General features: G+C 67.3%; 53 protein-coding genes (2 of these 53 only partly in view). 31 read left to right on the top strand and 22 right to left on the bottom strand.

Going from position 1 to position 55815, the window contains the following annotated elements; genetic code table 11:
• From AC07PV_RS16205 to AC07PV_RS16195, 3 genes are all read left to right on the top strand, one after another.
• Positions 1 to 227, top strand: partial view of a TRAP transporter substrate-binding protein gene (locus AC07PV_RS16205; RefSeq protein ID WP_370627786.1) — the end only. 880 nt of this gene lie to the left of the window's left edge; 227 of the gene's 1107 nt are visible here — the last part of the coding sequence; its start codon lies beyond the left edge, outside the window; it ends in the stop codon at positions 225 to 227.
• On the top strand, positions 224 to 2935 hold the full coding sequence (locus AC07PV_RS16200) for a bifunctional diguanylate cyclase/phosphodiesterase (protein WP_255591084.1): 2712 nt from the start codon (positions 224 to 226) through the stop codon (positions 2933 to 2935). Before AC07PV_RS16205 ends, AC07PV_RS16200 begins: the two co-directional genes overlap by 4 nt.
• Before the next feature lie 70 nt (positions 2936 to 3005).
• Positions 3006 to 3599, top strand: coding sequence for a hypothetical protein (locus AC07PV_RS16195; protein WP_492245902.1), 594 nt, complete (start codon positions 3006 to 3008; stop codon positions 3597 to 3599).
• Between the two features lie 16 nt (positions 3600 to 3615).
• On the opposite strand, the gene AC07PV_RS16190 is transcribed toward AC07PV_RS16195, so the two are convergent.
• Entirely contained in the window at positions 3616 to 4515 is a 900-nt protein-coding gene (locus AC07PV_RS16190; protein WP_492808871.1) for a DMT family transporter, read from the bottom strand.
• Between the two features lie 214 nt (positions 4516 to 4729).
• Here AC07PV_RS16190 and AC07PV_RS16185 point away from each other — a divergent pair, with 214 nt between their 5' ends.
• Both AC07PV_RS16185 and AC07PV_RS16180 read left to right on the top strand, forming a co-directional pair.
• Complete coding sequence (locus tag AC07PV_RS16185; protein ID WP_218295752.1) at positions 4730 to 5713, top strand: quinone oxidoreductase family protein; 984 nt, start codon at positions 4730 to 4732, stop codon at positions 5711 to 5713.
• A complete protein-coding gene (locus AC07PV_RS16180) occupies positions 5710 to 6543 on the top strand; it encodes an NUDIX hydrolase (RefSeq protein ID WP_494630766.1) in 834 nt (277 codons plus the stop codon). Before AC07PV_RS16185 ends, AC07PV_RS16180 begins: the two co-directional genes overlap by 4 nt.
• A 69-nt stretch (positions 6544 to 6612) precedes the next feature.
• On the opposite strand, the gene AC07PV_RS16175 is transcribed toward AC07PV_RS16180, so the two are convergent.
• The 4 genes from AC07PV_RS16175 to AC07PV_RS16160 form a co-directional block, all read right to left on the bottom strand.
• Positions 6613 to 8268 carry a Na/Pi cotransporter family protein gene (locus AC07PV_RS16175; RefSeq protein WP_492808868.1) on the bottom strand — a complete coding sequence of 552 codons (1656 nt, stop codon included), beginning with the start codon at positions 8266 to 8268 and terminating at the stop codon, positions 6613 to 6615.
• A 411-nt stretch (positions 8269 to 8679) separates the two neighbouring features.
• Positions 8680 to 9207, bottom strand: a complete 528-nt coding sequence (lspA, locus tag AC07PV_RS16170; RefSeq protein WP_218340276.1) for a signal peptidase II — start codon at positions 9205 to 9207, stop codon at positions 8680 to 8682.
• Positions 9207 to 12080 carry an isoleucine--tRNA ligase gene (ileS, locus tag AC07PV_RS16165; protein WP_369643100.1) on the bottom strand — a complete coding sequence of 958 codons (2874 nt, stop codon included), beginning with the start codon at positions 12078 to 12080 and terminating at the stop codon, positions 9207 to 9209. The genes lspA and ileS overlap by 1 nt, the downstream gene beginning before the upstream one ends.
• Before the next feature lie 109 nt (positions 12081 to 12189).
• Positions 12190 to 13248, bottom strand: coding sequence for a bifunctional riboflavin kinase/FAD synthetase (locus AC07PV_RS16160; protein ID WP_369643099.1), 1059 nt, complete (start codon positions 13246 to 13248; stop codon positions 12190 to 12192).
• A gap of 168 nt (positions 13249 to 13416) precedes the next feature.
• Between AC07PV_RS16160 and AC07PV_RS16155 the strand changes: the two genes are divergently transcribed.
• Positions 13417 to 13974, top strand: a complete 558-nt coding sequence (locus tag AC07PV_RS16155) for an HNH endonuclease (RefSeq protein WP_218295747.1) — start codon at positions 13417 to 13419, stop codon at positions 13972 to 13974.
• Positions 13975 to 14028: 54 nt separating this feature from the next.
• Here AC07PV_RS16155 and AC07PV_RS16150 read toward each other — a convergent pair whose 3' ends face one another.
• A complete protein-coding gene (locus AC07PV_RS16150) occupies positions 14029 to 16032 on the bottom strand; it encodes a sensor histidine kinase (RefSeq protein WP_494630765.1) in 2004 nt (667 codons plus the stop codon).
• Between the two features lie 171 nt (positions 16033 to 16203).
• Here AC07PV_RS16150 and AC07PV_RS16145 point away from each other — a divergent pair, with 171 nt between their 5' ends.
• From AC07PV_RS16145 to AC07PV_RS16135, 3 genes are all read left to right on the top strand, one after another.
• Positions 16204 to 16887, top strand: coding sequence for a response regulator transcription factor (locus AC07PV_RS16145; RefSeq protein ID WP_218340007.1), 684 nt, complete (start codon positions 16204 to 16206; stop codon positions 16885 to 16887).
• A 166-nt stretch (positions 16888 to 17053) separates the two neighbouring features.
• Positions 17054 to 20152, top strand: coding sequence for an IPTL-CTERM sorting domain-containing protein (locus tag AC07PV_RS16140; protein ID WP_494630763.1), 3099 nt, complete (start codon positions 17054 to 17056; stop codon positions 20150 to 20152).
• Between the two features lie 86 nt (positions 20153 to 20238).
• Positions 20239 to 20772 carry a DUF3617 domain-containing protein gene (locus tag AC07PV_RS16135; RefSeq protein WP_218295743.1) on the top strand — a complete coding sequence of 178 codons (534 nt, stop codon included), beginning with the start codon at positions 20239 to 20241 and terminating at the stop codon, positions 20770 to 20772.
• Positions 20773 to 20868: 96 nt separating this feature from the next.
• On the opposite strand, the gene AC07PV_RS16130 is transcribed toward AC07PV_RS16135, so the two are convergent.
• From AC07PV_RS16130 to AC07PV_RS16115, 4 genes are all read right to left on the bottom strand, one after another.
• The gene (locus tag AC07PV_RS16130) at positions 20869 to 22263 is read right to left on the bottom strand and encodes an alpha/beta fold hydrolase (protein ID WP_494630762.1); all 1395 of its coding nucleotides are present in this window, start codon (positions 22261 to 22263) and stop codon (positions 20869 to 20871) included.
• Positions 22264 to 22339: 76 nt separating this feature from the next.
• On the bottom strand, positions 22340 to 23455 hold the full coding sequence (locus tag AC07PV_RS16125; protein WP_494630760.1) for an acyl-CoA dehydrogenase family protein: 1116 nt from the start codon (positions 23453 to 23455) through the stop codon (positions 22340 to 22342).
• A gap of 24 nt (positions 23456 to 23479) precedes the next feature.
• Positions 23480 to 24661, bottom strand: a complete 1182-nt coding sequence (locus AC07PV_RS16120; protein WP_218295740.1) for an acyl-CoA dehydrogenase family protein — start codon at positions 24659 to 24661, stop codon at positions 23480 to 23482.
• 46 nt (positions 24662 to 24707) lie between these two features.
• On the bottom strand, positions 24708 to 25412 hold the full coding sequence (locus AC07PV_RS16115; protein ID WP_494630759.1) for a YceH family protein: 705 nt from the start codon (positions 25410 to 25412) through the stop codon (positions 24708 to 24710).
• Positions 25413 to 25451: 39 nt separating this feature from the next.
• On the opposite strand from AC07PV_RS16115, the gene purN reads away from it, so the two are divergent.
• Positions 25452 to 26033 (top strand): phosphoribosylglycinamide formyltransferase, encoded by a 582-nt coding sequence (gene purN, locus AC07PV_RS16110; RefSeq protein ID WP_492245896.1) that lies wholly within the window; start codon positions 25452 to 25454, stop codon positions 26031 to 26033.
• 40 nt (positions 26034 to 26073) lie between these two features.
• Here purN and AC07PV_RS16105 read toward each other — a convergent pair whose 3' ends face one another.
• Together AC07PV_RS16105 and AC07PV_RS16100 are read right to left on the bottom strand one after the other, a co-directional pair.
• Positions 26074 to 26628 (bottom strand): hypothetical protein, encoded by a 555-nt coding sequence (locus tag AC07PV_RS16105; RefSeq protein ID WP_494630757.1) that lies wholly within the window; start codon positions 26626 to 26628, stop codon positions 26074 to 26076.
• Between the two features lie 291 nt (positions 26629 to 26919).
• The gene (locus AC07PV_RS16100; RefSeq protein ID WP_492253705.1) at positions 26920 to 27174 is read right to left on the bottom strand and encodes a DUF1653 domain-containing protein; all 255 of its coding nucleotides are present in this window, start codon (positions 27172 to 27174) and stop codon (positions 26920 to 26922) included.
• Positions 27175 to 27218: 44 nt separating this feature from the next.
• Between AC07PV_RS16100 and AC07PV_RS16095 the strand changes: the two genes are divergently transcribed.
• From AC07PV_RS16095 to AC07PV_RS16085, 3 genes are all read left to right on the top strand, one after another.
• Positions 27219 to 29072 (top strand): M48 family metallopeptidase, encoded by a 1854-nt coding sequence (locus AC07PV_RS16095; protein WP_494630756.1) that lies wholly within the window; start codon positions 27219 to 27221, stop codon positions 29070 to 29072.
• A gap of 105 nt (positions 29073 to 29177) precedes the next feature.
• Positions 29178 to 30452, top strand: coding sequence for an RsmB/NOP family class I SAM-dependent RNA methyltransferase (locus tag AC07PV_RS16090; RefSeq protein ID WP_218295734.1), 1275 nt, complete (start codon positions 29178 to 29180; stop codon positions 30450 to 30452).
• A 131-nt stretch (positions 30453 to 30583) separates the two neighbouring features.
• On the top strand, positions 30584 to 31798 hold the full coding sequence (locus AC07PV_RS16085) for a DesA family fatty acid desaturase (RefSeq protein ID WP_218295733.1): 1215 nt from the start codon (positions 30584 to 30586) through the stop codon (positions 31796 to 31798).
• Positions 31799 to 31890: 92 nt separating this feature from the next.
• Here AC07PV_RS16085 and AC07PV_RS16080 read toward each other — a convergent pair whose 3' ends face one another.
• A complete protein-coding gene (locus tag AC07PV_RS16080; RefSeq protein ID WP_218295732.1) occupies positions 31891 to 32301 on the bottom strand; it encodes a hypothetical protein in 411 nt (136 codons plus the stop codon).
• Positions 32302 to 32540: 239 nt separating this feature from the next.
• On the opposite strand from AC07PV_RS16080, the gene AC07PV_RS16075 reads away from it, so the two are divergent.
• The gene (locus tag AC07PV_RS16075) at positions 32541 to 34049 is read left to right on the top strand and encodes an aminotransferase-like domain-containing protein (protein WP_494630755.1); all 1509 of its coding nucleotides are present in this window, start codon (positions 32541 to 32543) and stop codon (positions 34047 to 34049) included.
• A 113-nt stretch (positions 34050 to 34162) separates the two neighbouring features.
• Here AC07PV_RS16075 and rpmG read toward each other — a convergent pair whose 3' ends face one another.
• From rpmG to trxB, 3 genes are all read right to left on the bottom strand, one after another.
• Positions 34163 to 34333, bottom strand: a complete 171-nt coding sequence (rpmG, locus tag AC07PV_RS16070; RefSeq protein WP_008904999.1) for a 50S ribosomal protein L33 — start codon at positions 34331 to 34333, stop codon at positions 34163 to 34165.
• Positions 34334 to 34344: 11 nt separating this feature from the next.
• A complete protein-coding gene (rpmB, locus tag AC07PV_RS16065) occupies positions 34345 to 34578 on the bottom strand; it encodes a 50S ribosomal protein L28 (RefSeq protein ID WP_007859763.1) in 234 nt (77 codons plus the stop codon).
• Positions 34579 to 34763: 185 nt separating this feature from the next.
• Positions 34764 to 35717 carry a thioredoxin-disulfide reductase gene (gene trxB, locus AC07PV_RS16060; protein ID WP_494630754.1) on the bottom strand — a complete coding sequence of 318 codons (954 nt, stop codon included), beginning with the start codon at positions 35715 to 35717 and terminating at the stop codon, positions 34764 to 34766.
• Positions 35718 to 35902: 185 nt separating this feature from the next.
• Between trxB and AC07PV_RS16055 the strand changes: the two genes are divergently transcribed.
• The 3 genes from AC07PV_RS16055 to lolA all read left to right on the top strand — a co-directional run bounded on the left by AC07PV_RS16055 (position 35903) and on the right by lolA (position 39667).
• Positions 35903 to 36580, top strand: a complete 678-nt coding sequence (locus tag AC07PV_RS16055) for a Crp/Fnr family transcriptional regulator (protein WP_369643086.1) — start codon at positions 35903 to 35905, stop codon at positions 36578 to 36580.
• Between the two features lie 72 nt (positions 36581 to 36652).
• A complete protein-coding gene (locus tag AC07PV_RS16050; protein ID WP_218340019.1) occupies positions 36653 to 38986 on the top strand; it encodes a DNA translocase FtsK in 2334 nt (777 codons plus the stop codon).
• Between the two features lie 48 nt (positions 38987 to 39034).
• Positions 39035 to 39667: an outer membrane lipoprotein periplasmic chaperone LolA gene (lolA, locus tag AC07PV_RS16045; protein WP_369643084.1), complete on the top strand. Its 633-nt coding sequence runs from the start codon at positions 39035 to 39037 to the stop codon at positions 39665 to 39667.
• A 132-nt stretch (positions 39668 to 39799) separates the two neighbouring features.
• On the opposite strand, the gene AC07PV_RS16040 is transcribed toward lolA, so the two are convergent.
• On the bottom strand, positions 39800 to 40156 hold the full coding sequence (locus AC07PV_RS16040) for a DUF1304 domain-containing protein (RefSeq protein ID WP_218340020.1): 357 nt from the start codon (positions 40154 to 40156) through the stop codon (positions 39800 to 39802).
• A gap of 386 nt (positions 40157 to 40542) precedes the next feature.
• On the opposite strand from AC07PV_RS16040, the gene AC07PV_RS16035 reads away from it, so the two are divergent.
• The 8 genes from AC07PV_RS16035 (at position 40543) to AC07PV_RS16000 (ending at position 48138) form a co-directional block, all read left to right on the top strand.
• Positions 40543 to 41883, top strand: coding sequence for a replication-associated recombination protein A (locus tag AC07PV_RS16035; RefSeq protein WP_218340021.1), 1341 nt, complete (start codon positions 40543 to 40545; stop codon positions 41881 to 41883).
• A 314-nt stretch (positions 41884 to 42197) separates the two neighbouring features.
• Positions 42198 to 43127 carry a branched-chain amino acid ABC transporter permease gene (locus AC07PV_RS16030; RefSeq protein WP_218295724.1) on the top strand — a complete coding sequence of 310 codons (930 nt, stop codon included), beginning with the start codon at positions 42198 to 42200 and terminating at the stop codon, positions 43125 to 43127.
• A 13-nt stretch (positions 43128 to 43140) separates the two neighbouring features.
• Positions 43141 to 44217 carry an ABC transporter permease subunit gene (locus AC07PV_RS16025; protein ID WP_218295723.1) on the top strand — a complete coding sequence of 359 codons (1077 nt, stop codon included), beginning with the start codon at positions 43141 to 43143 and terminating at the stop codon, positions 44215 to 44217.
• Positions 44218 to 44242: 25 nt separating this feature from the next.
• Positions 44243 to 45025: an ABC transporter ATP-binding protein gene (locus tag AC07PV_RS16020; RefSeq protein ID WP_218295722.1), complete on the top strand. Its 783-nt coding sequence runs from the start codon at positions 44243 to 44245 to the stop codon at positions 45023 to 45025.
• 2 nt (positions 45026 to 45027) lie between these two features.
• Positions 45028 to 45756 carry an ABC transporter ATP-binding protein gene (locus tag AC07PV_RS16015; RefSeq protein ID WP_218295721.1) on the top strand — a complete coding sequence of 243 codons (729 nt, stop codon included), beginning with the start codon at positions 45028 to 45030 and terminating at the stop codon, positions 45754 to 45756.
• 225 nt (positions 45757 to 45981) lie between these two features.
• On the top strand, positions 45982 to 46344 hold the full coding sequence (locus AC07PV_RS16010; protein ID WP_218340022.1) for a DMT family protein: 363 nt from the start codon (positions 45982 to 45984) through the stop codon (positions 46342 to 46344).
• 116 nt (positions 46345 to 46460) lie between these two features.
• Positions 46461 to 47108 carry a DUF47 domain-containing protein gene (locus AC07PV_RS16005; protein WP_010463500.1) on the top strand — a complete coding sequence of 216 codons (648 nt, stop codon included), beginning with the start codon at positions 46461 to 46463 and terminating at the stop codon, positions 47106 to 47108.
• A gap of 19 nt (positions 47109 to 47127) precedes the next feature.
• The gene (locus tag AC07PV_RS16000; protein ID WP_218295719.1) at positions 47128 to 48138 is read left to right on the top strand and encodes an inorganic phosphate transporter; all 1011 of its coding nucleotides are present in this window, start codon (positions 47128 to 47130) and stop codon (positions 48136 to 48138) included.
• A 114-nt stretch (positions 48139 to 48252) separates the two neighbouring features.
• On the opposite strand, the gene AC07PV_RS15995 is transcribed toward AC07PV_RS16000, so the two are convergent.
• On the bottom strand, positions 48253 to 48699 hold the full coding sequence (locus AC07PV_RS15995) for a TM2 domain-containing protein (RefSeq protein WP_218295718.1): 447 nt from the start codon (positions 48697 to 48699) through the stop codon (positions 48253 to 48255).
• A 90-nt stretch (positions 48700 to 48789) separates the two neighbouring features.
• Positions 48790 to 49311 carry a GNAT family N-acetyltransferase gene (locus tag AC07PV_RS15990; RefSeq protein ID WP_369643082.1) on the bottom strand — a complete coding sequence of 174 codons (522 nt, stop codon included), beginning with the start codon at positions 49309 to 49311 and terminating at the stop codon, positions 48790 to 48792.
• A gap of 146 nt (positions 49312 to 49457) precedes the next feature.
• Between AC07PV_RS15990 and rpsP the strand changes: the two genes are divergently transcribed.
• The 6 genes from rpsP (at position 49458) to AC07PV_RS15960 (ending at position 53622) form a co-directional block, all read left to right on the top strand.
• A complete protein-coding gene (rpsP, locus tag AC07PV_RS15985) occupies positions 49458 to 49709 on the top strand; it encodes a 30S ribosomal protein S16 (RefSeq protein WP_008904984.1) in 252 nt (83 codons plus the stop codon).
• Positions 49710 to 49783: 74 nt separating this feature from the next.
• Positions 49784 to 50353, top strand: coding sequence for a ribosome maturation factor RimM (gene rimM / locus AC07PV_RS15980; protein ID WP_218295716.1), 570 nt, complete (start codon positions 49784 to 49786; stop codon positions 50351 to 50353).
• 28 nt (positions 50354 to 50381) lie between these two features.
• Complete coding sequence (trmD, locus tag AC07PV_RS15975) at positions 50382 to 51140, top strand: tRNA (guanosine(37)-N1)-methyltransferase TrmD (protein WP_218340024.1); 759 nt, start codon at positions 50382 to 50384, stop codon at positions 51138 to 51140.
• A gap of 128 nt (positions 51141 to 51268) precedes the next feature.
• Complete coding sequence (gene rplS / locus AC07PV_RS15970) at positions 51269 to 51652, top strand: 50S ribosomal protein L19 (protein WP_218295714.1); 384 nt, start codon at positions 51269 to 51271, stop codon at positions 51650 to 51652.
• 81 nt (positions 51653 to 51733) lie between these two features.
• Complete coding sequence (locus AC07PV_RS15965) at positions 51734 to 52456, top strand: CoA pyrophosphatase (RefSeq protein ID WP_218295713.1); 723 nt, start codon at positions 51734 to 51736, stop codon at positions 52454 to 52456.
• Between the two features lie 179 nt (positions 52457 to 52635).
• Positions 52636 to 53622, top strand: coding sequence for a CobD/CbiB family protein (locus AC07PV_RS15960; RefSeq protein ID WP_218295712.1), 987 nt, complete (start codon positions 52636 to 52638; stop codon positions 53620 to 53622).
• A 232-nt stretch (positions 53623 to 53854) separates the two neighbouring features.
• Here the strand turns inward: AC07PV_RS15960 and rsgA are convergent, their stop codons facing one another.
• The 3 genes in view from rsgA to AC07PV_RS15945 are tightly spaced (at most 38 nt apart) and all read right to left on the bottom strand, a layout consistent with a single transcriptional unit that may run on beyond the window.
• Positions 53855 to 54799: a ribosome small subunit-dependent GTPase A gene (rsgA, locus tag AC07PV_RS15955; RefSeq protein ID WP_218295711.1), complete on the bottom strand. Its 945-nt coding sequence runs from the start codon at positions 54797 to 54799 to the stop codon at positions 53855 to 53857.
• Positions 54800 to 54837: 38 nt separating this feature from the next.
• Positions 54838 to 55173, bottom strand: coding sequence for a 4a-hydroxytetrahydrobiopterin dehydratase (locus AC07PV_RS15950; RefSeq protein WP_369643080.1), 336 nt, complete (start codon positions 55171 to 55173; stop codon positions 54838 to 54840).
• Positions 55170 to 55815: the 3' end of a M48 family metallopeptidase gene (locus AC07PV_RS15945; protein ID WP_494630752.1), read on the bottom strand. The gene runs 665 nt beyond the window's last position; the window shows 646 of its 1311 coding nt (coding positions 666-1311); its start codon lies off the right edge, out of view; its stop codon occupies positions 55170 to 55172. The genes AC07PV_RS15950 and AC07PV_RS15945 overlap by 4 nt, the downstream gene beginning before the upstream one ends.

The raw sequence follows: 55815 nt of genomic DNA, 5'->3' as shown, positions 1-55815 counted from the left end.
CCTCCGATGGCATGGCCTGCAACCGTGGGGCCCCTGCCTGCGTGGGGGGCCGCAAGGGCAGCATGGTGGTGGTGCCGGTGTCGTCGCAGGACGAGCGCAACCGGCACGAGATCCTCGCCTCCACCGTGCTGCCGCGCTGGGTGCAGCGCTGCGGGGTGCGCTGCGCCCAGGTGTGGAACCAGACGATCGGCCCCGTCCGCGGCCTGGCGGCGGCCCCCGCGAAATGAGTGAGTCCAACACCCCGCTGCGGATCAAGGCCTTCGTATGGGCCGGGGCGGCGGTGTTCATGGCGGCGGTGGTGCTGGTCTCCGCCGCGCTGGCATGGAACGCCCGCAAGGTGGCGCTGGACGACAACGAAGCCCAGGCCACGCGCTTCGTGGCGGGCGCCGAGGCGGCGCTCAACCGGTCCCTGCTAGCGGTGGATGTGCTGCTGGCCAGCATGGATGAACTGCTCGGGCTGTCCGGCGCCATGCGCGACTGGATCGATCCCGAGCTGGCCAGCCAGCGGCTGCGCAGCTCGGCGCGGCAGAACCTGATGGTGCGCTACGTGGCCCTGCTGGACGCCAACGGCAAGTCGATGGCGTCCTCCGACGCCGCCGGCAGCGCGCTGCCCGTGCAGTTGCCGCCCGGTTTCCTGGCGACGGTGCTGGAGCAGCCCGTCTCCACCCTCATGATCAGCCCGCCGGTGGTGAGCTTCGCCACGTCCGAGCGCGTGCTGTACTTCGCTCGCCACCTGCGCATGGCCGACAGCGCCCGCGTGGTCGCGGTGGCGGAGGTGCCCGTCGGCGCGCTCAGTTCGGTGCTGGTGCAGGGGGTGGACATCAGCGGCCTGCAGGTCACGCTGGAGCGCGCGGGAGGGCTGCTGCTGCTGAGCGTGCCCAACCGGGAGGAATCCATCACGCCCACGCTCAGTCCGCCGCTCCACGAACTCGCGGAAAAGGGCCAGGAATGGAAAGCGCCGGCCCGCCTCAGCGGGGAGCCCGCGCTGGTGGTCTACCGGCCCATCCTGTACCAGGACCTGCGCATTTCCGCGAGCATCCCGCTGCGCGATGCGCTGGCGGGCTGGCGCGAGCAGCGCAACGCCATCGCGCTCACGGGGCTGCTGTTCGTGGCCATGATCGCAGCGGCCGGCAATCTGGCGCTGCGCTACCTGGACCGCATCTCCCAGGCCCGCATCGCGATCGCGCAGTCCAAGGCCACGCTGGACCAGGCGCTGGAGTCGATGGTGAGCGGCTTCCTGCTGCTCGACGGCGAGTACCGCGTGGTGCAGTGGAACAGCCGGTTCGAGGAGATATTTCCGTGGCTGCGCAGCGTGATCGCGCCGACGGTGCCGTTCCGGCGCGTGATGGAGGAAACCTCCCGCCACCACCTGCCGCGCGCCAGCGAGGACGAGCGCATGCGCTGGGTGGAGCTGCGCCTGCTCAAGCAAAAGCAGCACCAGGAGCCCCATGAACAGGTGCTGCCCAATGGCCGCACGATCCAGATCACCGAACGGCCCACGCCCGAAGGGGGGCTGGTCATCACGTACCACGATGTGACCGCCCTGCGCCGGGCCAGCGCCGAGATCGAAAGCCTGGCCTTCTACGACCCGCTCACCAACCTGCCCAACCGCCGGCTGCTCATGGACCGCATGCAGCAGGTCATCGCGGCCAGCCTGCGCAGCGGGCAGTACGGCGCGCTGCTCTTCCTGGACCTCGACCACTTCAAGACCCTGAACGACACCCTGGGCCACGAAGTGGGCGACCTGCTGCTGCGCCAGGTCGCCGAGCGGCTCAAGACCTGTGTGCGGCGGGAGGACACCGTGGCGCGCCTGGGCGGGGACGAGTTCGTCGTCATGCTGCACGAGCTGTCGCAGCACAGCGAGGAGGCGGCTGCCCATGCCCGGCGCGTGGGCGAAAAAATCCTGCGCACGCTCAACGCGCCGTACTCGCTGGGGGGGCACACCCACCACAGCACGCCCAGCATCGGCGCCACGCTGATGGGAGGAGCGCTGCAGCCCTCGGTCGATCTGCTCAAGCAGGCCGACATCGCCATGTACCAGGTCAAGTCGCAGGGGCGCAACGCGCTGTGCTTCTTCGATCCGCAGATGCAGATCGCCATCAGCGTGCGCGCCCAGCTCGAAGGGGACCTGCAGGCGGCGCTGACGGCGCGGCAGTTCGTGCTGCACTACCAGCCCCAGTTCCACCTGGATGGCCGCATCGTGGGCGCCGAGGCGCTCATCCGCTGGATCCATCCCGACCGCGGGCTGATCGCCCCGGGCGATTTCATTGGCGTGGCGGAAGAAAGCGAACTCATCGTGCCGATGGGCCACTGGGTGCTGCGCACCGCCTGCGAGCAGCTGGCGGCGTGGCAGAACGATGCCCGCTACCGGCACGTGCAGCTGTCGGTCAACGTGAGCGCCCGCCAGTTCCGCCAGCGCGATTTCGTGGCCCGCGTCGTCGAGGTGCTGCGGGAAACCGGCGCGCGGCCCCACCTGCTCAAGCTGGAACTCACCGAGTCGCTGGTGCTGGACAACGTGGACGACACCGTCGCCAAGATGGGCCTGCTCAAGACCAAGGGCGTGCGCTTCTCCGTGGACGATTTCGGCACGGGCTACTCGTCGCTCGCCTACCTCACGCGCCTGCCTCTGGACCAGCTCAAGATCGACCAGTCCTTCGTGCACAACCTGGGCGTGCGGCACACCGACGACGTGATCGTGCAGACCATCATCGGCATGGCCCGCAACCTGGAGCTCGACGTGATCGCCGAAGGCGTGGAAACCCCGGCGCAGAAGACCTTGCTGGCGGACTATGGCTGCCAGCTCTTCCAGGGCTACCTGCTCGGGATGCCCGGGCCCGTAGCCGACCTGGAAGTCCTGCTGCAGAACGCCGCCGAGGCCACCCAGGCCGCCCAGGCCGCCACCTCGCCCCCGGCCGCCGGCGGCGCAGCGGACTGAGCCGCCAGTCGCCGGCCGCATGGTGTTCCTTCCGTTCGCTCTTTCCATTGTGCTGATGGCGAGGTCCGATATGCACCCTTCTCCGCACACCCGCCCCGCCGCCAGCGCCACGGCGCGCGGGCGCTTGGCTGCATGGGCCACCCTGGCATGTGCCGCAGCCGCTGCCTGCACCCTGGCCGCCGCCGAGCCCGTCGCCGTCCAGACCCCCAGCGGGACGCTGCGGCTGCAGGCGCCGGCGGGCTACACCGCGCTCACCGACGAGGAGCTGCAGACCAAGTTCGGCCGGCACGGGCGCAGGCCGCTGGCCGCCTGGGGCAACGCCCGGCGCAGCAGCACCGTGGCCGTGACCTGGTCGCGCATGGCGCAAAAACCGCTCACGCCCGATGCCTTGCCCGCGTTCATGTCCGCCATGGAAACAACCTTGCCCAGGCTCACCCCGGGCCTGGTGATGCGCGACGCCTCGCTGGTCACCATTGGCGGGCGTGCCTGGGTGCGCATGGACAGCACCGCGCCGGCCGCCGATACCGACGTCCGCAACCTCATGTACCTCACGGACCTGAACGGCCACATGGTGGGCGTGAACTACAACGCCACCGTGGCGGACTTCCCGGCGCAAGAACCGGGTTTTGGGTCCTCTGCCGGCACCTTGCGGGTGCAGGAGTAGAGCCGCCGCAGCGGCGCTATCGGCGAGAGGACACCACGATCCCGCCCACGATCAGCGCGAACGCGATGCCATGAAAGAGCTGGGGCGTCTCCCCCAGGAACGCGGCCGACAGGATGCCGGCGAACAGGGGTGTCAGGTTCACGAAGAAGCCCGCCACGGCGGGCCCCGCGCGCTGCACGCCCACGCCCCAGAAGCGGTAGGCCAGCACCGCGGGCCCCACGGCGATGAATGCCAGCGCGGCCGCCAGCGGCCAGCCCCATGCGACGTGCGAGCGGCCCGAGGCCCATTCCGCCCCGGCGAAACTGCCCGACCATGCGAGCCCGAACACCATCTGCGCCATCAGGAACGCTGCCCAGTCGCCGCGGATGCGGGTGGGCTCGGTGGTGCGCGACAGCAGCCAGCTGTAGAACGCCCATGAAATCGTGGCAAGGAGCATGAACAGGTCGCCCGGCACGAGCCGGAAGGCCATCAGCTGCGCCCATTCGCCACGGCTGAGCACCAGCAGCACGCCGCAGATCGACAGCAGCGCCCCCAGCAGCTGCCGCCGCGTGACGCCTGCGCCGAAGAACAGCGCGCCCACGCCCAGCATCCACACCGGCATGCTGGAGCCCACCAGGGTCACGTTGATGGGCGTGGAGGTCTGCAGGGCCATGTACTGGAACGCGTTGTACAGCCCGATGCCCAGCAGCCCCAGCAGCGCATAGTGGCGCCAGTGCGGCCACAGCGGGCTGTCCTTGCGCAGCACACCGTGCGCGAGGGGCAGCAGGATGCCGAAGGCCAGCACCCAGCGGATGAAATTGAGGGTGAGGGGCGGGATCAGGTCGTGCACCAGCCGCCCCACCACGGCATTGCCGGCCCAGAGCATGGGCGGTACCACCAGCAACGCCGCCGTGCCGGGCGTGAGTTTTTGTGTCATGGGGCTGGACTGTAACGGCGCGCGTGCCGCCCCGCTGCGCGCGGCCACAAGGCCCCAGGGCGGCGCGGCCGTCCACACGCCCACCCGCCATCGCCCAGGGCCGTCTCCTCGCGGCGTGGCGGTGCCCGCCGGCAAGTAGCCCGGCCTGCGGCAGGTTCGCGGGATTCGTGGCAGGATGGCCGCCGTTTGTCTCACCGTTACAGGAGCGTTAGCCATGAGCCTTGCCGTCCAGATCCGCCAGCACGGTGGTCCCGAAGAACTCCACATCGTTGACGTCGCCGTGGGCGAGCCCGGCCCCGGCGAGATCCGCATCCGCCACCACGCCATCGGCCTGAATTTCATCGACGTGTACCACCGCACGGGCCTGTACCCGCTCGGCATGCCCGCGGGCATCGGCATGGAGGCCGCCGGTGTGGTCGAGGCCGTGGGCGAAGGTGTCACGCACCTGAAGGTGGGCGACCGCGCGGCCTACGCGAGCCAGCCGCCCGGCAGCTACTGCGAGCAGCGCGTGATGCCCGCCAGGTGCGTGTGCCGGCTGCCCGACGCGATCAGCTTCGAAACCGGCGCGGCCATGATGCTCAAGGGCCTGACCGCGCAGTACCTGCTCAAGAAGACGCTGCCCGTGCAAGGCCTGCAGGCCGGCGACCACGTGCTGTTCCACGCCGCCGCCGGCGGGGTGGGGCTGATCGCCACGCAGTGGGCCAGGGCGCTCGGGCTCTCCCTCATCGCCACGGCGGGCTCGGACGCCAAGTGCCAGCTCGCGCTGGCCAATGGCGCGGCCCATGCGATCAACTACAACACCGAGGACTTCGCGGCCCGCGTGAAAGAGATCACCGCCGGCCAGGGCGTGAAGGTGGTGTACGACTCGGTGGGCAAGGACACCTGGGACAAGTCCCTCGACTGCCTGCGCCCCTTTGGGCTCATGGCCAGCTTTGGGAATGCATCGGGCCCCGTGCCGCCGTTCGCTCCGGGCGCGCTGGGCGCCAAGGGCTCGCTGTACGTCACGCGCCAGACACTGTTCACCCACATCGCCACGCGCGAGAGCACGCAGGCCATGGCGGACGACCTGTTCAGCGTGGTGGCCAGCGGGCAGGTCGTGATTCACATCGACCAGCGCTACCCGCTCGCGCAGGTGCAGCAGGCGCACCGCGACCTCGAGGCGCGCAAGACCACCGGCTCCACCATCCTCACGCTGTGAGCGCGGCGCACGGCAGCACGCCGTTCGGGCACTGGCTGGCGGGCGCCCGGCAGGCCGCGCGGCAGCCCGCCGCCCAGTCCCGCCAGGCCTTGCTGGCGGCCGGGCAGGTGGTGGGCTCGGTGGCCGAAGGGTTCTTGGAGCAGATTGGTGCCTCGCGCGCCATCGACAAGCGCTACGAGCTATCAAAAACAGAGCATCAGGGGGCACCCGCCTGGCACCTGCAATCGCCCCCGGGAGGGGCCACCGAGGCGCTCAACGCCCTGGCGGCGGTGCTGCGGTGCGCCGGCCGGTGCGGCCCCTGGCGCAATGAGCAACTGGCCGTGTGTAATCCGCAGGGCGACGTGGTGGCCACCGTGGAGCGCGGCGCCGTGCGCGTGCTGGGCATCGCCACGCGGGCCGTGCACCTGGTGGGGCTGGCCCCGGACGGCCGCATGTGGGTGCAAAAGCGGGCGCTGACCAAGCCCAACAACCCGGGCCTGTGGGATACGCTGATGGGCGGCATGGTGGCGGCCGCCGACACCCTGCCGCAGGCGCTGGCGCGCGAGACCTGGGAGGAGGCCGGGCTGCGCATCGAAGCCCTGGCGGGCGTGGCGCACGGCGGCCACGTGCTGTTCAGCCGGCCCAGCCGCGAGGGCGGGGGCGTGGGCTTCATGGTGGAGCGCATCGACTGGTTCCGCGCCCAGGTGCCCGACGGCCTGGAGCCCTGCAACCAGGACGGGGAGGTCGAGCGGTTTGATCTGCTTTCCCTCGACAGCCTGCGCGAACAGGTGGCGCAAGGGGCGTTCACCCTGGAAGCCGGACTGGTGATCGCGGGCTTTCTGGGCGCCTGACGCGGCGGCCCTTGCGGGCGCTGCCCCCTGTGCCCGGGCGGCGGGCCGCCGTGGGCGCAAGCCGCCGCCTCAGGCCTGGTCCACCATGGCCCTCAGGCGGCTGGGCGCCAGCGCGCCCGCCGACTCCAGGATCGGGTAGGCCACCGAGCACAGCAGCGAGTTGATGCGCTTGAGCTCGCTGATCAGGTCGATGTGCAGCGAGCTGGTCTCGATGCTCTGCACCGTGTTGTCGGACAGGCGCGCCAGGTGGGTGGCCGAATACGCGTGCTCCAGGTCGCGGAAGCGGGCCTTCTCCTCCAGCAGCTTCTGCGCATCGCGCACGCTGCCGTTGAGGAACACGCTCATCGCCAGGCGCAGGTTGTCGATCAGGCGCGCGTGCAGCTCGTTGATCTCTTCCATGCCGGCCTCGGAGAACTGGCGGCCCTTCTTGATCTTCTTGTCCTCGATGTCGATCAGCACGCGCTCGATGATGTCGCCGATCTGCTCCATGTTGATCGTGAAGCTGATGATGTCGGCCCAGCGGCGGCCCTCGCGCTCATCCAGCGCCTCGCGCGAGATCTTGGTCATGTAGTACTTGATGGCCGAGTACAGGCCGTCCACCTCGTCGTCGAGCTTGCGCAGGTCCTGTGCGAGCTTGAGGTCGTCCGTGCGGATCACCTTGTGCAGGCCCAGCAGCATGGACTCGACCACGTCGGCCTGGTGCAGGGCCTCGCGCGCGGCGCAGGAGATGGCCAGCGAGGGCGTGGCCAGGGCGGAAGGGTCCAGGTGCTGGGGGCGCGTGCCCGCCGCGGCCTGGGTCTTCTCCTGCGGCAGCAGGCGCTGCACCGCGCGGGCCACCGTGCCGGTCAGGCCGATGCAGATGATGCCCACCACCATGTTGAAGGCCAGATGGAACAGCACCACCAGCGTCGCGATTTCCGGCACGTAGGGCCGCACGTGCTGCAGCCACAGCCCCGTGAGCGGCGTCATGATGATCACGCCGATGATCTTGAAGATCAGGTTGCCCAGCGGCACCTGCCGCGTCTGCACGTCGGCCTTGAGCGTGGTCAGCACCGCCAGCACGCCGCTGCCCAGGTTGGCGCCCAGCACCAGGCCCAGCGCCACGTCGGGCGGGATGCCGCCCGAGCCCGCCAGGGCCGCGGTGAGCAGCACCGTGGCCAGGCTGGAATAGGCCACGATGGCGAGCACCGAGCCCGTGAAAATCTCGAGCAGCAGGTCGCTGGTGAGCGCGGAGAGCAGCGTGCGCACGGTGGGCGACTGGGTCAGCACGGTGGTGGACTCGGTGATCAGGCGCAGCGCCAGCAGCATCAGGCCCAGGCCGATCAGCACCCGGCCCACGCGGCCGGCCGCCGTGTCCTTGCGCGAGATGAACAGCACCACCCCCGCGAAGATGAACAGCGGCGAGAGCCAGGACAGGTCCATGGAGAACACCACGGCCATCACGCTGGTGCCCACGTCGGCGCCCAGCATCACGGCCAGCGCGGCGGGCAGGCCCACCAGGCCCTGGCCCACGAAGGACGACACGATCAGCGCCGTGGCGGTGCTCGACTGCACCACGGCGGTCACCCCGATGCCCGACAGCACGGCCGTGAACCGGTTGCTGACGCTGTGCGCGATCAGCTGGCGCAGGTTGGCGCCGAATACGCGCAGGATGCCGGTGCGCACCAGGTGGGTGCCCCAGATCAGCAGCGACACCGCTGCCAGGAGATTCAAGAGATGCTTCATGGAAAACCGTTGTTTCTTCTTCTTGTGACGTGCGCAAACGCGGCGCCTGGCCCACGGCGGACGCAGGGCACATCATGCGCCCCTGGCCAGGGTGGCGTGTTCACTTTTGTGCCCGGAGGCCAGGGCAGACGGGTCTGCGGTGCCGGGCGGCGCGGCTTCCGGGGCGGGGCGGGCGCGGGCAAGGCACCCCTTCGTCATTTGTCACAAAACTGACATATATATAAGCATACTCCCGATTCCATAGCATGGATAGCAGTCCGGGTTTTGCCGGGCGGGGCAGGGCGTGTGGCGCCTGCTGCACGGGCACTACACAGGTGGGGCAGGCCCCTGCCGGTGAATCTGCTCCCCGCCTTTCGCCTGGCAAAAGGCCCGCGCGCGGCGGGCCTGGGTGCAGGGGGCGGGGGTGTTGCTTCAACGCGCGCGCCGCGCTCTGAGCAGCTCGTCCAGGATCAGGCAGGCGGCCCCCACGCTGATGGCCGTGTCCGCCAGGTTGAAGGCCGGGAAATGGCCGCCGTGGAAGATCCCGGCGAGGAAATTCCAGTGGAAATCCAGGAAGTCCACGACGTAGCCGTGCATCAGCCGGTCCACCACGTTGCCCACCGCGCCCCCCAGGATGCTGGACAGCGCGAAGCTGAACAGCCTCTGGCCCGGGTGCGCGCGCAGTTGCCACACGATGAAGATCGTGGCCGCCACGCCGATGCCGGTGAACAGCCAGCGCTGCCATCCGCCCGCATCGCGCAGGAAGGAGAACGCCGCGCCGGTGTTGTGCGCCCGCACGATGTTGAAGAAGCTGGTGATGAACGTGGCATCGCCCAGCTGGTAGTTCTGGATGATCCAGGTCTTGGTGATCTGGTCGGCCACCAGAAGCACCACGGCCCAGGCCAGCCAGGGCCACATGCCCGCGCCGGAGCGCCCCGCCAGTGCCGCGCCGCGCGCCATCACGCGTGCGCCCGGCTTTCGCCGTCCCCGTAGAGGTTGCTGGTGCAGCGGCCGCAGATGGTGGGGTGCGCGGCATCCTGCCCCACGTCGGGGCGATAGTGCCAGCAGCGCTCGCATTTGGCATCGGAACTGGGCTTGACGCTGATCTGCAGTGCGCTACCAGCTACCAATTCAATAGCAGAGGTGATGAAGATGAACTTCAGGTCGTCGCCCAGGCTGGCCAGCAGCGCATGGTCTTCGGGCGCGGCCGTGAGGGTGACCACGGCCTGCAGCGAAGAGCCCACCTGGCCGGCGGCGCGCAGCGCCTCGATCTCCTTGTTCACCGCATCGCGGATCTCGCGCAGGCGCCCCCACTTGGCCAGCAGGCCCTCGTCGGCCCCGGCGATGGAGCCATAGGTTTCCACGAAGATGGAGTCGGACTGGCCGAACACCTTCCAGGCCTCTTCGGCCGTGAAGGACAGGAACGGCGCCATCCAGCGCAGCATGGCATGCGTGATCTGGTAGAGCGCGGTCTGCGCGCTGCGGCGCGCCAGGCTCTTGGGCGCGGTGGTGTACAGGCGGTCCTTGAGCACGTCCAGGTAGAACCCGCCCAGGTCTTCCGAGCAGTACAGCTGCAGCTTGGCGACCACGGGGTGGAACTCATACACCTTGTAGTGCGCCAGCACCTCGGCCTGGAACTCGGATGCGCGGGTGAGGGCGTAACGGTCGATCTCCAGCATCTGGTCGAACGGCACGGCGTCCTTGGCCGGGTCGAAGTCGCTCACGTTGGCCAGCAGGAAGCGCAGCGTGTTGCGGATGCGGCGGTAGGCATCCACCACACGGGCCAGGATATTTTCGTCCCCCGCGATGTCGCCGGAGTAGTCGCTGGCGGCCACCCACAGGCGGATGATCTCGGCGCCCAGCTTCTTGTTGATCTCCTGCGGATCGATGCCGTTGCCCAGCGACTTGCTCATCTTGCGGCCCTGGCTGTCCACGGTGAAGCCGTGGGTCAGCAGGCCCCGGTAGGGCGCGCGGCCTTCCAGCGCCGATGCCAAGAGCAGGGAGCTGTGGAACCAGCCGCGGTGCTGGTCGTGGCCTTCCAGGTACAGGTCGGCCTCGGGGCCCGTGTCGTGGTGCACGTCGGGGTGCGTGCCGCGCAGCACATGGCTGAACGTGGAGCCCGAGTCGAACCACACCTCCAGGATGTCGGTGCTCTTGGTGTAGCAGGCCGCGTCCTCGGCGCCCAGGATTTCCTCGGGCGTCACGCGGCTCCAGGCCTCGATGCCGCCCTTTTCCACGATGTCGGCCGCCTGGTCCATGATTTCCATGGTGCGCGGGTGCAGTTCGCCCGAATCCTTGTGCAGGAAGAACGGGATGGGCACCCCCCAGCTGCGCTGGCGCGAGATGCACCAGTCGGGCCGCCCGGCGATCATGTCGTGCAGGCGGGTCTTGCCGTTCTCGGGGTAGAAGCTGGTGTGCTCGATGGCGTCCAGCGCGATCTGGCGCAGCGTCTTGGCGGGCTTCATGCCGGGCTGGGTGAAGACGCCTTCGCCTTCGTCCATGCGGATGAACCATTGCGCGGCCGCGCGGTAGATCACCGGCGTCTTGTGGCGCCAGCAGTGGGGGTAGCTGTGCGTGATCTCCTTGGTGGCCATCAGGCGGCCGGCATCGCGCAGTGCTTCGATGATGACGGGCACGGCCTTCCAGATGTGCTGGCCGCCGAACAGCGGGAAGTCCGGCGCATAGGTACCGTTGCCCTGCACGGGGTTCAGGATGTCGTCCAGCGCCAGGCCGTGGGACACGCAGGAGTTGAAATCCTCCAGCCCGTAGGCGGGCGAGGAGTGCACGATACCGGTGCCATCGTCGGCCGTGGCGTAGTCGGCCAGGTACACGGGGGACAGGCGCTGGTAGCCTTGGCTGCCGTCCTCGCTTTTCACATCGTACAGCGGGTGCTCGAACTCCAGCCCACCCAGGTTCTTGCCCAGGGTGGTGGCCAGCACGCTGCCCGTGAGGCCATAGCGCTCCAGGCACGAGGCCACCAGCGGCTCGGCCACCAGCAGGACGCGCTCGCCGGTGTCCACCAGGGCGTAGCCGATCTCTGGGTTCAGGTTGAGCGCCTGGTTGGCGGGGATGGTCCAGGCGGTGGTGGTCCAGATGACGACGAATGCGTCTTTGGTCAACGCGGGCAGGCCGAACGCGGCCGCCAGCTTGGCAGGCTCGTGCGCCTTGAACGCCACGTCCAGCGTGGTGCTCTTCTTGTCCTGGTATTCGATCTCGAACTCGGCCAGCGAAGAGCCGCAGTCAAAACACCAGTACACAGGCTTCAAGCCGCGGTAGACAAAACCACGCTCCATCACACGCTTGAACGCGCGGATTTCGCCCGCCTCGTTGGCGGGGTTCATGGTCTTGTAGGGGTTGTCCCATTCGCCCAGCACACCCAGGCGCTTGAAGTCCACCATCTGCTGCGCGATCTGCTCGGTGGCAAACGCACGGCTCTTGGCCTGCATGTCGTCGCGGCTCAGGTTGCGGCCGTGTTTCTTCTCGATGGCGTTCTCGATCGGCAGGCCGTGGCAGTCCCAGCCGGGCACGTACAGCGCGTCGAAGCCCTCGAGCTGGCGCGCCTTGGTGATCATGTCCTTGAGAATCTTGTTGACCGCGTGGCCCATGTGGATCTGGCCGTTGGCGTAGGGCGGGCCGTCGTGCAGGATGAACTTGGGCGCGCCGCAGCGTGCGTCGCGCAGGCGCTTGTACAGGCCCTTGTCTTCCCATTCCTTCACCCAGCCCGGCTCGCGCTTGGGCAGGTCGCCGCGCATGGGGAAGGGGGTGTCGGGCAGGTTCAGGGTGCTGCGGTAGTCCGTGGCGGTGGATTCGGTGGTACTGGCGTTGTCGGACATGAGGGAGCCTTAAAACGGGGCATTCCGGGGCAGGCCCGGAGAAAACGGGAAAAGAGGAGGCGTGAAGAGGTGTCGGGCCTGCCGGGCAGGCGCTGCGCAGGCAGCCCCCTCAAATTCGGTCGCGCGTGGTCTGGCGCCGGGTCTCGGTGTGATTGGGTGCCTGGGCCGACGCGAAGTAGGCGCGCGCATCCGCACAGTCCTTGGCGATGCCCGCCGTCAGGGCAGCCAGACCGTCGTACTTGAGCTCGTCGTGCAGTTTGTGCAGCAGTTCCACGCGCACGATTTTACCGTACGCCCCTTCGGCCCCCAGCTCGGCGGGCCATTGCAGGCAATGTGTCTCCAGCAGCACCCGCCCGCCGTTGACGTCGTCGGGGTCGAGCGACGGGCGCACGCCCAGGTTGGCCACGCCCTGCAGCGGAGCATCGCCCTCGCGCCCCAGGCCGTGCACCAGCACGGCGAAGATGCCGCTGGCGGCGGGCTTCCAGTGGGCAAAGCGCAGGTTCAGCGTGCGAAAGCCGTCGCCCGCGCCCTCGGCCGTGGCGCCCAGCTCGCGCCCGAGCTTGCGGCCATGCACCACATGGCCCGAGATGGTGTAGGGCCGTCCCAGCAGGCGCGCGGCCGCGTCCATGTCACCCTGGGCCAGCGCTTGCCGCACGGCGGAGCTGGAGACGCGCAAACCGTGCACCTCGTAGCTGTTCATGCGCGCCACGTCAAAGCCCCGGGCCTGGCCGGCCGCGTCCAGCATGGCGTAGTCGCCCGCGCGCTGGCGCCCGAACCGGAAGTCATCGCCCACCAGCACGTAGCGGGCGCCCAGCCCCTGCACCAGCACCTCGTCGATGAAGGCCTCGGGCGACTGCGCGGCCAGCGCCGCGTCGAAGGGCAGCACCACCGTCTGCTGCACGCCGCAGCGCGCCAGCTCCGTGAGCTTGTCGCGCAGCGTGCCGACGCGCGCGGGCGCCAGCTCGGGCTTGTGCAGCGCCCCGGCGAAATAGTCGCGCGGATGGGGCTCGAAGGTCAGCACGCAGCTGTCCACTTGCCGGTGGGCGGCCTCGCTGTTGAGCAGGGCGAGCATGGCCTGGTGGCCCCGGTGCACGCCATCGAAATTGCCGATGGTCAGCGCGCACGAGCGGGCGATGCCAGGATGGTGGAATCCGCGAAAGATCTTCATCGGTTTGTTATCTTTTTGATAGCAGCATGCGCAGGTGCATCAAGCGCAAGACGCCAATTTGTCATGAAAACGGAGTATATTGTGACCCACGGACGGCCCGGTACGGGGCTGCCCGCGAGACATCAGCGTTCCGAATCCTTGTGTACTTACCGTTCCAGGAGGCGTGTTTTGAAGGTCTTGAAGCTGTCGGCCCAAGGGCTGCCCCAATCGTGGATTTCGCTCGAGCAGGCGGTGATTCATTACGCCGCCGGTGAGGTGCGCTGGGAATCCGGCGGCCAGATCGCCCGGTTCCGCGGCGGGCACAACGCCGTGACGGGTGAACAGTCGGTGATTGCCGTCAACAGCATCATCGGCACCAAGGGCGTGCCCACGATCAACCCGTTCGACCTCAAGCCCGGCCTGACCAACAGCAAGCTCTTCATCCGCGACCGCAATGTGTGCGCCTACTGCGGCGGGCATTTCCACGAAGACAACCTCACGCGCGAGCACATCGTGCCCTTCGCGCGCAACGGGCAGGACCACTGGATGAACGTGGTCACGGCCTGCCGTCCCTGCAACCACCGCAAGGGGCCGCGCACCCCCGAACAGGCGCATATGCCACTGCTGTACGCGCCCTACGTGCCCAGCCTGTGGGAGGACTTCATCCTGCGCAACCGGCGGATCCTGGCCGACCAGATGGAGTTCCTGATGGCGCACGTGCCCAAGTCCTCGCGCCTGCTGGCCTGAGAACCAGCTCCAGGTCTTTGCGGGGGCCGCCCGGGCGTGGCTCGCCTGCGGGGGTCAGGTTGCCCAGGATGATTCGCCCCGGGCCCGGACCTGCCGCTGGTGGTGGGCGCTGCCGGAGGCCATGGGCTGTGTGGCCAGGGTCAGCGTGAAGCAGGTCCCCTCGCCCAGCCGCGATTCCACGGTGATGTCGCCCCCGTGCAGCCGTGCGATGCGGCGGGTCACCCACAGGCCCAGGCCGAAACCCTTGCTTTGGTCGGTGCGGTCTCCGCGTTCGAAGCGCTGGAAGATGCGGTTCATGACCTCCAGCGACATGCCCGAGCCTTCGTCCGCCACGGAAATCTCCAGCAGCCCGGATTCGCCCTTGCGCGCCGCAATGAAGATTTCCCCTGCGGATGCGTACTTCACCGCGTTGTCCACGAGGTTGGATAGCGCGATGCGCACCAGTGTCCCGTCGCAGACCCACTCCGGCGGAGCGAGGTCGGTGAAGAGGCGAAGGTGGTGGCGCGGAGACCAGTGGACCAGCTGCGCCGCATGCTCCAGAAGGTCGGCCGTGTTGACCGGCGACGCCTGGAGAGAGAAACCCGCCGTGTCCATCCGTTCGCTGATCAGGCAGCTGTCCACCAGCGAGGCGAGGCGCCGGCAGGCGCGCCGTATCTGCGCTGCCCGGTCCTTCTGCGCGTTGATATCCGCGGAGGGGAAGGCCTGCTGTTCCGCGGCAGCGCTGTCCACCACCGCGAGCGGGGTCCGGAACTCGTGGCTGATCATGTGGAAGAACTGCCGCTGCTCCAGCCGCAGGGCGCGTTCGTTTTCCAGGGCCTGGCCCAGGGCGTCCTGCGCCTGCGACAGCTCCGCCGTGCGCTGTCCGATGCGCTCTTCGAGCGACTGCTCGGACTGGGCCAGCCGTTCGATGGCCAGGTCCTTGGTGCGCTGGATGTCGCGGTAGCGCAGGACCATGCCCACGAAGACGGCGCACGCGATCATCGCGGTAAAGAGGATCACCTCCCATTGCCACAGTGCCGTCGCGTCGATGTTCCAGTGCAGCGCGCCGGTCATGATGATGGCGATGGGCACTCCGGCCATCGCGTGCAGGCCATAGGCCGAGAGCAGCAGCGCGTGCAGGGCCCGCCGCTCGCGCGTGCGCAGGGCGAGCACGCACAGGACGATGGCGATCACGTCGCTGGCCAGCAGGGACAGCAGGTTGACCCATGCCACGGACCCGTAGAAGCCCAGCGGAACGCTGGCCATGCCCGCCAGGTTCAGGGCGGCGAGCGCCATCAGCCACCTGCCGGTGCGGCGGTGGCGGCCGGTGTTCGCCAGCTGCTCCCTGATCTGCCAGGCCAGCGTGGCCGCCAGGGCAAATGCACCGATCCCGACCGAATGGCTGGCCCACAGCGTCCATGGCGCAGGAACCCAGAGGCTGGAGTAGCCGCGCACGTTGAAGATGTGGATCACGCTGACGGAGCCCAGAACGGCGAGGGCAAAGAGCGCGCGGGTGCGAAAGATGGCCGCCGCGGCCCAGATGCCCAGCAGCAAGGCCGCCACGGCGCCAAAGTGCAGGCCCATGCCGCGTTCCGCATCCGCCAGGCTGGCGCCCAGCGCCTGCGCGCCGAGCACGCTGCCCTGGAACTGCATGGCGCTGCTGGTCTGGATGCGGATGAGCGCCATGGCACCGGGTGCCAGGCGAAACAGGTGCTGGCGGACGCCGGCTTTCCGGGGGGCCGGCACATGGTCGCCGCTCTCCTGTGCGGACCAGTCCCCCGTGGCGCTGCGCTGGTAGAGCGTGACCGTGTCGAGATAGGTGGGCTGCGCCAGCAGCCACAGTGCCCCGGGTTCGGCATCCGGGGGCTGGGACGGCACCTGGAAACGCAGCCACACCGGATGGCCGAGGTAGCCCGCATTCAAAGAATGGTGCAGCCGCGACGACCCTTCGCCGACGGGTGCCGCGGCCGCATCGCCCGGCCCCATCTGGCCGAGCGGATCGTCGATCCGGTCCATGGGGATGTCCCATCCCAGCTGGAAGCGGAAATCCGGCGGCAGCTCGCCCGCACGCGCCAGCACGCAGGAGAAAAACAGGAGAAGGCACGCGGCAAGCGCCCTGGCGTGCCAGGGCACCGCCGTGCGGCGCCTGGGGCTTGTGAGTATTCGTGAGTATTCGTGCATGGCTCGGTGCAAAAGGCACTGACACAATAGTACGTATCAAACTGTTTCGCCCCCCAATTGACCGTCTCAATGTCCGCTCAACCCACCATCGCAGTCGTCGAAGACGACGAGGACATCCGCAGCAATGTATGCAGCTATCTGGCGCGCTCGGGCCTGCAGTCCTGGGGGGCCGAGTCGGCGGAGGATTTCTACGTGCGCCTGCTGCGCGCGCGCGCCGATCTCGTGGTCGTGGATATCGGCCTGCCTGGCGAGGATGGGCTGAGCCTGCTCACCCGCCTGGCGGCGCAAGGGGTGCCCACCGTGCTGATGACGGCGCGCGCAGACCTGGACAGCCGGATCGAAGGGCTGGAGGCTGGCGCGCTGCAGTATTTCGTCAAGCCCGTCGACATGCAGGAGCTGGTGGCCGGCATCCGTTCGCAGCTGCGCAACAAGCGGCTGCAGGGCGGCGGGGATGCGCTGGCGGCGGTGCCGTGGCAACTGGACACCGTGGGCGGCGCGCTGCGGGCCCCCAACCAGCAGGTCGTCTCGCTGACCACGCGAGAGCTGGAGCTGCTGTCCTGCCTGCTGGAGAACCCCGGCGTGGTCGTGAGCAAGCAGGCGCTCGCGCAGGCCGTGGGCGGACGCAATCTCGACGATGACTTCCACCGCATCGAATCGGCGCTGACCCGGCTGCGCCGCAAGACGCTGGACGACACCGGCCTGGCCCTGCCGGTCAGGGCGGTCTTTGGAAAAGGGCTCGTGTTCGCACCATGAGCTGACCCCCCTGGCGCAAGCCCGCTGACCGGGTGCCCCGAGCCTCGGTCCACCACCACCCCACCCATTTCATGGTTGCGCATGCCGTCCCGGCAGGGCGCAGCCTGGGCCGAACTCGGCCCGCAGGTTTCGACGACAGAGATCTGATTCAAGAGGAGACGGCAAATTGACCACTGAGATTTTCCTGGGCGGGCTGCGCGGCAGCATGTCCCGCTTCCTGCGCCGCCTGGCGCTGCTGTGGCTGGGGGGGCTCGCCCTGCTCGCCGCCGCAGGCTCCGCGCACGCGGCGTTCGTGAATGGCGGCTTCGAGAGCGACCTGGACAGCTGGAACATCCGGCACCTGCGTGTGCCCGGTGCCGGCATTGCGCTGGCCAACTTCCCGCCCGGCTCGGAGAGTGATCTGGGGCTGACGCCCAACACCACCTCCACGCCCGCGCCGACCGATGCCGTGGGCAATGACTCCGACATCAACGTCAGTGGGCAAGTGCGTTTCCCGCTCTATGGGGCCAAGAGCGCGCGCGTCAACTACCTGGGCGCCCAGAACCGCGCCGCCGCCATCGACCAGACGGCCGTGATGACGCTGGCCGACGTGGACCCGGCGGACGGCAAGGCGCACGTGCGTTTCGCCATCGCCCCGGTGCTGCAGAACCCCGGACACTCCGGGCACGAGCAGCCCTACTTCTTTGTCGAGGTGTACAACGTCACCAAGAACAAGCAGCTGTTCTACACGTTCAACTTTTCGGGCCAGTCCGGCGTGCCCTGGCAGACCGTGGGGGGCTTCCAGTACACCAACTGGCAGACCATCGATATCGCGCCCGGGGAGGGCGTGCTGGATGTGGGCGATCAGGTCAAGGTCACCGTGATCGCGGCGGGCTGCAGCCAGAGCGGGCACTCGGGCCACATCTACGTGGATTCGGGGGCCGGCCTGACCAACCTGCCGGGCCCCGGCATCAAGGCCGATGCGCCGGAGTACGCGGCTGCCAACGGCAGCGTGGACTACACCTATTCGTACTCGAACCAGGGTGACGTACCCCTCACGAGCACCGTGGTGACCATCGTGTCCCCGCAAGACAACACGCCGGGAACACCCAGGAATCTGCGCATCGATCCGGGCTCCGTGCCCGCCGCGTGCACGACCAGCGTGTCCGGCACCGCGGGCAACGAGATCGATAGCATCTCCTGCCCCCTGGGAACCCTGAACCCGGGCAGCAGCGGCACGCTCCAGCTGTCGTTCGTGGCGCCGGCGCTCACCACCGGCCCCATCAACCACGGCAACTATTCCATCGTGGGCGATGCGATATCGCCGTTGCTCGGGCCGCTGGTCCAGAGCCAGATCACCACGGACCCCCTGGTTGACCTGAGCGTGGCACTGTCCGACGGACAGAACGCCGTGATCTGGGGGCAGGCCCTCACCTACGCCATGACGGTGACCAACCTCGGCCCGACCGCGGTGCCGGCTGGCGCCATGGTCCAGGAGCTGGCCCCGGCATCGCTGACCGGTATCGCATGGACCTGCGTGGCATCGGGCGGGGCCGTGTGCCCGCTGGCCTCGGGCACGGGGCCCGTGAGCCAGACCCTGCCGGACCCGGTGCCGGTGGGTGGAACGCTCACCTACACCATCGCGGCCCAGGCCGACCCGTCCGCCAGCGGCGCAGGCACGATCCGGCACACGGCCACGGTGACGGCACCGGCTGGTGTGCGGGACCGTGAAAGCTCCAACAACACGGCCACCGACTCCGATCCCGTGGGGGCGGGGCTGTTCAACCTGCAGGTTCACACGATCGGCACGGGCACGGTCACTTCGGTGCCCTTGGGCATCTCCTGCGGAGCCAGCTGCGCCTCCGACCAGCCTGGCGGCGCCGAGGTCATCCTCTACGCCACGGCGCCGGCCGGCTCCATCTTCACGGGCTGGAGCGGCGGCGGCTGCTCGGGCGCGGCCACCAGCTGCACCGTGTCCATGGATGCTTCCAAGACCGTGACCGCGAGCTTCACCATCCCCCTGGATGTGACGCCCGTGGTGGGCGCCAACGGCTCCGTGACCCCTGCCGTGACGCAGCCTGTCGCACCGGGCGGCACCACCTCGTTCATGGTCATGCCGAATGCGGGCTACGCACCGGTCATCACCGACAACTGCGCCGCCGGCGGCGCACAGACTGGCGGCGCGCTGGTGGGCAGCACCTACACGACCAACGCGATTGCCCAAAACTGCGTGGTCAACTTCAGCTTCGTGAACTCCGGCGTGGCCACGGTCACGCCGTCGGTGGGCACCGGCGGCGCCATCACGCCGAATGCGCCGAAGACGGTGCTGAACGGGGGCTCCGTGTCCTACGTGGTGACGCCGACCACCGGCTACACCAGCGCCCCGCCCACGGGCTCCTGCCCCGCAGGCACCTGGTCCGGCACCACCTACACCATTGCCCCGGTGCCTGCCGACTGCACGGTGAACTTCGGTTTCCTGGCGCCCGTGGCGGTGACGGCTTCCGTGGCATCCGGAAGCGGCAGCGTCACGCCTGCGTCGCAATCGGTGGCAGTGGGGGGCACGGCCGTCGTCACGCTCACGCCAGGCGCCGGCCAGCGCGCCACCCTGGCGGCAGGCAGCACCTGCACGGGCGGCAGCTTCAATGCCGACAGCACGGTGTTCACCGTCCCGGGCGTGGCGGCAGCCTGTTCCGTGTCGTTCGCCTTCGTTCCGAACCCGGTGGTGACGGCCTCCGTGCTTTCTGGCAGCGGTACCGTCAGTCCCGGTGCGCAGTCCGTGCCACCCGGCGCCAGCGCGGTGGTCACGCTGTCTCCCGCCGCGGGTTTGCATGCGACGCTGCATGGCTCCAGCACCTGCACGGGCGGCAGCTTCAATGCCGACAGCACGGTGTACACCGTCCCCGGCGTGGCGGCCAACTGCTCCGCGGTATTTGCCTTCGTGCCGAACCCGGTGGTGGCGGCCTCCGTCCTTTCCGGCGGCGGAACCGTCAGCCCTGCGACGCAGTCCGTCATGCCGGGGACGAACGCGGTGATCGTGCTGTCGCCTGCCAAGGGCATGCGCGCTGCATGGGATGCCTCCAGCACCTGCGGTGGCGGCAGCTTCAACGCGAACTTCACCGCCTACACCATCCCGTCCGTGGCGGCGGACTGCACGGCCGTGTTCCGGTTCGCACCCGCCCCGGTGGACGCCAATGCCATTCCCACGCTGTCGGAGTGGGGCATGGTCCTCCTGTCGGCCCTGCTCGCCGCCATGGTGTGGATGCACCGCCGCCGGCTGGGCCGCTGATGCGCTGACAGATAGACAGATACGGCAACCCGGATGCGCCAGGCCCCTCGCGGAGCCTGGCGCTCCACCGTTACCCCCCTGAATCCATGAAACCTCTCGTTGTAGCCGCCTCTTTGTCCCTCTCGCTGGGCCTGCCGCTGGCCCAGGCCGACACCCTGCCGGCGCGCAAGCCGGGCCTGTGGGAGGTCTCCATCGCCGCTGCCGGCCAGTCGGTGATGCGCCAGCAGAAGGTGCTGCAGTGCACGACGCCCCAGGTGGACGCGGTGACCCTGCTTGCCGTGGTTCCGGGGCAGGAGCATTGCCATGAAACACGCGTGAAGAAGGGAGAGAACGGCACCCGGTTCGACGTCCAGACGGTGTGTTTCGTGCACGACAACCGGGTCACCGCGCGCATCCAGCTGTCGGGCGACTTCCAGGAGTCCTACCAAGGGCAGTTCGAGGTGTCCTATTCCCAGCCCGTTCCCCACGGCAACGCCGGCGTGACGCAGTTCAGCGGGCGCCGCCTGGGAGACTGCAGGCCGGGCATGAAGCCCTCGGACATGGTGTTGCCCAACGGCGTGACCGTCAACATCGTCGACAGCCTCAAGCAGCGCGAAGGCCATGGGGGGCACTCGCACTGAGGCCCGTGCGTGCTTTCCCTCCCAGGACAAAAAAAAACCCCACGGGCGCTTGCCGCCCGTGGGGTTTTTTCATGCATGCCGCTGCCGGCGCCTTGCTTACTGGCTGATTTCCAGCATCACCACATTCCCTTGCGCCGCCGGCCAGGTCTGGCCCGTTACCCGTTCGCCATTGAATTCGGCCGCGATGCTGCGCACGCCGCCAGCGGGCTTGACCTTGGCGGATGCCACGCCCGCTCCGGGGGGCACGCCAGCGGGCGGGGCGCCGTCCAGCAGCATCCTGTCGCGCGCCGGGTCCAGGTAGCCGCGGGGGCGGGCCAGGGTGATGATGCTGTCCGCGCCCTTGTCCGCGTCGGCCATGCGTTCAGGGCGCAGGTGGATCAGGTCGCTGCCGCGCGGGAAGCCGCTGCGGTAGATGTGGGTGGTGGCATAGCCGGGCGCGGTGATCACGAACTCGATGGGCGAGCCGGTGGGGACGGCGAGCGGGCCCCACTGGCCATCCGCGCCCACGGCCTTGCGCAGCAAGGCGCTGCCGGTGCGGGCGCCGGTGGCGGGGTCGGTCGTGTACACCTCCAGCTGCGCCCCCGGCAGGGGCAGGTTGTTGCTGAAATTGCCGGTCCTGGGGTCGGTGGAATCCACGCCCAGGCCGGTGACCTTGCCATTCAGCACCACGGCCTTCTCGGCGGCGATCTCGGTGCGTGCCGGGGCCTTGCCGGTGATGAAGCGGTAGGTGGCCTCGAACGCGGCGGGTGAATAGGATGTCTCGCGGTGGTCGATGCGCGGGATGACCACGTTGGTGGCGCCCTTGAGCTCGGGGCCCGCGGCCGTGACGTTGGTGGCCGTGCCCTTGGCGCCGATCCACACGCCGTCGGGCTGGGCGAACTTGTCGTTGTTGTCCGAGCGGATGGTCAGCCATTTCACCGGGCCGCTCACCTCATCCCCTGCGGCGTTCTTGGGGGCATTCAGGGCCTTGAGGAACGGGCCGGTGCCCGAGAACTCGTTGCCTTCCCGAAAGCCTGGAACCGCCCACACGCCGTGGTTGGGCGTACCGCCGAGGATGGCGTGGCTCACGGTCTGGTCGCCGCCGCCGTTGTAGACGTAGTTGCGGATGGCATTGCCCCCGCGCGAGTTGCCCACCAGCACGACCTGTCGGGCGCCGGTGGCCTGGAGCACCTTGTCCACCTCGGCCTTCAGGTAGGCCATGTGCTCCGCCGCCGAGGTGCGGCCGGGCTGGGGCTTGCCGTCCTCGTCGCGCGAGAGCGGGTAGGGCACGTCGATGGCGTGCAGGCGTTCGCGCGGCCAGCCGTTCGACTCGAACCGCCACACGGTGGTCTGCCACAGCGCGGCGGTGTCGCCGTTGCCATGCACGAAGACGATGGGCGGCGCCTCCGCCAGGCTGGGGCTGCGGGTGGCGCAGCCCGCCAGGGCCAGGCTGGCGGCGGCAGCGGCGGCCACCAGAAGGGAGCGGCGTGGCAGCAAGTGCGTGTTGTTCATGGGGGGGCTCCAGAAAGAAAAAATGCCCGTGGACCGGTGGGCCCACGAGCATTGCATGGTTGCGTGACAGTCCTCTTCAGGCAAACACGCCTGCGGTGTCCTGCATGCGGCTCGACACCTCGCCCAGGTGGTGCAGCGTGTCGCCAAAGGTCATTTCCAGCTGCGTGAGTTTCTTGAAGTAGTGGCTGCCGATGTATTCGTCGGTCACGCCGATGCCGCCGTGCAGCTGCACCGATTGCTGGCCCACGAAGCGCATCGATTGGCCCAGCTGCACCTTGGCGCGCGCCATGGCGGCGCGGCGTTCGGCGGCGGGGGCGCCCAGCTTGAGGCTGGCGTAGTAGCTCATCGAGCGGGCCAGTTCCAGTTGCATCTTCATGTCGGCCACGCGGTGGCGCAGCGCCTGGAAGCTGGCGATGAACACACCGAACTGCTTGCGCTGGTTCATGTATTCGACGGTCAGCGACACCGTCTTGTCCATCACGCCCACGGCCTCGGCGCAGGTGGCGGCGATGCCGGTGTCCACGGCCAGCTCCAGCGCGGCCAGGCCGTCGGTGGTGATGAGCGTGGCGGGGGCGTTGGCCAGCTGCACTTCCGCCGCGCGGCTGCCGTCCTGCGTGACGTAGCCCCGCGTGGTCACGCCAGCGGCCGAACGTTCCACGAGGAAGAGGGCGATCTTGCCGTCCAGCTGCGCCGGCACGATGAAGGCATCGGCCTGGTCGCCAGCGGCTACTATGCTTTTTGTAGCTGTTACCGCATGTCCTGATTGCGCTTGAGTGGCTTTTGCTTCACAAACGTCCAGGCGGTAGCGCGCCTTGCGCTCCTGGTAGGCCAGTACCACCAGCGCCTCGCCGCTGGCCACGCGGGGCAGCCAGGCGGCTCGCACGGCGGCAGTGCCGTATTGCGACAGCACGCTGCTGGCGATGAAGGCCTGCGCGATGGGTTCGAGCACCATGCCGCGGCCCAGTTCCTCGGCCACCACCATGGCGTCGATGGCGCCCTGGCCCATGCCGTCGTGCGCCTCGGGCACGGTCAGCGCCGTCAGGCCCAGCTCGGCCAGTTCGCCCCAGGCGGCGCGGTCGAAGCCGCCGGCGGCCACGGCGGCGCGGCGGCGCTCGAAGGTGTAGCCCTTGTCCACCCACTTGCGCACGGCGTCGCGCAGTTGTTCCTGGTCGTCAGAAAAATCGAAATCCATGTTCTTGTCTCCTGGAACTTGGGTTCAGCCGAGGACGGTCTGAGCCACGATGTTGCGTTGGACTTCATTGCTGCCGCCGTAGATGGTGGTCTTGCGCAGGTTGAAGTAGGTGGACGCCAGGGGCGCGTTGGCGGTGACGCCGCCAGGGAAGTCGCCTTGCCAGCCCGCTTCCATCGCTTCTTCGATGAAGGGCAGGCTGAACGGGCCGGCGGCCAGCATCATCAGTTCGGCGTAGCGCTGCTGGATCTCGCTGCCCTTGATCTTGAGCAGGCCGGCGATGTCGAGCGAGTTCTTGCCCGATTTTTCCGCCGAGAGCACGCGCAGCACCAGCATTTCGAGGGCCACGACGTCCACTTCCAGCAAGGCGATCTGGTCGCGGAAGCGCTGGTCGTCCCACATGCCCTCGGTCTTGGCGATGCGCTTCAGGCGCTCCAGCTCGCGCTTGCTGCGGTTCACGTCGGCGATGTTGGTGCGCTCGTGGGAGAGCAGGTGCTTGGCGTAGGTCCAGCCCTTGTTCTCTTCGCCGATCAGGTTCTCGGCGGGCACTTCGACGTTGTCGAAGAACACCTCGTTGACCTCGCACTCGCCGTCGAGCAGCTTGATGGGGCGCACGGTCACGCCCTTGGACTTCATGTCCAGCAGCAGGAAGGAGATGCCCGTCTGGGGCTTGCCCTCGGTGCTGGTGCGCACCAGGTTGAACATCCAGTCGCCGTGCTGGCCGAGGGTGGTCCAGGTCTTCTGGCCGTTGACGATGTACTTGTCGCCCACGCGCTCGGCGCGGGTCTTGACCGAGGCCAGGTCCGAGCCCGAGCCCGGTTCGCTGTAGCCCTGGCTCCACCAGACTTCGCCGCTGGCGATGCCGGGCAAGAAGCGCTTTTGCTGCTCGGCATTGCCGAAGGCCATGATCACCGGGGCCACCATCACGGGGCCGAAGGGGATGATGCGCGGCGCGCCGGCGAGCGCGCACTCTTCTTCGAACAGGTGCTTTTGCACGGCGGTCCAGCCAGGGCCGCCGAATTCCTTGGGCCAGCCGAAGCCGAGCCAGCCCTTCTTGCCCAGAATCTTGGCCCAGCCCTGCATGTCTGCACGGGTCAGGCGCAAGGCGTTGTGGACCTTGTGGGAAATTTCCTGGGGTAGGTTGGCGTGGACCCATGCGCGAACTTCTTCGCGGAAGGCCTGTTCTTCGGGGGTGAATGCGAGATCCATGCGGCTTGTCTCCTGAGAAGTCCTGTTTGTAGCACGGTCGTTCGTTTTATTCCTGTCCGGGTGGCGACATTCCATCCGGCGCGGGGGCGGTGCCCAGCTCGGCGCACAGCCGTTCCACGGTGGCGCGCAGGCCCGCCACCTGGGCTTCCAGCGCCTCCACCCGCGCCTGCAGTGCGGCCGGCGTGCCGCCACCGCCGCTGCCCGGGGCGGGAACGGCGGCGCTGTGGGTATCGACCGGCCCGCACAGCAGGTGTGCCCACCGCTGCTCGCGCGCGCCGGGCGCGCGGGGCAGCAGCACCACCAGCGGGCCGCCTTTTTCGGCGCTGCGCTCCTGCAGCTCGTCCAGGAAGGCCTCCACCGAGGAGATGTCGGCGAACCGGTACCAGCGCTCGGCGTTGATGCGCAGCTCGCCCGCCGTCTGCGGCCCGCGCAGCATCAACAGGCCCAGCAGCACGGCCGACTGCTCGGGCACGCCCACGCCGCGCTGGAAGTTGTGCTCCCAGCGCGTGGTGCGGTTGCCGGTGGTCTCGAAGGCCAGCGTGAGGAGCTTGAGCGAGTCCAAGGCCTCCTGGGCGTCGGCGTCGCTCAGGTGCATCACCGGGTCGCGGCTGGTCTTCTGGTTGCAGCCCGTGAGCAGGCCGTTGAGCGACATGGGGTAGCTGTCGGGCACGGTGCGGGCTTTTTCCATCAGCGTGGCCAGCACGCGGGCCTCGTTCGGGGTCAGGGGGCGGGTTGCGGGGTCGAATGGCATGGCAGGGATAATCCGGGGTTGAGCGTCGCAGTGCAATTTATGAAGAACATCGTGATTTTGATCTCCGGCAGCGGCTCCAACATGGCAGCCATCGTGCGGACCGCGCAGCAGGAGAACTGGGAGCAGCGCCATGGCGCCCGTGTGGCCGCCGTGGTCAGCAACAAGCCGGAGGCCGCCGGCCTGGCCTTCGCGCGCGAGCAGGGCATCGCCGCCGAGGCGCTGGACCACAGGGCGTTCGCGAGCCGCGAGGCATTTGACACCGCACTGGCCGCCACCATCGACCGCCACGCCCCGGCGCTGGTGGTGCTGGCCGGGTTCATGCGCATCCTCACGCCCGGCTTCGTGGCGCACTATGCGGGGCGGCTGATCAACATCCACCCCTCTTTGCTGCCGGCTTTCACGGGGCTGCACACGCACCAGCGCGCCATCGACGCGGGCTGCAGGTTTGCGGGGGTGACGGTGCACCAGGTGACGGCGGAGCTGGACGTCGGGCCCATCCTGGACCAGGCGGTGGTGCCAGTCCTGCCGGGCGATACGGCAGACACCCTGGCCGCCCGCGTGCTCACGCAGGAACACGTGATCTACCCCCGCGCCGTGCGGGCGCTGGTGCGGGCCCCGTAGCGCACCCGCCATTGCGCGGGGATGCGCCGTGGTGAGCGGGCTAGAGGGTGCTGACCACCTCGGCCGAGTGGCCCTGCAGCACCTCCTTGACCCTGGCCGCCTGCTCCGCGCTGGTGGGGTGGGCGACCACAGCCCAGTGGTTGTGGCGCAACGCCGAGCGCACCTTGGTGATGAGCAGGACGTGGTCGGGCCGCATCGACAGGAGCCCCCCGCCCAGCATGCCGAACGTGGTGCCAAAACCCACCAGGGCGATGAAGGCCAGCAGGGGGCTGCTCACGATCATGGGGTGGCCTGCGTTGTAGAACCATGCAAAGAGCGCCAGGCCTGCCACGGCTCCGGCGGCGCCCATCACGATGTGGGTCTGGAAGAAGGTGCGGGCAATGCCGCGCGGTTCCGGCTCGAGCGAGCGCGCGAACAGGTCGCGGCGCGATGCGCGCGCATCCTGCGGGCCCAGCAGCCGGACCTGTCCGGCCTGCAGGCCGCCGATGCGCAGCATCTGCGCCATGGAGGTCTCGGCCTGGCTTTGCTGGGCAAACAGGCCGGCGACCTTGGTGAGTGAGCGTTCTCCGAACAGCCCTTGGAGTAGATAGCCCATGGGAACCTCCTGGGATCAAGCCGGGCCCTCCGTGCCCGGCGATGTGGGTGGGAGGAATGCTGCAGGGAGCTGGCAGCCTCCCACCGGGTGCCAGGGCATGCGGGCCCAGAGCTCACGGTAGGCCGCATCTGGCCGGGGCGCTGTAGGACGCGGCGGGCCGTCGGGGTAGGTGCCCTGCGTTCGGGGGCATGTCGCCCTGCGCGACCAGAAACCCGTGGCGCCAGCGCAACGCGTTCCAGCTGGCCGATACCGCCTTCGCGCGTGCCGTGCCGTGGCGTGGCCGGACCGGGTTCAGCGGGGACCGGCTTCGTCGCCGCATTTCTCGAACCGGGGCCGCGCCACGCCATCGATGAGCACCTGCTCCTCGAACATGGCGGCGGGGCGTACCCACAGCCCCCGCTGGCCATAGAGCGCGCGGTACAGCGTCATGGGCTCCAGGGTCTCGCTGTGGCGCACGGTGTCGATCACCTCGTAGAGCATGCCCTTGTAGTGGCGGTACAGGCCCGGCGGGGTGCGGATGAGCGCGGGGAGGTCGTTGTCGTTCATGGTTAGGATGGCGGCTGAAAATCAACCAAGAGTGGGGGACGCCAGTGGATCAGGCAGATTTTGTGCACATGGTGCGCATGAGCGAGCATGCCAGTGCCGACAACAGCCGAGCGTACCGCCGCAGCGTGGCCGCGTTCGCGGCGCTGGGCTATGCGTGGGTGCTCGGCTGCCTGGCCCTGGCCGTGGGCATCCTGGCGTGGGTGGTGCCGCAGCTCCTGCACGGTCGCTTTCGTTTTGCCATGGTGTGGCTGCTGCTGGGGGCTGGCGGCCTGCTGTGGGTGAGCCTGCGGGCCCTGTGGGTGCGCTTGGACGCACCCGCCGGCGTGGAGATCACGGTGCTGGAAGCGCCCGAACTGTTCGAGGCGCTCGACCGCATCCGCCGCAAGATCAAGGGCCCGCCCATCCACAAAGTCACGCTGAACGACGAGTTCAACGCGAGCATCCAGCAGCTGCCCCGCTTTGGCCTGCTGGGGGGCGCGGTCAACCATCTGAGCATCGGGCTGCCCCTGCTCATGGCACTGGATCGGCCGCGTTTCCTGGCCGTGCTGGCGCATGAATACGGACATCTGCGCGGCGACCATGGCCGGTTTGCGGCGTGGATCTACCGCACGCGGCTGTCCTGGATGCGCCTGAACCACAGCCTGGCGGACGACGAAGGCCCGGTGGCCGCCGCCACGCAGGCCTTCATGCGGTGGTACTTTCCGCGCTTTTCCGCCAAGACCTTCGCGCTGGCGCGCCAGGACGAGTACGAGGCCGATCGCATCGCGGGCAAGCTGCTGGGCCGAGAGGTGGCGGCCGCCGCGCTGGCTGAAATCGAGATTCGTGGCGCGTGGCTGCAGGCGGAATTCTGGGGAAACCACTGGTGCGAGGCCGCGGGCAACCCGCTTCCCGTGGGCCCCTATCGCGCCATGCGCCGCTGCCTGGCGAAAGCCCCCGACCCGGCGTTCGCCAACGACGCGCTGCGCCAGGCGCTCAAGCGCCTGAGCAGCGTGGACGACACCCACCCTGGCCTGCGCGACCGCATCGAGGCGCTGGACGCAACGCCCACGCTGCCGGACTGGTCGCGCGGCAACGCGCTGGCCCTGCTGGGCACGGAGGCCAGGCGCTGGGTGGCCCACTTCGACAAGCAGTGGTGCCGCGACAACGCCACGGAGTGGAAGCAGCACCATGCGTGGCTGGGGCGCGTGCGCGCACGTGCCGAGGCCCTGGGTGCATCGACCGCCCAGAGCAGCGCCGCCGACCTGGTGGAGCTGGCGCGCCTCCAGCGCCATCTGGACCCCCGTGCCGATGTGCGTGCCCTCTACGAGCTGGCGCTGGAACGCAGTCCCGAATACCCCGCCGCCCTGCGCGGGCTGGTGCCTTGCCTGCCCGACGATGACCGCGAGAGCAAGCTCCAGCTGCTGCACCGGGTGTGGGAGGCGGGCAGCAGCGACCGCTACTGGGCGGCACGCACCGCCCTGGCCGAGCTGGAGACACCCCGCCTGGGTCTGGACCACGATGCCGCCGCCTTCAAGCAGTGGCGCAAACGGCTGGAGCGCGCCCAGGAGTCGGAGGAGCGGGCCTGGGAAGAGCTGTCGGGCACCTCGTTCTTCAGCCAGATCGTGCGGCACGACCTGAGCTCCTTCGAGCTGGCCGAGCTGCAATCGGAGCTGGCCCGTTGTGCGCCCCTCGCCCGTTGCTGGCTGGTGCGCAAAAACCTGCGCGAGCATCCGCAGCGTCGTGCGTACCTGGTGTTCCTGGAGCTGCCAGGCATGGACGACGAAAGCCGCTACCACCTGTGCCGCGCCCTGGAGCGCAATCTGAGCCTTCCGGGCCCCGCGCTGGCGCTGTGGGCGGGCGAATCTCCTTCGCTCAAGGAAATCGAGCGCCATGCGTTCGATCCGATCTATACCCGTTGATGGCCAACTTTTTGCTCGTCCCTTTCTCGTCTGCACGGTGAGTTGCACACGGCGTACCCCTCCGGGGGGTGACGGGAAGCAGCTCAGGGGGTGGACAATACGGGGATGCATCCCAAAGTTCTTCTCGACGCCTGCGCCGAACTGGTCAGGCTCACCCTCACGTTTGAACACCCCGCCGACGCGGTGGTGTCACGGTTCTTCCGCGACAACCGGGGCCTGGGGCCCCGCGAGCGGGCCACGCTGGCCGAAACGGTCTACACCGTGCTGCGCAAGAAGCTGCTGTTCGACCACATGGCGCCTTCCGGCTCGGGCCCCAAGGAACGCCGCCTGGCCATCCTGGGTTTCTACGGCCCGCGCGATTTCCTCAAGAGCGCACTGACCGACCAGGAGAAGAACTGGCTCGACCAGTGCGACGCCGTCACGGTCGATGACCTGATGGAGCGCCACCGCCACAACCTGCCCGAATGGCTCGTCAAGCCCTTGAAGGACCAGCTGGGCGAAGGCTTCTGGCCGCTGGTGGAAAGCCTGGCCCAGAGCGCGCCGCTGGATTTGCGCGTCAACGCGCTCAAGGACAAGCGCGCCGATGTGCAAAAGGAGCTCGCCAAGGCCGGCATCAAGGCCAGCCCCACGCCGTATTCGCCCTGGGGCCTGCGCATTGACGACAAGCCTGCGCTGACCAAGCTCGATGCGTTCACGCGCGGCGCCATCGAGGTGCAGGACGAAGGCTCGCAGCTGCTGGCCCTGCTGCTTGACGCCAAGCGCGGCGAGATGGTGGTGGATTTCTGTGCCGGGGCGGGCGGCAAGACGCTGGCCATCGGCGCGGGCATGCGCAGCACGGGGCGCCTCTATGCGTTCGACGTGTCGGCGCATCGCCTGGATGCGCTGAAGCCGCGCCTGGCACGCAGCGGCCTGTCGAACGTGCACCCCGCCGCCATCGCCCATGAGCGCGATGACCGGGTCAAGCGGCTGGCGGGCAAGATCGACCGCGTGCTGGTGGACGCCCCCTGTTCGGGCCTGGGTACCTTGCGCCGCAATCCTGACCTCAAATGGCGCCAGTCGCCCAAGGCCGTCGAGGAGCTGGTGGCCAAGCAGACCGCCATCCTGGACAGCGCGGCGCGCCTGCTCAAACCCGGCGGCCGCCTCGTGTATGCCACCTGCAGCATCCTGCCGCAGGAAAACGAGGCCATCGCGGACGCGTTCAGCGCCTCGCACCCTGATTTCGAACTGCTAGACGCCGGCGAACTGCTGGAGCAGCTCAAGGTCGAGGGGGCCAAGGGCCTGTGCAGTGGCGGCGAGACAGGCAGTGGCTTTCTGCGCCTGTGGCCCCACCTGCACCAGACGGACGGCTTTTTCGCCGCCATCTGGTCCAAAAAGAGCTGAGTTACCGCTCTAAAGTTTCTAAATACGCGTAAATACTGTGGATACCCCTGAACTCTGCACGGGGTACTCCCTCTAAAATCAGGTACCCGCTCCGCTGGCGAGCGGGTTCTCTGTAGTAAGGCTTCCCGAATATGCTGTTACCCGATTGGGCTGTGCTGAACGCCGCCATTGACTGGCTCGGCCATGGTTTGTGGAACCTGGCCTGGTGGCAGATCATCCTGTACACCCTGGCGACGACCCACATCACCATCGCGGCGGTCACGATTTTCCTGCACCGCGCCCAGGCGCACCGCGCGTTGGATTTGCATGCCATCCCCTCGCACTTCTTCCGCTTCTGGCTGTGGATCGGCACGGGCATGGTCACCAAGGAATGGGTGGCGATCCACCGCAAGCACCACGCCAAGTGCGAAACGGTGGACGACCCGCACAGTCCCCAGACACGGGGCCTCGATACCGTGATGTGGCGTGGTGCCGAGCTGTACCGCGCCGAGTCGAAGAACATGGAGACCATGAAGAAGTTCGGCCACGGCACGCCGGATGACTGGATGGAGCGCAACGTCTATACCCGCTACGGCTGGCAGGGCGTGGGCCTCATGCTGATCCTGAACCTCGCCCTGTTCGGTGCCCTGGGCGCTGCCGTGTGGGCGGTTCAGATGCTCTGGATTCCCTTCTGGGCGGCGGGCGTGGTCAATGGCGTGGGCCACTACTGGGGCTACCGCAACTTCGAGGCGCAGGATGCCAGCACCAACCTGGCGCCCTGGGGGATCATCATTGGCGGCGAGGAACTGCACAACAACCACCATACCTACCCCACCTCGGCCAAGTTCTCGGTCAAGCCCTATGAGTTCGATATCGGCTGGGTCTACATCAGTTTGATGAAGAAGATCGGCTGGGCCACCGTCAAGAAGGTTCCACCCAAGCTGCAGTTGGGCGATGTGAAGCCCGTGGCGGACGAAAAGACGCTGGAGGCCCTCATCGCCAACCGCTACGAGGTGATGGCCGGTTATGCGCGCGGTGTGCGCCAGGCCTGCAAGGAGGAGATTGCCGCATTGCAGGCGCGCCAGGCCGATGCGTCGGTGCTCAAGGCCGCCAAGCGCTGGCTTCACCGCGATGCGGAGAAGGTGCCTGCCGTGGCCCTGCCGCAACTGGCCCAGGCGCGCGCCGCGCACCCGGCCCTCGACAAGATGGTGACCATGCGGGAAGAATTGCGCCAGCTGTGGCTCAATACCTCGCACTCCCGCGAGCAGTTGACGGCCGATCTGCAGGCATGGTGCCGCCGCGCCGAGGAAAGCGGCATTGCGGCGCTGCGCGAGTTCTCGCTGCGGTTGCGTGCGGCCCAGGCCTAGAGACAGCCGGCCGCCTGCCGCGGCGCCCGGATGCGAAGGAAAAAGGCCTTGCCGTCCGGCAAGGCCTTTGTCTTTTCTGCCGCCTTGCCGCTTCACCGTGCGGCGTGCAAGGCGCCGCCAAGTGTCCCCTCCTTGCGGGCCTTCCCGCCCGCCGAGAAAGCCCTGAGCAGGCGTCTCCAGGCTTTCTGGCCCAGTCCGGACACGGGTGTGCCTTCCACGATCCTGACTTCCGCCGGGCCCTGCGTGGCGCTGCCAAGCTGCACCCAGGTGGCCTGGCGGTGCTCCACCACCCACGGCAGGTGGTCGCCCGCCTTCAACCGCGCCAATGGTGGCGAGTGCAGCGCGTGCCCGAGAGAGCGGGGCGCAAGGCGGATGGCCACGTCCCCCCGGGTCGCGTGCACCCGGCTGCCGGGTGCGAGGCAGGCCCAAAGGCTCTGGCCGGGCGCGATATGCAGGGTGAGGAAAGGGGTGGGGATGGCGGTGGGCTGGGGGCGCGGTTTCATGGTGCGGGTCCTCCGGGGACAAAAGGCTGTAGCGAGGGCTTGAGCGTAGGAAATGCCGCCCCGCCGCAACAGGTACACGCTCCCCCGTGAGGAGGTAGAACAGCAGCGATAGCGGGCATGCTGTTATGGTTGCTTCTGCCCTTTCCTGTATCTGTACCCGTGGATGGCGTTCAGGCACCATCCACAGACCGGCTGCGGCGCCCATCCCATGGCGCAGCGGCATCCTTCGTTCTCCAGCCATGCCACGCTCCTCCGACACCCGGGAACCTCCCCTCTACCGCCAACTGGCGGCCTTGTACGAGCAGGCGATCGCCGCGGGCAGCCTCAAGTCCGGCATGCGCATGCCGTCCGTGCGCGAACTGTGCCAGCGCCATCAGGTGAGCCTGACCACGGCGCTGCAGGTGCTGCGCCACCTCGAATCCCAGGGGTGCGTGGAGGCGCGCGAGCGCGTGGGCTACTTCGTGCGCGAACTGGGCGGCGTGGCGCTCCCGGAGGCGCGCGAACCCGAGGTGCATGAACCGCTGGCCAGCGACCCCCAAGCCTTTGCGGGTATCAATGAGCGCATTTCGGTTTTTCTGGACAAGGCCCGCCGTGCAGGCCCTCTGCCGCTGGACCTGGGCAGCGCGATGCCGGCGCCCAGCCTGTTCGATGCGAAGGCGCTCAACCGGCTTGCCCATGGCCTGCTGCGGGAGCAGCCGGACATCCTGGTGTATGGCCCTTCGGCACCCACGACGCATCCCGAGTTCCAGCAGGCCATGGCGCGGCATGCGCTCACCTTTGGCGTGTGCGTGGCCCCGGCGGACATCGGCGCCACCCACGGAAACTCCGAGGCGGTCAACCTGGCCCTGGATGCGGTGGCCGAGCCGGGCGATGTGATTGCCGTCGAATCGCCCACCTTCTTCGGCATCCTCCAGGCCATCGAGGTGCGCGGGCTGCGCGCGCTGGAGATTCCCTGCAGCCCCCACACCGGCATATCGCTGGAGGCGCTGGAACTGGCCGCGCGCAACGAGCCGCGGCTCAAGGGCGTGGTGGTGGTTCCTCATCTGCAGATGCCGCAGGGCAGCGTGATGCCCGACGCGCACAAGGAGCGCCTGGTGGCGCTGTGCGTGGAGCATGGCCTGGCCCTCATCGAGGACGATATCTACCGCGAATTCGTGGAGTCGCCGCATGTGCTGCGCCCCGCCAAGGCCTGGGACCGGCCGGGCGATGCGGGGCAGGTGATCTATTGCGCCTCGCTCAGCAAGAGCTTCGCCCCCGGCCTGCGCCAGGGATGGATGAGCGCGGGGCGCTGGCAGGCCCGGGTGCAGATGCTCAAGTTCGCCCGCACGCGCAACATGCAGACGTGGTCGCAGCTGCTGGCCGCGCGCAGCGTGGATTCCCCGGCCTATGAACGCCACATGCGCCGCATGCGTGTGCAGCTGCGCCTGCAGCGGGAGCAGTCCGCGCGGGCCGTGGCCCGCTACTTTCCGACCGGCACGCGGCTGAGCCTGCCTCCGGGAGGATTGAGCCTGTGGCTGGAGCTGCCGGCCGGCATTTCGTCCACGCTGCTGTACGACCAGGCGCTGCAAAACGGCATCCGCATCGCCCCCGGGCCCATGTTCACCAACACGGGGCTCTATGAACATTTCCTGCGCCTGAGCTGCGGCATGCCCTTCACCGCGCAGGTGGAGGAGGGCTACCGCACTCTGGGTGCCTTGATGGCGGACCAGCTGGCCGTGCGGGCACCCGCCTCGCGCAAGGTTGCCTAGGGGGCCACCAGCGCTGCCCTCCGCCCGGCTCTGGGCAGGCGCAGGCGGAAACAGGCATAAAAAAACCGCCCTGGGTCCGGGCGGTTCTTTGGGGAGAAAACGAGGCTGAACGATTACTTCAGCTTCATTTCCTTGTATTCCACATGCTTGCGAGCTTTTGGATCAAATTTCATGATCAGCATTTTCTCGGGCATGGTCTTCTTGTTCTTGGTCGTGGTGTAGAAGTGGCCGGTACCCGCAGTGGATTCCAGCTTGATCTTGTCGCGTCCGCCTTTGCTTGCCATGGTGCTTCTCCTTAAGCCTGACCACGTGCGCGCAGGTCTGCGAGCACCGAGTCGATACCGTTCTTGTCGATCAAACGCAGGGCAGCGCTCGAAACACGCAGGCGAACCCAGCGGTTTTCGGTCTCGACCCAGAAACGGCGGTATTGCAGGTTCGGCAGGAACCGGCGCTTGGTTTTGTTGTTGGCGTGGGAAACATTGTTTCCGACCATGGGCTTCTTGCCCGTTACGTCGCAGACGCGTGCCATGAGGACACTCCGATACTTTTAACGGCCGTTCGCTGGGCCCTGGGGTTGTTTCCCCAGGTTGGCTTGCGGCCTCACCTCGCCAGAATAAAGGGTGGCGGTAACCCGATTTGCCTGTTTCGAAAGGACCGCAAAAACGGGCCGAATTCAGCAAAGCCGCAGATTATAGCCTGATGCCCAGTTTTTGATCAACTCTCCTGTTCCAGGAAGCGCTGGGCGTCCAGCGCGGCCATGCAGCCCGTGCCGGCGCTGGTGATGGCCTGGCGGTACACGTGGTCCTGCACGTCGCCCGCGGCGAAGACGCCCGGCACGCTGGTCTGGGTGGCAAAACCCTTGAGGCCGCCCTGGGTGATGATGTAGCCGTTTTCCATCTCCAGCTGGCCCTGGAAGATCTCGGTGTTGGGCGCATGCCCGATGGCGATGAAGCAGCCTTGCAGCTGGATGTCTTGCGTGCTGCCGTCCTTGGTGCTCTTGATGCGGATGCCGGTCACGCCGGTGTTGTTGCCCAGCACTTCGTCGAGCGTGTGGAACAGCTTGAGCTCGATCTTGCCCGCCGCGACCTTCTCGTTGAGCTTGTCCACCAGGATGGGCTCTGCCTTGAACTTGTCCCGGCGGTGCACCAGGGTGACCTTGCGGGCGATGTTCGACAGGTACAGAGCTTCTTCCACCGCCGTATTGCCGCCGCCGACCACGCAGACGTCCTGCTCGCGGTAGAAGAAACCGTCGCAGGTCGCGCAGCCGGACACGCCCTTGCCCATGAAGGCATCTTCCGAAGGCAGGCCCAGGTACTTGGCGGAGGCGCCCGTGGCCAGGATCAGCGCGTCGCAGGTGTAGGTGCCGCTGTCGCCGGTGAGCGTGAAGGGACGCTGGCTGAAATCGACCTTGTTGATATGGTCGAAGATCACCTGGGTCTTGAAGCGCTCGGCGTGCTCCAGGAAGCGCTGCATCAGCTCGGGGCCTTGCACGCCGTGCACGTCGGCGGGCCAGTTGTCCACCTCGGTCGTGGTCATCAGCTGGCCGCCCTGGGCCATGCCGGTGATGAGCACCGGATTCAGGTTGGCCCGTGCGGCATAGACGGCCGCCGTGTAGCCCGCGGGGCCGGAGCCAAGAATCAGAACTTTCGCGTGTTGGGTGGTGGACATGGTAAAAGCCTGTGTTTTGCGCCCGCTACATGGGGCGCTGTTGGGAAAGCTGGGGCTGAGCCGCCGAGTATCAACCGGCGGCCGTGGGTGCAAGCGGCCCCTTTTTCAATCACGGCGATTGTAAGAACCCATTGATGACCCGTTGCGACTCCGGTTGGGTCGCGCACCTGAGAGGAGAAGTTTTCATGTCGACGATGTTGTCCAACCTGGACCTGCTGCGCCGGGTTCCGCTGTTCTCGCTGCTGACGGTGACGCAGGCCGAGGTGATCAGTGGCGCGGTGATCAAGCGCCGCTTCAAGCGGGGCGAGGCGCTGGTGGAGCAGGGGCAGAAGTCCAATGCGCTGTTCATCCTGCTCACGGGACGCGCCCGGGTGATGACCTCCGACAGCCGGGGGCGCGAGGTGATCCTGGCCACGCTCTCGCAGGGCGACTACCTGGGCGAGATGAGCATCATCGACAACGAACCCCATTCGGCCACGGTGCGTGCCGAGGTGCAGACCGACGTGCTCATGCTCGGCCGCGCCGAGTTCGCCCGCTGCCTGACCGAGAACGCCTCGATGTCGCTGGTCGTGATGCGCGGCCTGGTCAAGCGCCTGCGCCATGCCGACCGCAAGATCGAGTCGCTGGCGCTGCTGGACGTGTACGGCCGGGTGGCCCATGCACTGCTGGACTTCGCGCTGCCGGATGCCCAGGGCCAGCTCGTGATCAAGGACAAGATCTCGCGCCAGGACCTGGCCAAGATGGTGGGCGCCTCGCGCGAGATGGTCAGCCGCGTGATGAAGGACCTGGAAGAGCGTGGCTTCGTCGAGGTCTTGCCCAGCGGCGCCACCCTGCTCAAGGACCGGCTGAACGCCCTGGGTTGACGGCGCCGCGGTGTGGCTGCCTTTCGGCACACACCCCCTGCGGTGCTTGGGGTAAGCTCGCCCGGCACGCATATGACCTATTCCCTCAATACCCTGAATGCATCGGCGGCGGCCAAGTCGCCGCCCCGCACGGGCGCTGCCCGTTTTGGCCATGAAATCGGCCTCATGGTGGGGCTGCTGGCCCTGGTTTTCTGGCTTCTGGCCCTGTTCAGCTATTCGGCGCAGGATGCCGCCTGGTCCACCTCGGGCGCCCGGGGCGGACGCATGGTCGCCAACTGGGCGGGCCGGTTCGGCGCGTGGCTGGCCGATGGCAGCTACTTCGCGCTGGGGTTTTCGGTGTGGTGGTGCGTGGCGGCCGGCGTGCGCGCCTGGCTTTCGTCGCTGGCGCGCTGGATGCGTGGCGGAGAGTCCGTTGCGGGGGCCGCCGGCCCGATGCGGCGGCGGGCACTTTTCTGGGCCGGCCTGGTGGTGCTGATGTGCTCCAGCACCGCGCTGGAATGGTCGCGCCTGTACCGGTTTGAATCCTTCCTGCCCGGGCATGCGGGTGGCGTGCTGGGCTACATCATGGGCCCCGCCAGCGTGAAGTGGCTGGGCTTCACGGGCTCGGGCCTGCTGGCCATCGTGCTGGCGGTGCTGGGCGCGGCGCTGGTGTTCCGCTTCTCGTGGGGCCACGTCGCGGAGTTCGTGGGCGGCCGCATCGACGCGCTGGTGCAGTCGCGCCTGGCCCAGCGCGAGGTGGCCAAGGACGTGGCCGTGGGCCGCAAGGCCGCGCGCGAGCGCGAGGTGGTGGTGCTGGAGGAGCGCACCGAGAGTGAGGTGCACCATCCCGAGCCCATCCAGATCATCGAACCCGTGCTGGTGGAGGTGCCGCAGAGCACCCGCGTGGTGAAGGAGCGCCAGAAGCCCCTGTTCACCGAGATGCCCGACAGCAAGCTGCCGCTGGTGGACCTGCTCGACGGCCCGCTGCAGCGCCAGGAGACGGTGGCGCCCGAGACGCTGGAGATGACCAGCCGCCTCATCGAGAAGAAGCTCAAGGATTTCGGCGTGGAGGTGCGCGTGGTCGCGGCCATGCCCGGTCCGGTGATCACGCGCTACGAGATCGAGCCTGCCACGGGCGTGAAGGGCTCGCAGATCGTGGGCCTGGCCAAGGACCTGGCGCGTTCGCTCAGCCTGGTGTCCATCCGCGTGGTGGAGACCATCCCGGGCAAGAACTACATGGCGCTGGAGCTGCCCAACGCCAAGCGCCAATCCATCCGCCTGTCCGAGATCCTCGGCTCGCAGGTCTACCACGAGGCCAAGAGCATGCTCACCATGGGCCTGGGCAAGGACATCGTGGGCAACCCGGTGGTGGCAGACCTCGCCAAGATGCCACACGTGCTGGTGGCCGGCACCACGGGCTCGGGCAAGTCGGTGGGGATCAACGCGATGATCCTCTCGCTGCTGTACAAGGCCGAGGCGCGCGACGTGCGCCTGTTGATGATCGACCCCAAGATGCTGGAAATGTCGGTCTACGAAGGCATCCCGCACCTGCTGGCGCCCGTGGTGACCGACATGAAGCAGGCCGCCCACGGCCTGAACTGGTGCGTGGCCGAGATGGAGCGCCGCTACAAGCTCATGTCCAAGCTGGGCGTGCGCAACCTGGCGGGCTACAACGTCAAGATCGACGAAGCCAAGGCGCGCGAGGAGTTCATCTACAACCCCTTCAGCCTGACGCCCGAGGAGCCCGAGCCGCTGCAGCGCCTGCCGCACATCGTGGTCATCATCGACGAGCTGGCCGACCTGATGATGGTGGTGGGCAAGAAGATCGAGGAGCTGATCGCCCGCCTGGCGCAGAAGGCGCGGGCAGCCGGCATCCACCTGATCCTGGCCACGCAGCGGCCCAGCGTGGACGTGATCACCGGCCTGATCAAGGCCAACATTCCCACCCGCATCGCGTTCTCGGTGGGCTCCAAGATCGACAGCCGCACCATCCTGGACCAGATGGGCGCAGAAGCCCTGCTGGGCATGGGCGACATGCTCTACATGGCCAGCGGCACCGGCCTGCCGATCCGGGTGCATGGCGCCTTCGTGTCGGACGAGGAAGTACACCGTGTCGTCAGCTACCTCAAGGAACAAGGGGAGCCGGACTACATAGACGGCGTGCTCGAAGGCGGAACTGTGGATGGCGAGGGGGATCTGTCAGGGGAGGGCGGCGGCGACGGGGGTGAGAAGGACCCCATGTACGACCAGGCCGTCGAAGTCGTGCTCAAGGACCGCAAGGCGAGCATCTCGTACGTGCAGCGCAAGCTGCGCATTGGCTACAACCGCTCTGCGCGTTTGCTGGAAGACATGGAAAAGGCGGGCCTCGTCAGTGGCCTGACCACCAGCGGCCAGCGCGAGGTTTTGGTGCCGGCGCGCAGCGAGTGACCCGGGCGGGGCGCCAAGCCCCGCCCATGCCCCTTACAGGAGTTTTTGTTGAAAAAGATCGCCACTGCAATTTTGATAGCTGCCAGCGCAACACTGGCAAGCGCTGATGGCCTGAAAAGCCTTGAATCCTTCATGAAGGGCACGCAGACCGGCCGGGCGGACTTCAGCCAGACGGTGACCTCGCCGCCCAAGGACGGGCAAACCGCGCGCACCAAGATTTCCAGCGGCAGCTTCGAGTTCCAGCGCCCCGGGCGCTTCAAGTTCGTCTACAAGAAACCTTTCGAGCAGACCATCGTGGCCGACGGCCAGACCCTGTGGCTTTACGACGTGGACCTGAACCAGGTTACCCAGCGCGCACAGGCGCAGGCCCTGGGCACCACCCCGGCGGCGCTGCTGGCCTCGGCGCCCGATCTGTCGGCGCTGAAGGCCGAATTCACGCTGGAGTCCGCGCCGGACCAGGATGGCCTGCAGTGGGTGCTCGCCAGCCCCAAGGCCAAGGACGGCCAGCTCAGGAGCGTGCGCGTGGGCTTTGCCGGCGAGCAGCTCGCGGCGCTGGACATCCTGGACAGTTTCGGCCAGCGCTCGCTGATCCGTTTTACCGGCATGCAGGCCAATGCCGCGCTGCCCGCCGGCACGTTCCAGTTCAAGCCCCCGGCCGGGGCGGACGTGGTCAAGCAGTAACGTTCTGCGGCGGCCGGTTGCCGGTGCCTGGATTGCCGACCTGCTATTGAATAGATAGCTATTGGCGCTTTCTGGCAGGACGCCAGCGGCCGCAAGGGACCGCAAGGGTGGCGCTGGCTGCCCGGGCGCGGCTCACCCCAGCAGCAGCAAGGCAAGGCCGATGGCGGCCGGCACGGACTGGATGAACAGGATCTTGCGGCTGGCCGTGGCCGCCCCATACAGGCCGGCGATCAGCACGCACAGCAGGAAGAACACCTTCACGCCCAGACCGGCGTCTCCCAGCGTCAGCCCCCAGAACAGGCCTGCCGCCAGGAATCCGTTGTAGAGCCCCTGGTTCGCCGCCAGCACCTTGGTCGCGGCGGCCTGCTCGCGGGACTGGCCAAAGGCGCGCCGTCCGGCGGGCTTTTCCCAGAGGAACATCTCCAGCACCAGGATGTACACGTGCAGGAGGCCGATCAGACCGACGACGATATTGGCGGCAAGGGACATGAAAACTCCATGAGCTGGTGGCAGGCAGGGGCCGCGGGTGCGGTGCGAGGGCACCACGGTAATCCATTTCAGGCCGCGGGTGTTGCCCGGCACAATCACCTGGGCGCGCCAGGTGGTGGGCGTGCCTCCCCTTGCGCGCGCGGCGAACAAAGAAAGAGTGCTGCCGGCGGCCTGGTTCCCGACAGTGCCCTTGCCGGAGCGCGGCGGCCGGTTGTGTTGGAATGGCGGCATGAAGACCGTTTTCCGCCTGCGCACCCGGGCCGCGCAGCCAGCCGATCCTTGCGTGCCTGGCGCCCTGTCGCGCCAACTGCCCTCTCTGCATGCCCTCGCCACCGGGCCGCGCGCCCCGGCCGCCCGTTGTGGCGCCCGCGCCGCGGGGGGCTGAGATGGCCGCCCGCAACGCCCCCCCTGAAACCTCGCAGGCGCTCCACCGCCCCCTGGCCGAGCGCCTGCGGCCCCGCACGCTGGGCGAGGTGATCGGCCAGCAGCATGTGCTGGGCCCGGGCATGCCGCTGCGGCTCGCGTTCGAGTCGGGCCGCCCGCACAGCTGCATCCTCTGGGGGCCGCCCGGCGTGGGCAAGACCACCATCGCGCGCCTGATGGCCGATGCGTTCGATGCGCAGTTCATCAGCATCAGCGCCGTGCTGGGCGGGGTCAAGGACATCCGCGAGGCCGTGGAACGCGCCGAGGCAGCGCGCGACGGGCTGATGCAGCAGCGCACCATCGTCTTCGTCGACGAGGTGCACCGCTTCAACAAGAGCCAGCAGGATGCCTTCCTGCCGCATGTGGAGAGCGGGCTGTTCACCTTCATCGGCGCGACCACCGAAAACCCCTCGTTCGAGGTGAACTCCGCGCTGCTGTCGCGCGCCGCCGTCTATGTGCTGCAGCCGCTGTCCGAGCAGGATTTGAAGCAGATTGTGGCCCTGGCCCAGGCGGAACAGGCGCTTCCAGCTATTGAAGATGTAGCAATCGAGCGCCTGGTGGCCTACGCCGACGGCGATGCCCGCCGCCTGCTCAATACGCTCGAAACCCTGGCGATGGCGGCGGCCCAGGAGAAGCTGCCCGAGATCACCGATGCCTGGCTGCTCAAGGTGCTGGGCGAGCGCATGCGCCGCTACGACAAGGGCGGCGAGCAGTTCTACGACACCATCAGCGCGCTGCACAAGTCGGTGCGGGGCTCCGACCCCGACGCCGCGCTGTACTGGCTGGTGCGCATGCTCGACGGTGGTGCCGATCCGCGCTACATGGCCCGCCGCCTGGTGCGCATGGCCAGCGAGGACATCGGCCTGGCCGACCCGCGCGCGCTGCGCCTGGCGCTGGATGCGACCGAGGTGTACGAGCGCCTGGGCAGCCCCGAGGGCGAACTGGCCCTGGCCGAATGCGTGGTGTACCTGGCCGTCGCGCCCAAGTCGAACGCGGTCTACAAGGCCTACAACGCGGCCCGCGCCTGGGTGAAGAAGGACGGGACCCGCCCCGTGCCCATGCACCTGCGCAATGCACCAACCCAGCTCATGAAGCAGCTGGACTACGGCAAGGGCTACCGCTACGCGCACGACGAGGAGGGCGGCTTCGCGGCGGGCGAGAACTACCTGCCCGAAGGCATGCCGGAGCCCGGTTTCTACGCGCCGGTGGAGCGCGGGCTCGAAATCAAGATCGCACAGAAGTTGCGTGAACTGCGGGACCGCAATGTGTCGGCCGATTCCGGGGACGGGCAGGGCGGCACCTGATCGGCCGGCAGGGGCGGGGGCGCGCCCCCTTCATGCCGATTTGGCATGAATTGGGTAATAAGTTCGCACATCAATTTTCCTGCTTGCATCATGTGCGCTTATGAATTGCGTTGCCCGCTGATGTGGCCCCAACCCGAGGGAAAACCCCGCCCGGCTTGGCGGGGGCCGCTTGTGACTACTCGCTACAATCCCGTCCACAAACCCGCACAGCTGCACTTCTGGCGGGTTTTTTGCTAGATGGCAGTCGGGCCCACAAGGCTGTACCGATTCCGGTGCCAAAGCGGTGGGTACGTTACAAACGAAGGACTTCTCTTATGGACATTTTGCTGCAACAGATCATCAACGGTCTGGTACTCGGCAGCATGTACGCCTTGATAGCCTTGGGCTACACCATGGTGTACGGCATTATTCAGCTGATCAATTTCGCCCACGGCGAGGTGCTGATGATCGGGGCTCTGACCAGTTGGAGCTGCATAGGAATGATGCAGGCCGCGATGCCGGGCGCGCCTGGCTGGCTGATCCTGCTGCTGGCGACCCTCATTGCCTGCGTGGTCGCCGCGACGCTCAATTTCGTGATCGAGAAGGTGGCCTACCGGCCCCTGCGCAACAGTCCGCGCCTGGCACCCCTGATCACCGCCATCGGCATGTCGATCCTGCTGCAGACGCTGGCGATGATCATCTGGAAGCCCAACTACAAGCCCTATCCCACGATGCTGCCCAGCACGCCGTTCCAGGTCGGCGGCGCCTTCATCACCCCCACGCAGATACTGATCCTGGGCGTGACGGCCGTGGCCCTCGCTTCCCTCGTGTACCTGGTGAACCACACCAACCTGGGCCGCGCCATGCGCGCCACGGCCGAGAACCCCCGCGTGGCCTCGCTCATGGGCGTCAAGCCCGACATGGTGATCTCCGCCACCTTCATCATCGGCGCCATCCTGGCGGCCGTGGCCGGCATCATGTATGCCTCCAACTACGGCACGGCGCAGCACACCATGGGCTTCCTGCCCGGGCTCAAGGCCTTCACGGCAGCCGTGTTCGGCGGCATCGGCAACCTGGCCGGCGCGGTGGTCGGCGGCATCCTGCTGGGCCTCATCGAAGCCATCGGCTCGGGCTACATCGGCACGCTCACGGGCGGCCTGCTGGGCAGCCACTACACCGACATCTTTGCGTTCATCGTGCTCATCATCATCCTGACGCTGCGCCCCTCGGGCCTGCTGGGTGAGCGTGTGGCGGATCGCGCCTGAGGAGCCTAGGACCATGAAGAACACCAAAACCAACTGGATCATCGGCGCCGTCGCGCTGCTGGTGCTGCCGCTGATCCTGCAATCCTTCGGCAACGCCTGGGTGCGCATCGCCGACCTGGCCCTGCTGTATGTGCTGCTGGCCCTGGGCCTGAACATCGTGGTGGGCTACGCCGGCCTGCTGGACCTGGGCTACGTGGCGTTCTACGCCGTGGGCGCCTACCTGTTTGCCTTGATGGCTTCGCCGCACCTCGCGGACAACTTTGCGGCCTTTGCCGCCATGTTCCCCACCGGCCTGCACACCTCGCTGTGGCTGGTCATACCGTTGGCGGCATTGCTCGCGGCGTTCTTCGGGGCGCTGTTGGGAGCCCCCACGCTCAAGCTGCGGGGTGACTACCTGGCCATCGTCACGCTGGGCTTCGGCGAAATCATCCGGATCTTCCTGAACAACCTGGACCACCCCGTCAACCTGACCAACGGCCCCAAGGGCCTGGGCCAGATCGACTCGGTCAAGGTCTTTGGCCTGGACCTGGGCAAGCGGCTGGAGCTGTTCGGCTACGACATCAACTCGGTCACGCTGTATTACTACCTGTTCCTGATCCTGGTGGTGATCTCCATCGTGATCTGCTACCGCCTGCAGGATTCGCGCATCGGCCGCGCCTGGATGGCCATCCGCGAGGACGAGATCGCCGCCAAGGCCATGGGCATCAACACCCGCAACATGAAGCTGCTGGCCTTCGGCATGGGCGCTTCGTTCGGCGGCGTGTCGGGTGCGATGTTCGGTGCGTTCCAGGGCTTCGTGTCGCCCGAGTCGTTCAGCCTGATGGAGTCGGTCATGATCGTCGCCATGGTGGTGCTGGGCGGCATCGGCCACATCCCTGGCGTGATCCTGGGGGCCGTGCTGCTGTCGGCCCTGCCCGAGGTGCTGCGCTACGTCGCCGGTCCGCTGCAGGCCATGACGGACGGCCGCCTGGACTCCGCCATCCTGCGCCAGCTGCTGATCGCGCTGGCCATGATCGTCATCATGCTGATTCGCCCCCGCGGCCTGTGGCCCTCGCCTGAGCACGGCAAGAGCCTGACGCAGAAGACCTGAAGCAGAACACCACCGAAAGTTAGCAATGACAGAGAAATCCAATGAAGTGGTGCTGAAGGTCGCCGGCATTTCCAAGCGCTTTGGCGGCCTGCAGGCCCTGTCCGACGTCGGGATCACCATCCAGCGCGGCCAGGTCTATGGCCTGATCGGCCCCAACGGAGCGGGCAAGACCACGTTCTTCAATGTGATCACGGGCCTGTACACCCCCGACAGCGGCACGTTCGAGCTGGCCGGCAAGGCCTACGAGCCCACCGCCGTGCATGAAGTGGCCAAGGCAGGCATCGCCCGCACCTTCCAGAACATTCGCCTGTTCGCCGAGATGACGGCGCTGGAGAACGTGATGGTCGGCCGCCACATCCGGACCAAGTCCGGGTTGCTCGGCGCCGTGCTGCGCACCAAGGGCTTCAAGGAAGAAGAAGCCGCCATCGCCAAGCGCGCGCAGGAGCTGCTTGACTACGTGGGCATCGGCAAGTTCGCCGACTACAAGGCGCGCACCCTGAGCTACGGTGACCAGCGCCGCCTGGAAATCGCCCGCGCCCTGGCCACCGACCCGCAGCTGATCGCCCTGGACGAGCCCGCCGCCGGCATGAACGCCACCGAGAAGGTGCTGCTGCGCGAGCTGATCGACCGCATCCGCAACGACAACCGCACCATCCTGCTCATCGAGCACGACGTGAAGCTGGTGATGGGCCTGTGCGACCGCGTGACGGTGCTTGACTACGGCAAGCAGATCGCCGAAGGCAACCCCGCCGAAGTGCAGAAGAACGAAAAAGTGATTGAGGCCTATCTGGGCACCGGAGGACATTGAGAATGGCCGAAAAATCCAACAAGGTACTGCTGCAGGTCAAGGGCCTGAAAGTGGCCTACGGCGGTATCCAGGCCGTCAAGGGCGTGGACTTCGAAGTGCGCGAAGGCGAGCTGGTCTCGCTGATCGGCTCCAACGGCGCCGGCAAGACCACCACCATGAAGGCCATCACCGGCACCCTGGGCATGAACGATGGCGACATCCTGTACCTGGGTGAAAGCATCAAGGGCAAGGGCGCCTGGGACCTGGTGAAGAAGGGTCTGGTGATGGTGCCCGAAGGCCGTGGCGTGTTCGCGCGCATGACCATCACCGAGAACCTGCAGATGGGCGCCTACACGCGCAGGGACAAGGCGGGCATCCTGGCCGACATCGAGAAGATGTTCACCATCTTCCCGCGCCTGCGCGAGCGCAAGGACCAGCTGGCCGGCACCATGTCGGGCGGCGAGCAGCAGATGCTGGCCATGGGCCGCGCGCTCATGAGCCAGCCCAAGGTGCTGCTGCTGGACGAGCCCTCCATGGGCCTGTCGCCCATCATGGTGGACAAGATCTTCGAGGTGGTGCGCGACGTGTACGCCCTGGGCGTGACCATCCTGCTGGTGGAGCAGAACGCGAGCCGCGCGCTGGCCATTGCCGACCGCGGCTACGTGATGGAGTCGGGCCTCATCACGATGACGGGCCCCGGCCAGGAACTGCTGAGCGACCCCAAAGTGCGGGCGGCCTACCTGGGCGAATAACCCGCCTGCCGCGCATTGGGCGCCGTGGGCGCCACCGGAAAAAAGGCACTGCCCAGCCGCAGTGCCTTTTTTCATGGCGGCACGAACCGCCTGCGGCAGGAAGGCATCTGTGCTTGATATGCTATCTATTTCGTAGCAAAAAGGGGTGATGCGTCAGGCGCCATGGGCTTGTTTTGTCCATAATCTGGCCCCTTGCCGTCTTTCTGCCGTCCACGCTGCACCGCCATGAACGCCCTGCAATCCCTGCCGATCTCGCTCCAGACCGTCCTGCTCCTGATCGCCAGCAATGTCTTCATGACCTTTGCCTGGTACGGGCACCTCAAGAACCTGGCCACGTCGCCCTGGTACACCGCCGCGCTGGTGAGCTGGGGCATCGCCCTGTTCGAGTACCTGCTGCAGGTGCCGGCCAACCGCATCGGCTTCACGCAGTTCAATGTGGGCCAGCTCAAGATCATGCAGGAGGTGATCACGCTGGCCGTGTTCGTGCCGTTCGCGGTGTTCTACATGGGCCAGCCGCTGAAGTGGGACTACCTGTGGGCGGGCCTGTGCCTGGTGGGTGCGGTGTACTTCATCTTCCGAAGCGCCTGAGCCCGCCCGCGCCCCGGCGGGGCGGACGGTTAAACTCCCCGGGTCACGGAACAGTCATGTTTCTGTCATGACGCCGTCCCTCTTTTCAGAAATCCGATCCCCCTCCAGGAGCCCCCATGCTGTTTGCCAAGCTGTTGCCACGCGAAGGCAATTTTTTTGAAATGTTCAACCAGCATGCGGACCGCATCGTGGAAGCGGCCCGCGCTTTTTCGCAACTGGTGGCCAATTACAACGACCCGCACCTGCGCGACAAGTACAACCAGGACGTGGACAACGCCGAGCGTGCCGCCGACCGCGTGACGCACGAGGTGAACAAGGCCATCCACAAGACCTTCATCACCCCCATCGACCGTGAGCAGATCCACACGCTCATCAACACCATGGACGATGTGGCCGACCTGATCCAGGATTCCGCCGAAACGATGGCGCTCTACGACGTGCGCCACATGACCGAGGAGATCACGCGCCTCACGGACCTGAGCCTCAAGTGCTGCGAACGCCTGCGCGACGCCGTCAAGCTGCTCGACAAGATCGCCGACCCGGCCGTGGCCGAGGCCGCGCTCAAGACCTGCGAGGAGATCGACAAGCTCGAGTCCGACGCCGACCGCGTGATGCGCAGCGCCATGAGCAAGCTCTTTCGCGAGGAGCCCGATGTGCGCGAGGTGATCAAGCTCAAGGCGATCTACGAGCTGCTCGAGACGATCACCGACAAGTGCGAGGACGTGGCCAACTGCATCGAGGGCATCGTCCTCGAGAACTCCTGATCCCCGCGGGCTGACCAGCATGGAAACCGTACAAACGGCCCTCTGGGTTGTGGTCCTGCTCGTGGCGCTGGCGATCCTGTTCGACTTCATGAACGGGTTCCACGACGCCGCCAACTCCATTGCCACGGTGGTCTCCACCGGCGTGCTCAAGCCCGCGCAGGCGGTGCTGTTCGCGGCATTCTTCAACTTCGTGGCGATCTTCGTCTTTCACCTGAGCGTGGCCGCCACGGTGGGCAAGGGCATCGTGCAGCCCGGCGTGGTGGATACGCACGTGGTGTTTGGCGCCCTGGTGGGCGCCATCACCTGGAACGTGATCACCTGGTACTACGGCATTCCCAGCAGTTCCTCGCATGCGCTCATCGGCGGCATCGTGGGCGCGGTGATCGCCAAGGCGGGCGCCAGTGCGCTGATCTCCGCCGGCATCCTCAAGACCGTGGCGTTCATCTTCGTCTCGCCGCTGCTGGGCTTCACCCTGGGCTCGATCATGATGGTGGCGGTGGCCTGGATCTTCCGGCGAACGCGGCCGAGCAAGGTGGACAAATGGTTCCGCCGGCTGCAGCTGGTGTCTGCGGGCGCTTACAGCCTGGGCCACGGCGGCAACGATGCGCAAAAGACCATCGGCATCATCTGGCTGCTGCTGATTGCGACGGGGTATTCTTCGGCGTCCGACGCATCACCACCGACCTGGGCCATCGTGAGCTGCTATGTGGCCATCGGCCTGGGCACCATGTTCGGCGGCTGGCGCATCGTCAAGACCATGGGCCAGAAGATCACCAAGCTCAAGCCCGTGGGCGGCTTCTGCGCGGAGACGGGTGGGGCGATGACGCTGTTTCTTGCGACCACGCTGGGCATCCCGGTCTCGACCACGCACACCATCACGGGTGCGATTGTCGGCGTGGGCTCCACCCAGCGCGCCAGCGCTGTGCGCTGGGGTGTGGCGGGCAACATCGTCTGGGCCTGGATACTGACCATCCCGGCCAGCGCGTTCGTCGCGGCCGTGGCGTACTGGATCAGCCTGCAGATGTTCTGAGCCTGGAATCCTTGATTTGCTATTAGATATGTAGCTAACAAGGCAATTCAGATAAGCGCTAACGCCCCAATTGAATGCAAATTCAATGGGGCGTTTGTCCTGGTGCCAGCGGGGTCACTGCGAGATCTTGCGGGCTTCCTCGATCTGGTACTCGAAATACCGTTGAAAGCTGAACGCGAGGCTGGCCATCAGCACGGCGGTGCCCACCATCAGCGAGACCACGATGGCGCCGATGGTGATCCATTGCGTCCTGCCGGCCGGGGCGTCGGGTGCGGCGGCTGGGTTGTAGCGCGCGTTCCACGCCTCGGGTGTTTTCAGCGCGAACAGGATGGCCTGCAATGCGCAGCCGGCGATCGTGAAGCCCAGCAGGGGAATCAGCATCCAGCTGTAGTGGTCGTCCTGGCCGAGCTGCTGCACGCGCTGGATGCCGTAGATGCCCAGCGCCGTGGGAATCGGCAGCAGCCAGCCGAGCAGGTCGCCCAGGCCGTGAAGATAAAAGCGGTGCAGGCCCAGGGGGCCGCCGAGGAAGGCCAGCCAGGCGGCCAGGGTCTTGTTCTTCATCGCCGGGCCGTCCCGGGAAAAAATGCGGCTGCCTCGGGGGCCGTGGTCACACGAAGCGGGAGAGCGTGGGGGGTATGTTCCATGCCCCGATTATTCAGGCGAACTGGTATCGCCCGCGCCCAGGGTCTTTTCCATGAGCACGATGTCGCGCCAGGCGCCGAATTTCCAGCCCACCGAGCGCATGACGCCCACGTCGGTGAACCCCAGCGACCGGTGCACGCCGATCGAGCCCAGGTTGGCCGAATCGCCAATCACCGCCAGCAACTTGCGCACCCCGGCCGCCTCGGCCTGGACGGCCAGCTCGGCAAGCAGCTTGCGGCCCACGCCCATGCCGCGGGCGTCGTCGGCCACGTAGATCGAGTCCTCGGCCGAAAAGCGGTAGGCCGGGCGTGGCTTGAACCAGTTGGCGTAGGCAAAGCCCGTCACCCGCCCATCTTTTTCGGCCACGATGTACGGCAGATTGCGCGCCAGCACGTCGGCCCGGCGGCCCGCCATGTCGGTTTCGGTGGGCGGATCGATCTCGAAAGTGCCTGTTCCGGTCAGGACGTGGTGGGCATAAATGGCGGTGATGGCCGCGATATCTTCGTCGCGGCTGGGGCGGATGGTAGGCATTTGCGGGGAAGTGGATATAATCGTGGGCTTTGCAGCGTGTCGCTGGCCGGGTGGCCATGTCGCGTGTCTCAAGCGTTGCGAATATGGTTGCGAACACTGTGGCTCAAGGCAAATGTTGCCGGAGTTCACCACCCGAAGGATAAATCATGGTCGTCATTCGACTCTCCCGCGGCGGCTCCAAGGGCCGTCCTTTCTTCAATATCGTCGTTGCTGACAAGCGCGTGCGCCGTGACGGCCGCTTCATCGAGCGCATCGGCTTCTACAACCCCACCGCCAAGGAATCCGAAGAAGGCCTGCGCATCGTGCAAGACCGTCTGACGTACTGGAAGAGCGTGGGCGCCCAGTCCTCGCCTACCGTGGACCGCCTGATCAAGCAAGCCGCCAAGAAGGCTGCTTAAAGCTCCCTGAAAAGGGCGGGTTCCGTCGGCTTGCCGCGCGGAACCCGCCCTTTTCCTATTCTGGAATCACCACCATGGCCGCCACCCTGACCCTCGAACCTGCCGAGCTGCCCCCCGATGCCATCGAAGTGGGCCGCATCGCCGACGCCTGGGGGGTCAAGGGCTGGTTCAAGGTGCTGCCCCACAGCAGCAGCCCCGAGGCACTGTTTTCCTCCAAGCGCTGGTACCTGCAGCCGTCCGAGCGCGGGGCCAGGACGTTCACCGGGACCGTGCTGCTGCCCATCCGGCAGGCCAAGGACCATTCCGACACCGTGGTGGCCTGGGCGCAGGGCATTGACGACCGCAATGCCGCGGAGGCCTTGCGCGGCGCGCGCATCTTCGTGCCGCGATCGAGCTTTCCGTCCACCACGGACGACGAGTACTACTGGGTCGACCTGATCGGCCTTGCGGTCCTCAACCGCGAAGGCGTGGCGCTCGGCGAGGTGCGGGAGCTCATGTCCACCGGTCCGCAGACGGTGCTGGTGCTGGCCTACGAGCAGGACGGCAAGGCGCTGGAGCGCATGATTCCCTTTGTCTCGGCCTTCGTCGACAAGGTGGACCTGCCGGAAAAGCGCATCACGGTGGACTGGCAGCCTGATTACTGATCGGCCTTGACGGACCGCGCCGCGCACCATGCGCTTTGACCTCATCACCCTGTTTCCCGAGCTGTTCGCGCCCTTCCTGGCCAGCGGCGTGACCCGGCGCGCCTACGCCAGCGGCCAGGTCGATGTGCGCCTGTGGAACCCGCGGGACCATGCCGACGGCAACTACCGTCGTGTGGACGACCGCCCCTTTGGCGGCGGCCCGGGCATGGTGATGATGGCGGAGCCCCTCGCGCGGTGCCTCTCGGCCATCCGGGCCGAGCGCGGCGAGCTCCAGGGCAGCCAGGCGCCGCTGGTCCTTTTTTCGCCCATTGGCGAGTCGCTCAACCATGCGGCCGTGGAGCGCTGGTCGGCCAGCGCGGGGGCCATCCTGCTGTGCGGGCGCTATGAGGGCATCGACCAGCGATTCATCGACGCCCATGTCGATGTGCAGATGAGCCTGGGCGACTTCGTGCTGTCAGGGGGCGAAATCGCAGCCATGGCCTTGCTGGACGCCGTGGCGCGCCTGCAGCCCGGCGTGCTCAATGACGAGGGTAGCCACCAGCTCGACAGCTTCAATCCGGCGCTCGATGGCCTGCTGGACTGCCCTCACTACACGCGCCCCGAGGAATGGGCAGGGCAGCAGGTGCCGGCCGCGCTGATGTCCGGCCACCACGCGCACATCGAGCGCTGGCGGCGCGACCAGCGCCTGGCCATCACGGCCCGGCACCGGCCCGACCTCATCGACGCTGCGCGAAAGGCGGGGCGGCTGGCGCCCGCTGACGAGGCGGTATTGGCCAAGCTCGCCTGAATTGCTATAATCAAAGGCTTTTCGATCCTCTGGCCGGCCGTTTTGACAGGGAGTTCTCCCGCGAAACACTGAGACGTCAATCCCGACGCAGCCATTTTTGGCGCGGACAAGATCGCTAGGAAACTCACATGAACCTGATCCAGACCCTGGAAGCGGAAGAAATCGCCCGCTTGAACAAGACCATCCCCGAATTCGCCCCTGGTGACACCGTCATCGTGAGCGTGAACGTGGTGGAAGGTACCCGCAAGCGCGTGCAGGCCTACGAAGGCGTGGTGATCGCCAAGCGCAATCGCGGCCTGAACAGCGGCTTCACAGTGCGCAAGATCTCCAGCGGCGAAGGCGTGGAACGTACGTTCCAGACCTACAGCCCGCTGATCGCCAGCATCGAAGTCAAGCGCCGTGGCGACGTGCGCCGTGCCAAGCTGTACTACCTGCGTGACCGCAGCGGCAAGTCGGCACGTATCAAGGAAAAGCTGCCTTCGCGCGTCAAGGTTGCTGCCACCGCCGCATAAGGCGCGGGCTCGTCCTGACAAGGCCGCTACAGCATCTGCCTGTAGCGGCTTTTTGTTTTCTGGTCCGTTGAACCCCCTTTCGTGAACCCATCTTCCATCCCTGCCGTTTCGTCGGTCATTGCGCCGCTGTCGAGCCTGCCCGACTTCGACCCCCGCCTCGTGCCGGTGGTGGGGGTGGATGCGCACCTGCCCGCGGTGCCGGCGGCCGCGCAGACGCCGCAGGCGCTGCGCGCGCGCTTCGCGCACCCGCCCCGCTGGGAGCCCGAGGTGCTGCTGGAGAAGAAGTTCATGAACCGCGAGCCGGCCCACGCGTCGGTCCTGCTCGCCATCGTGCTGCGTGAAGAGCCCATGGTGCTGCTGACCGAGCGCACGGCCCATCTGTCCACACATTCGGGGCAGGTGGCCTTTCCAGGAGGGCGGGCAGACGCTGGCGATGCCTCCCCCGCCGACACGGCCTTGCGCGAAGCGCAGGAAGAGGTGGGGCTCGGCCGCGAGTTCGTGGAAGTGCTCGGAACCCTGCCGACCTATGTCACGGGGTCGTCCTTCATCATCACCCCCGTGGTGGCGCTGGTGCGGCCCGACTGTGTCCTGCAGCCCAATCCCTACGAGGTGGCGGACCTCTTCGAGGTGCCGCTGGATTTCCTGCTGAACCCCGCCAACCACCGGCGCCATGTGTTCGACCGCGATGGCGTGCACCGCGAGTGGTTCTCGATGCCCTACCAGGATGGTGGCAAGAACCACTACATCTGGGGTGCCACGGCGGGCATGCTGCGCAACTTCTACCGCTTCATGATGGCCGAGTGAGGCCTCCCCGGCCGGGGGCTGTCCCCGGCGCGGCGGGGCGGACCTTGCGCGGGAGGGCTGGCCTGGGCCGCGCCAGTTCCGCGGGCTGCGGGTGTGTCGCGCTGTTCATGGTGGATGTATCGCTGAGGTTCGGCGCAAACACGCGCTCCTGCGGCTTGGCGCCAGTATCATTGCCCCCCATGAGTTTCTTCGCCATCCTGTTCGCTCTGCTGATCGAGCAGGCCCGCCCGCTGGCACGCAGCAATCCCATCCATGCAGGTCTGCGTGCGTGGGCCTTGTCCGTCAGCCGCAATTTCGATGCGGGCAAGCCGCACCATGGCTGGGTGGCCTGGGGCCTCGCAGTCGTCGTGCCCGCGCTCCTCACGCTGGCCATCCACTGGCTGTTGCTGTGGGGCCTGGGCTGGCCCTTCGCGGTGCTCTGGAGCGTGGCGGTGCTCTACATCACCCTGGGCTTTCGGCAGTTCAGCCACCATTTCACCGGCATCCGCGATGCGCTGGAAGAGGGCGATGAAGATGGCGCCCGGGAGCGCCTGGCCCACTGGCAGCAGGTGGACGTGGGTGCGCTTCCACGCAGCGAGATCGTGCGCCACGTGATCGAGTACTCGGTGCTGGCGGCCCACCGGCATGTGTTCGGGGTGCTGGCCTGGTTCTCGGTGCTGGCCGCGCTGGGCCTGGGGCCCACGGGTGCCGTGCTGTACCGGCTGGCCGAATTCGTATCGCGCTACTGGCACTACAAGCAGCGCACGGGCGCCCAGCCCGCCAGTGCCTCGCTGCAGCAGGCTTCTGCCCAGGCGTGGACGGCCATCGACTGGCTTCCGGCCCGGCTCACCGCGCTGAGCTTTGCCGTGGTGGGCAGCTTTGAGGAAGCCATCGAGGGCTGGCGATTCCATGCGCAGCGTTTTCCCAATGACAACGACGGCGTGGTGCTGGCGGCGACCGCGGGCGCGATCAATGTGCGCCTGGGGGGCGAGGCGCTGAAGGCGCGCACCGAGCTGCATGCGCCGCAGGGCCTGGAGATCGACGCCGACATGGGCGACAGCGATTCCACGCCGGGCCGGGAGCCCGAGGTGGGCCACCTGCGCAGCGTGGTGGGGCTGGTGTGGCGCTCGGTGGTGGTGTGGATGCTGCTGCTGGCGCTGCTCACGCTGGCGCGTTTGCTGGGGTAGCTGGAAATCCCCCTAGTAGCCTTCGGCGCCTTCCCCCGGAGGGGGCGCACCCGATGGCCATGCAAAGCCAGTTCCACGGGTGCGCTGGCGTGGTACATGCCATGCGGAGGGCGGTTCGCGTCGATGCCCTCGTATCTCCGGCTCCGACCCGGCCGTCGGCGCTGCGCATACATCGATACTGATCAGCACTGATCAGCACTGATCAGCACTGATCAGCACTGATCAACACCGGTCAATACCGCGTATGGCTCAGCTCTTCGAATAAGTCGCTATATATTTTGTAGCGTGTAGGGCTGATCCCGCCTGCGGAAGGGCCCAGTTTCACTGCGTCCAGCACGCCGCAGCCCGGCTCATGCAGGTGGGTGCAGTTGTAGAACTTGCAGTGGGTCGCGTGTTGGGCGATGTCGGGCATGCAGGCGGCCAGCTGCATCGGGGCGATGTGGTGCAGCCCGAATTCCTGGAAACCCGGCGAATCGATGAGGGCCGTGGTGCGGGCCTTGTCCATCCAGTACCAGTGGGTGCTGGTGGTGGTGTGCTTGCCTGAGTTGAGGGCCTGCGAAATTTCGCCGGTCAGCACCGAGGCGCCCGGCACCAGCAGGTTGATGAGGGTGCTCTTGCCCGAGCCCGAGGGCCCCAGCACCAGCGTGGTCTTGCCCTGCAGGTGCTCCATCAGCAGCGCGCGGTCCACATCGCTCGATAGCGCCAGGGACAGCGGCAGCACGCCGTAGTGCTTGCCAGAGCCCATGTGGCGGTAGGGGAGCAGGCGCTCCCAGGCCCGGGCGAAGGGTTCCACCAGGTCGCTCTTGTTGAGCGCGATGAGGGGCGTGATGCCTTCGGCCTCGGCGGCGATCAGCGCGCGGGAGAGCTGGCTTTCCGAGAACACGGGTTCCGCCGCGATGAGGATCAGCACCTGGTCGAGGTTGGCCGCAAACGATTTGGTGCGGATCTCGTCCTGGCGGTAAAAGAGGTTGCGCCGCTCCTGGACCTTTTCGATGGTGCCCTCTTCGCCCTGGCCAGGCGGGGGTGCCTGCCACAGCACATGGTCACCCACCACGGCCTGGCTCTTCTTTCCGCGTGGATGGCAGATGCGGCGTTCGCCGTCGGGCGTCTCCACCATGCAGTGGCGCCCATGGCTGGCCACCACGGTGCCTTCCATGAGCGCGCTGCGTTCAGCCATGGGATGTTGTGTTGGTGGTGGTGCGCGGCGTCATGGGGTCACGCCACCAGGGCATCGAACTGGGTCGCGCATTCGAAATCGGTGGACGAGATGCCGTGCACGTCGTGCGTGTTCAGCCGCACCACGCAGCGGTTGTAGTGCACCGACAGGTCGGGGTGGTGGTCCTGCGCGTTGGCGATGAAGGCCAGTGCATTCACGAACGAGATGGTTTCGTAGTAGTTCGCGAACCGGTAGGTCTTCTCGATGGCCACGTCGGCGCCATCTCCGGTCAGGCTCCAGCCTTCGAGTTTGGCCAGATTTGCTACAACTTCAGTAGCTTTCAGCGCACGGCGGGTCTGCGTGGACCAGTCTTTTTTCTTCAGCATAGTCGTCATGGGTGGGCGGGGGTGTGCATGCGCGCCAGCCGCTCGGTGGCGGGTGGGTGCGAGTAGTAGAACTTCACGTACACCGGGTCGGGGGTGAGCGTGGAGGCATTGTCTTCGTAGAGCTTGAGCAGGGCCGACGAGAGGTCGGCGCCACTGGCCTGGGCAACGGCATAGGCATCGGCCTGGAACTCGTGGCGGCGCGATTGCCGGGAGAACACGGGCGAGATGAAGAATGTGAACACCGGCACCGCCAGCATGAACAGCAGCAACGCCAGCGCATCGTTCGGCGCGGCGGCCATTGCCGGGTCGAAGGAGATGTTGGGGCGCACTCCCAGGCCTGTATAGAACCATACCTGGGTGGAGAGCCAGCCGAGCAACGCGAATCCGGCCAGGCTCAGCGCGAACATGGTCACGATGCGCTGGATGATGTGGCGATGCCGGAAGTGCCCGAGCTCATGGGCCAGCACCGCCTCCACCTCGCCCGGCGACAGCTGGCGCAGCAGCGTGTCGTAGAACACCACGCGCTTGGCGGCGCCAAAGCCCGTGAAGTAGGCGTTGGCGTGGGCGCTGCGGCGGCTGCCGTCCATCACGAACAGCCCCTTGGCCGAGAAGCCGCAGCGCTGCATGAGGGCCGTCACGCGGGTCTTGAGG

This window comes from Acidovorax sp. GW821-FHT09A11 (assembly GCF_059418365.1).
Note: the sequence above shows the minus strand (reverse complement) of the source record. Positions and strands in the feature narration are given on the sequence as shown.

Bases quoted from the DNA above. Each gene is read 5' to 3' on its own strand.
- trxB (WP_494630754.1), bottom strand. From the start codon at position 35,717: ATGTCCACCACCCAACACGCGAAAGTTCTGATTCTTGGCTCCGGCCCC.
- trmD (WP_218340024.1), top strand. From the start codon at position 50,382: ATGCGCTTTGACCTCATCACCCTGTTTCCCGAGCTGTTCGCGCCCTTC.
- AC07PV_RS16125 (WP_494630760.1), bottom strand. From the start codon at position 23,455: ATGGATTTCGATTTTTCTGACGACCAGGAACAACTGCGCGACGCCGTG.
- rimM (WP_218295716.1), top strand. From the start codon at position 49,784: ATGGCCGCCACCCTGACCCTCGAACCTGCCGAGCTGCCCCCCGATGCC.
- AC07PV_RS16040 (WP_218340020.1), bottom strand. From the start codon at position 40,156: ATGTCCCTTGCCGCCAATATCGTCGTCGGTCTGATCGGCCTCCTGCAC.
- AC07PV_RS16195 (WP_492245902.1), top strand. From the start codon at position 3,006: ATGCACCCTTCTCCGCACACCCGCCCCGCCGCCAGCGCCACGGCGCGC.
- AC07PV_RS16120 (WP_218295740.1), bottom strand. From the start codon at position 24,661: ATGGATCTCGCATTCACCCCCGAAGAACAGGCCTTCCGCGAAGAAGTT.
- AC07PV_RS16130 (WP_494630762.1), bottom strand. From the start codon at position 22,263: ATGAACAACACGCACTTGCTGCCACGCCGCTCCCTTCTGGTGGCCGCC.
- rpsP (WP_008904984.1), top strand. From the start codon at position 49,458: ATGGTCGTCATTCGACTCTCCCGCGGCGGCTCCAAGGGCCGTCCTTTC.
- AC07PV_RS16135 (WP_218295743.1), top strand. From the start codon at position 20,239: ATGAAACCTCTCGTTGTAGCCGCCTCTTTGTCCCTCTCGCTGGGCCTG.
- AC07PV_RS16160 (WP_369643099.1), bottom strand. From the start codon at position 13,248: ATGAAGATCTTTCGCGGATTCCACCATCCTGGCATCGCCCGCTCGTGC.
- AC07PV_RS16010 (WP_218340022.1), top strand. From the start codon at position 45,982: ATGAACGCCCTGCAATCCCTGCCGATCTCGCTCCAGACCGTCCTGCTC.
- AC07PV_RS16020 (WP_218295722.1), top strand. From the start codon at position 44,243: ATGACAGAGAAATCCAATGAAGTGGTGCTGAAGGTCGCCGGCATTTCC.
- AC07PV_RS16080 (WP_218295732.1), bottom strand. From the start codon at position 32,301: ATGAAACCGCGCCCCCAGCCCACCGCCATCCCCACCCCTTTCCTCACC.
- lspA (WP_218340276.1), bottom strand. From the start codon at position 9,207: ATGGCGCGCGGCGCGGCACTGGCGGGGCGCTCCGGCGCGGGCATGTGG.
- AC07PV_RS16015 (WP_218295721.1), top strand. From the start codon at position 45,028: ATGGCCGAAAAATCCAACAAGGTACTGCTGCAGGTCAAGGGCCTGAAA.
- AC07PV_RS16075 (WP_494630755.1), top strand. From the start codon at position 32,541: ATGCCACGCTCCTCCGACACCCGGGAACCTCCCCTCTACCGCCAACTG.
- AC07PV_RS15995 (WP_218295718.1), bottom strand. From the start codon at position 48,699: ATGAAGAACAAGACCCTGGCCGCCTGGCTGGCCTTCCTCGGCGGCCCC.
- AC07PV_RS16115 (WP_494630759.1), bottom strand. From the start codon at position 25,412: ATGCCATTCGACCCCGCAACCCGCCCCCTGACCCCGAACGAGGCCCGC.
- AC07PV_RS16145 (WP_218340007.1), top strand. From the start codon at position 16,204: ATGTCCGCTCAACCCACCATCGCAGTCGTCGAAGACGACGAGGACATC.
- ileS (WP_369643100.1), bottom strand. From the start codon at position 12,080: ATGTCCGACAACGCCAGTACCACCGAATCCACCGCCACGGACTACCGC.
- AC07PV_RS15950 (WP_369643080.1), bottom strand. From the start codon at position 55,173: ATGACGACTATGCTGAAGAAAAAAGACTGGTCCACGCAGACCCGCCGT.
- AC07PV_RS16050 (WP_218340019.1), top strand. From the start codon at position 36,653: ATGACCTATTCCCTCAATACCCTGAATGCATCGGCGGCGGCCAAGTCG.
- AC07PV_RS16175 (WP_492808868.1), bottom strand. From the start codon at position 8,268: ATGAAGCATCTCTTGAATCTCCTGGCAGCGGTGTCGCTGCTGATCTGG.
- AC07PV_RS16090 (WP_218295734.1), top strand. From the start codon at position 29,178: ATGCATCCCAAAGTTCTTCTCGACGCCTGCGCCGAACTGGTCAGGCTC.
- AC07PV_RS15990 (WP_369643082.1), bottom strand. From the start codon at position 49,311: ATGCCTACCATCCGCCCCAGCCGCGACGAAGATATCGCGGCCATCACC.
- AC07PV_RS16185 (WP_218295752.1), top strand. From the start codon at position 4,730: ATGAGCCTTGCCGTCCAGATCCGCCAGCACGGTGGTCCCGAAGAACTC.
- AC07PV_RS16100 (WP_492253705.1), bottom strand. From the start codon at position 27,174: ATGAACGACAACGACCTCCCCGCGCTCATCCGCACCCCGCCGGGCCTG.
- AC07PV_RS16030 (WP_218295724.1), top strand. From the start codon at position 42,198: ATGGACATTTTGCTGCAACAGATCATCAACGGTCTGGTACTCGGCAGC.
- rpmG (WP_008904999.1), bottom strand. From the start codon at position 34,333: ATGGCAAGCAAAGGCGGACGCGACAAGATCAAGCTGGAATCCACTGCG.
- AC07PV_RS16190 (WP_492808871.1), bottom strand. From the start codon at position 4,515: ATGACACAAAAACTCACGCCCGGCACGGCGGCGTTGCTGGTGGTACCG.
- AC07PV_RS16200 (WP_255591084.1), top strand. From the start codon at position 224: ATGAGTGAGTCCAACACCCCGCTGCGGATCAAGGCCTTCGTATGGGCC.
- AC07PV_RS16005 (WP_010463500.1), top strand. From the start codon at position 46,461: ATGCTGTTTGCCAAGCTGTTGCCACGCGAAGGCAATTTTTTTGAAATG.
- rpmB (WP_007859763.1), bottom strand. From the start codon at position 34,578: ATGGCACGCGTCTGCGACGTAACGGGCAAGAAGCCCATGGTCGGAAAC.
- AC07PV_RS16105 (WP_494630757.1), bottom strand. From the start codon at position 26,628: ATGGGCTATCTACTCCAAGGGCTGTTCGGAGAACGCTCACTCACCAAG.
- AC07PV_RS16000 (WP_218295719.1), top strand. From the start codon at position 47,128: ATGGAAACCGTACAAACGGCCCTCTGGGTTGTGGTCCTGCTCGTGGCG.
- AC07PV_RS15960 (WP_218295712.1), top strand. From the start codon at position 52,636: ATGAGTTTCTTCGCCATCCTGTTCGCTCTGCTGATCGAGCAGGCCCGC.
- purN (WP_492245896.1), top strand. From the start codon at position 25,452: ATGAAGAACATCGTGATTTTGATCTCCGGCAGCGGCTCCAACATGGCA.
- AC07PV_RS16055 (WP_369643086.1), top strand. From the start codon at position 35,903: ATGTCGACGATGTTGTCCAACCTGGACCTGCTGCGCCGGGTTCCGCTG.
- AC07PV_RS16035 (WP_218340021.1), top strand. From the start codon at position 40,543: ATGGCCGCCCGCAACGCCCCCCCTGAAACCTCGCAGGCGCTCCACCGC.
- rsgA (WP_218295711.1), bottom strand. From the start codon at position 54,799: ATGGCTGAACGCAGCGCGCTCATGGAAGGCACCGTGGTGGCCAGCCAT.
- AC07PV_RS16025 (WP_218295723.1), top strand. From the start codon at position 43,141: ATGAAGAACACCAAAACCAACTGGATCATCGGCGCCGTCGCGCTGCTG.
- rplS (WP_218295714.1), top strand. From the start codon at position 51,269: ATGAACCTGATCCAGACCCTGGAAGCGGAAGAAATCGCCCGCTTGAAC.
- AC07PV_RS16085 (WP_218295733.1), top strand. From the start codon at position 30,584: ATGCTGTTACCCGATTGGGCTGTGCTGAACGCCGCCATTGACTGGCTC.